General features: G+C 56.3%; 53 protein-coding genes and 1 tRNA gene (2 of these 54 only partly in view). 21 read left to right on the plus strand and 33 right to left on the minus strand.

Annotated elements, in window-relative coordinates; all coding sequences use genetic code 11:
• Positions 1-63, plus strand: partial view of a c-type cytochrome gene (locus NY406_RS09365; RefSeq protein ID WP_260533916.1) — the 3' portion only. The gene continues 372 nt to the left of window position 1, outside the view; 63 of the gene's 435 nt are visible here — the last part of the coding sequence; its start codon lies off the left edge, out of view; its stop codon occupies positions 61-63.
• A gap of 94 nt (positions 64-157) precedes the next feature.
• On the opposite strand, the gene NY406_RS09370 is transcribed toward NY406_RS09365, so the two are convergent.
• The 6 genes from NY406_RS09370 to atpA form a co-directional block, all read right to left on the minus strand.
• Positions 158-230, minus strand: a tRNA-Arg gene (locus NY406_RS09370).
• Between the two features lie 126 nt (positions 231-356).
• Positions 357-2,231: a DNA mismatch repair endonuclease MutL gene (gene mutL, locus NY406_RS09375; RefSeq protein WP_260533917.1), complete on the minus strand. Its 1,875-nt coding sequence runs from the start codon at positions 2,229-2,231 to the stop codon at positions 357-359.
• 116 nt (positions 2,232-2,347) lie between these two features.
• Entirely contained in the window at positions 2,348-3,619 is a 1,272-nt protein-coding gene (locus NY406_RS09380; protein ID WP_260533918.1) for a competence/damage-inducible protein A, read from the minus strand.
• Between the two features lie 9 nt (positions 3,620-3,628).
• Entirely contained in the window at positions 3,629-6,085 is a 2,457-nt protein-coding gene (gene thrA, locus NY406_RS09385; protein WP_260533919.1) for a bifunctional aspartate kinase/homoserine dehydrogenase I, read from the minus strand.
• A gap of 292 nt (positions 6,086-6,377) precedes the next feature.
• Positions 6,378-7,256: a F0F1 ATP synthase subunit gamma gene (locus tag NY406_RS09390; RefSeq protein WP_260533920.1), complete on the minus strand. Its 879-nt coding sequence runs from the start codon at positions 7,254-7,256 to the stop codon at positions 6,378-6,380.
• Between the two features lie 87 nt (positions 7,257-7,343).
• Positions 7,344-8,924, minus strand: a complete 1,581-nt coding sequence (gene atpA, locus NY406_RS09395; protein WP_260533921.1) for a F0F1 ATP synthase subunit alpha — start codon at positions 8,922-8,924, stop codon at positions 7,344-7,346.
• Positions 8,925-9,134: 210 nt separating this feature from the next.
• Here atpA and NY406_RS09400 point away from each other — a divergent pair, with 210 nt between their 5' ends.
• From NY406_RS09400 to NY406_RS09410, 3 genes are read left to right on the plus strand one after another with little or no spacing between them, the layout of a single operon-like run.
• Positions 9,135-10,109 carry a homoserine kinase gene (locus NY406_RS09400; RefSeq protein WP_260533922.1) on the plus strand — a complete coding sequence of 325 codons (975 nt, stop codon included), beginning with the start codon at positions 9,135-9,137 and terminating at the stop codon, positions 10,107-10,109.
• Positions 10,110-10,122: 13 nt separating this feature from the next.
• Entirely contained in the window at positions 10,123-11,439 is a 1,317-nt protein-coding gene (gene thrC, locus NY406_RS09405; RefSeq protein WP_260533923.1) for a threonine synthase, read from the plus strand.
• Between the two features lie 20 nt (positions 11,440-11,459).
• On the plus strand, positions 11,460-12,158 hold the full coding sequence (locus NY406_RS09410) for a lysophospholipid acyltransferase family protein (RefSeq protein ID WP_260533924.1): 699 nt from the start codon (positions 11,460-11,462) through the stop codon (positions 12,156-12,158).
• Between the two features lie 164 nt (positions 12,159-12,322).
• On the opposite strand, the gene ribE is transcribed toward NY406_RS09410, so the two are convergent.
• From ribE to NY406_RS09480, 14 genes are all read right to left on the minus strand, one after another.
• A complete protein-coding gene (gene ribE / locus NY406_RS09415) occupies positions 12,323-12,790 on the minus strand; it encodes a 6,7-dimethyl-8-ribityllumazine synthase (RefSeq protein ID WP_260533925.1) in 468 nt (155 codons plus the stop codon).
• A gap of 96 nt (positions 12,791-12,886) precedes the next feature.
• A complete protein-coding gene (locus NY406_RS09420; RefSeq protein WP_260533926.1) occupies positions 12,887-13,516 on the minus strand; it encodes an SIS domain-containing protein in 630 nt (209 codons plus the stop codon).
• A gap of 144 nt (positions 13,517-13,660) precedes the next feature.
• On the minus strand, positions 13,661-14,716 hold the full coding sequence (gene hemE / locus NY406_RS09425) for a uroporphyrinogen decarboxylase (protein WP_260533927.1): 1,056 nt from the start codon (positions 14,714-14,716) through the stop codon (positions 13,661-13,663).
• Positions 14,717-14,880: 164 nt separating this feature from the next.
• Complete coding sequence (locus tag NY406_RS09430; RefSeq protein WP_260533928.1) at positions 14,881-15,732, minus strand: CoB--CoM heterodisulfide reductase iron-sulfur subunit B family protein; 852 nt, start codon at positions 15,730-15,732, stop codon at positions 14,881-14,883.
• Positions 15,695-16,774: a succinate dehydrogenase/fumarate reductase iron-sulfur subunit gene (locus tag NY406_RS09435; protein WP_260533929.1), complete on the minus strand. Its 1,080-nt coding sequence runs from the start codon at positions 16,772-16,774 to the stop codon at positions 15,695-15,697. Before NY406_RS09435 ends, NY406_RS09430 begins: the two co-directional genes overlap by 38 nt.
• A gap of 15 nt (positions 16,775-16,789) precedes the next feature.
• Positions 16,790-18,493: an FAD-dependent oxidoreductase gene (locus NY406_RS09440; RefSeq protein WP_260533930.1), complete on the minus strand. Its 1,704-nt coding sequence runs from the start codon at positions 18,491-18,493 to the stop codon at positions 16,790-16,792.
• A 138-nt stretch (positions 18,494-18,631) separates the two neighbouring features.
• A complete protein-coding gene (locus tag NY406_RS09445; RefSeq protein ID WP_260533931.1) occupies positions 18,632-19,078 on the minus strand; it encodes a CBS domain-containing protein in 447 nt (148 codons plus the stop codon).
• A 185-nt stretch (positions 19,079-19,263) separates the two neighbouring features.
• Positions 19,264-19,911 carry a hydroxyacylglutathione hydrolase family protein gene (locus tag NY406_RS09450; RefSeq protein WP_260533932.1) on the minus strand — a complete coding sequence of 216 codons (648 nt, stop codon included), beginning with the start codon at positions 19,909-19,911 and terminating at the stop codon, positions 19,264-19,266.
• Between the two features lie 11 nt (positions 19,912-19,922).
• Positions 19,923-20,231 carry a hypothetical protein gene (locus NY406_RS09455; protein WP_260533933.1) on the minus strand — a complete coding sequence of 103 codons (309 nt, stop codon included), beginning with the start codon at positions 20,229-20,231 and terminating at the stop codon, positions 19,923-19,925.
• A gap of 19 nt (positions 20,232-20,250) precedes the next feature.
• The gene (locus tag NY406_RS09460; protein ID WP_260533934.1) at positions 20,251-23,484 is read right to left on the minus strand and encodes an efflux RND transporter permease subunit; all 3,234 of its coding nucleotides are present in this window, start codon (positions 23,482-23,484) and stop codon (positions 20,251-20,253) included.
• Complete coding sequence (locus NY406_RS09465; protein ID WP_260533935.1) at positions 23,481-23,906, minus strand: hypothetical protein; 426 nt, start codon at positions 23,904-23,906, stop codon at positions 23,481-23,483. Before NY406_RS09465 ends, NY406_RS09460 begins: the two co-directional genes overlap by 4 nt.
• A 43-nt stretch (positions 23,907-23,949) precedes the next feature.
• The gene (locus NY406_RS09470; RefSeq protein WP_260533936.1) at positions 23,950-25,302 is read right to left on the minus strand and encodes a TolC family protein; all 1,353 of its coding nucleotides are present in this window, start codon (positions 25,300-25,302) and stop codon (positions 23,950-23,952) included.
• Complete coding sequence (locus NY406_RS09475) at positions 25,303-25,551, minus strand: metal-sensitive transcriptional regulator (protein ID WP_260533937.1); 249 nt, start codon at positions 25,549-25,551, stop codon at positions 25,303-25,305. It abuts the gene before it with no gap.
• A 145-nt stretch (positions 25,552-25,696) separates the two neighbouring features.
• Positions 25,697-26,320 carry a DUF1997 domain-containing protein gene (locus NY406_RS09480; RefSeq protein ID WP_260533938.1) on the minus strand — a complete coding sequence of 208 codons (624 nt, stop codon included), beginning with the start codon at positions 26,318-26,320 and terminating at the stop codon, positions 25,697-25,699.
• 725 nt (positions 26,321-27,045) lie between these two features.
• On the opposite strand from NY406_RS09480, the gene NY406_RS09485 reads away from it, so the two are divergent.
• The 10 genes from NY406_RS09485 to NY406_RS09530 all read left to right on the plus strand — a co-directional run bounded on the left by NY406_RS09485 (position 27,046) and on the right by NY406_RS09530 (position 35,860).
• Entirely contained in the window at positions 27,046-27,273 is a 228-nt protein-coding gene (locus NY406_RS09485) for a chlorosome envelope protein B (RefSeq protein ID WP_260533939.1), read from the plus strand.
• Between the two features lie 82 nt (positions 27,274-27,355).
• Complete coding sequence (locus NY406_RS09490) at positions 27,356-28,372, plus strand: aminoglycoside phosphotransferase family protein (protein WP_260533940.1); 1,017 nt, start codon at positions 27,356-27,358, stop codon at positions 28,370-28,372.
• The gene (locus NY406_RS09495; protein WP_260533941.1) at positions 28,369-29,298 is read left to right on the plus strand and encodes an NDP-sugar synthase; all 930 of its coding nucleotides are present in this window, start codon (positions 28,369-28,371) and stop codon (positions 29,296-29,298) included. The genes NY406_RS09490 and NY406_RS09495 overlap by 4 nt, the downstream gene beginning before the upstream one ends.
• Positions 29,299-29,325: 27 nt before the next feature.
• Positions 29,326-30,492, plus strand: coding sequence for a DUF1343 domain-containing protein (locus tag NY406_RS09500; RefSeq protein WP_260533942.1), 1,167 nt, complete (start codon positions 29,326-29,328; stop codon positions 30,490-30,492).
• A 57-nt stretch (positions 30,493-30,549) separates the two neighbouring features.
• Complete coding sequence (locus tag NY406_RS09505) at positions 30,550-31,959, plus strand: sodium:solute symporter (RefSeq protein ID WP_260533943.1); 1,410 nt, start codon at positions 30,550-30,552, stop codon at positions 31,957-31,959.
• A 124-nt stretch (positions 31,960-32,083) separates the two neighbouring features.
• Positions 32,084-32,461: a response regulator gene (locus tag NY406_RS09510; protein ID WP_260533944.1), complete on the plus strand. Its 378-nt coding sequence runs from the start codon at positions 32,084-32,086 to the stop codon at positions 32,459-32,461.
• Positions 32,462-32,534: 73 nt separating this feature from the next.
• Positions 32,535-34,607: a PAS domain-containing protein gene (locus tag NY406_RS09515; RefSeq protein WP_260533945.1), complete on the plus strand. Its 2,073-nt coding sequence runs from the start codon at positions 32,535-32,537 to the stop codon at positions 34,605-34,607.
• Positions 34,604-34,966: a response regulator gene (locus NY406_RS09520; RefSeq protein ID WP_260533946.1), complete on the plus strand. Its 363-nt coding sequence runs from the start codon at positions 34,604-34,606 to the stop codon at positions 34,964-34,966. Before NY406_RS09515 ends, NY406_RS09520 begins: the two co-directional genes overlap by 4 nt.
• Before the next feature lie 93 nt (positions 34,967-35,059).
• Positions 35,060-35,308, plus strand: a complete 249-nt coding sequence (locus NY406_RS09525; protein WP_260533947.1) for a bacteriochlorophyll c-binding family protein — start codon at positions 35,060-35,062, stop codon at positions 35,306-35,308.
• A 210-nt stretch (positions 35,309-35,518) separates the two neighbouring features.
• Positions 35,519-35,860 carry a hypothetical protein gene (locus tag NY406_RS09530; RefSeq protein ID WP_260533948.1) on the plus strand — a complete coding sequence of 114 codons (342 nt, stop codon included), beginning with the start codon at positions 35,519-35,521 and terminating at the stop codon, positions 35,858-35,860.
• A gap of 85 nt (positions 35,861-35,945) precedes the next feature.
• Here the strand turns inward: NY406_RS09530 and NY406_RS09535 are convergent, their stop codons facing one another.
• Positions 35,946-36,647 carry an SDR family oxidoreductase gene (locus NY406_RS09535; protein ID WP_260533949.1) on the minus strand — a complete coding sequence of 234 codons (702 nt, stop codon included), beginning with the start codon at positions 36,645-36,647 and terminating at the stop codon, positions 35,946-35,948.
• 234 nt (positions 36,648-36,881) lie between these two features.
• On the opposite strand from NY406_RS09535, the gene NY406_RS09540 reads away from it, so the two are divergent.
• Together NY406_RS09540 and NY406_RS09545 are read left to right on the plus strand one after the other, a co-directional pair.
• Entirely contained in the window at positions 36,882-38,201 is a 1,320-nt protein-coding gene (locus NY406_RS09540) for a pentapeptide repeat-containing protein (protein ID WP_260533950.1), read from the plus strand.
• A gap of 38 nt (positions 38,202-38,239) precedes the next feature.
• A complete protein-coding gene (locus tag NY406_RS09545) occupies positions 38,240-38,473 on the plus strand; it encodes a hypothetical protein (protein ID WP_260533951.1) in 234 nt (77 codons plus the stop codon).
• Between the two features lie 46 nt (positions 38,474-38,519).
• Here the strand turns inward: NY406_RS09545 and NY406_RS09550 are convergent, their stop codons facing one another.
• The 6 genes from NY406_RS09550 to NY406_RS09575 all read right to left on the minus strand — a co-directional run bounded on the left by NY406_RS09550 (position 38,520) and on the right by NY406_RS09575 (position 45,053).
• Positions 38,520-38,798, minus strand: a complete 279-nt coding sequence (locus NY406_RS09550) for a hypothetical protein (protein ID WP_260633788.1) — start codon at positions 38,796-38,798, stop codon at positions 38,520-38,522.
• 156 nt (positions 38,799-38,954) lie between these two features.
• Positions 38,955-40,139 carry a TRC40/GET3/ArsA family transport-energizing ATPase gene (locus NY406_RS09555; RefSeq protein ID WP_260533952.1) on the minus strand — a complete coding sequence of 395 codons (1,185 nt, stop codon included), beginning with the start codon at positions 40,137-40,139 and terminating at the stop codon, positions 38,955-38,957.
• 199 nt (positions 40,140-40,338) lie between these two features.
• On the minus strand, positions 40,339-40,848 hold the full coding sequence (locus NY406_RS09560; protein WP_260533953.1) for a PAS domain-containing protein: 510 nt from the start codon (positions 40,846-40,848) through the stop codon (positions 40,339-40,341).
• Positions 40,849-41,109: 261 nt separating this feature from the next.
• The gene (locus NY406_RS09565; protein ID WP_260533954.1) at positions 41,110-41,907 is read right to left on the minus strand and encodes a DUF475 domain-containing protein; all 798 of its coding nucleotides are present in this window, start codon (positions 41,905-41,907) and stop codon (positions 41,110-41,112) included.
• 62 nt (positions 41,908-41,969) lie between these two features.
• Positions 41,970-43,883 (minus strand): potassium transporter Kup, encoded by a 1,914-nt coding sequence (locus NY406_RS09570; protein WP_260533955.1) that lies wholly within the window; start codon positions 43,881-43,883, stop codon positions 41,970-41,972.
• Positions 43,884-44,081: 198 nt separating this feature from the next.
• Positions 44,082-45,053 (minus strand): tetratricopeptide repeat protein, encoded by a 972-nt coding sequence (locus NY406_RS09575; protein ID WP_260533956.1) that lies wholly within the window; start codon positions 45,051-45,053, stop codon positions 44,082-44,084.
• 462 nt (positions 45,054-45,515) lie between these two features.
• Between NY406_RS09575 and NY406_RS09580 the strand changes: the two genes are divergently transcribed.
• The 4 genes from NY406_RS09580 to NY406_RS09595 all read left to right on the plus strand — a co-directional run bounded on the left by NY406_RS09580 (position 45,516) and on the right by NY406_RS09595 (position 49,351).
• Complete coding sequence (locus tag NY406_RS09580) at positions 45,516-45,998, plus strand: septal ring lytic transglycosylase RlpA family protein (protein WP_260533957.1); 483 nt, start codon at positions 45,516-45,518, stop codon at positions 45,996-45,998.
• Positions 45,999-46,653: 655 nt separating this feature from the next.
• A complete protein-coding gene (locus NY406_RS09585; protein WP_411267107.1) occupies positions 46,654-47,001 on the plus strand; it encodes a c-type cytochrome in 348 nt (115 codons plus the stop codon).
• A gap of 16 nt (positions 47,002-47,017) precedes the next feature.
• Positions 47,018-48,313 (plus strand): NAD(P)/FAD-dependent oxidoreductase, encoded by a 1,296-nt coding sequence (locus NY406_RS09590; RefSeq protein WP_260533958.1) that lies wholly within the window; start codon positions 47,018-47,020, stop codon positions 48,311-48,313.
• Between the two features lie 345 nt (positions 48,314-48,658).
• Positions 48,659-49,351, plus strand: a complete 693-nt coding sequence (locus tag NY406_RS09595; protein WP_260533959.1) for a class I SAM-dependent methyltransferase — start codon at positions 48,659-48,661, stop codon at positions 49,349-49,351.
• A gap of 31 nt (positions 49,352-49,382) precedes the next feature.
• Here NY406_RS09595 and NY406_RS09600 read toward each other — a convergent pair whose 3' ends face one another.
• The 3 genes from NY406_RS09600 to NY406_RS09610 form a co-directional block, all read right to left on the minus strand.
• A complete protein-coding gene (locus NY406_RS09600) occupies positions 49,383-49,829 on the minus strand; it encodes a CIA30 family protein (RefSeq protein ID WP_317618649.1) in 447 nt (148 codons plus the stop codon).
• A gap of 71 nt (positions 49,830-49,900) precedes the next feature.
• Complete coding sequence (gene mnmE, locus NY406_RS09605; RefSeq protein WP_260533960.1) at positions 49,901-51,322, minus strand: tRNA uridine-5-carboxymethylaminomethyl(34) synthesis GTPase MnmE; 1,422 nt, start codon at positions 51,320-51,322, stop codon at positions 49,901-49,903.
• Positions 51,323-51,343: 21 nt separating this feature from the next.
• Entirely contained in the window at positions 51,344-52,015 is a 672-nt protein-coding gene (locus NY406_RS09610; RefSeq protein WP_260533961.1) for an SDR family oxidoreductase, read from the minus strand.
• A 94-nt stretch (positions 52,016-52,109) separates the two neighbouring features.
• On the opposite strand from NY406_RS09610, the gene mazG reads away from it, so the two are divergent.
• Positions 52,110-52,928, plus strand: a complete 819-nt coding sequence (mazG, locus tag NY406_RS09615; protein ID WP_260533962.1) for a nucleoside triphosphate pyrophosphohydrolase — start codon at positions 52,110-52,112, stop codon at positions 52,926-52,928.
• Positions 52,929-53,002: 74 nt separating this feature from the next.
• Here mazG and NY406_RS09620 read toward each other — a convergent pair whose 3' ends face one another.
• The 3 genes from NY406_RS09620 to NY406_RS09630 all read right to left on the minus strand — a co-directional run.
• Entirely contained in the window at positions 53,003-53,644 is a 642-nt protein-coding gene (locus NY406_RS09620; RefSeq protein ID WP_260533963.1) for an alpha/beta hydrolase, read from the minus strand.
• Between the two features lie 69 nt (positions 53,645-53,713).
• Entirely contained in the window at positions 53,714-57,040 is a 3,327-nt protein-coding gene (treS, locus tag NY406_RS09625; RefSeq protein WP_260533964.1) for a maltose alpha-D-glucosyltransferase, read from the minus strand.
• Positions 57,041-57,065: 25 nt separating this feature from the next.
• On the minus strand, positions 57,066-57,671 hold the 3' end of the coding sequence (locus NY406_RS09630; protein ID WP_260533965.1) for an alpha-1,4-glucan--maltose-1-phosphate maltosyltransferase. Its footprint extends 1,407 nt past the window's final position; only the last 606 of its 2,013 coding nucleotides appear in the window; its start codon lies beyond the right edge, outside the window; the stop codon is at positions 57,066-57,068.

Here is a 57,671-nt window from a genome sequence, read left to right on the forward strand (position 1 = left end):
AACTCCGGCGGCAACTGGAGACCAGGCCGTGGCGCAGGACAAGGGAACTGTTACCAGCGCTGAGCAATTGCCGTCAAAACCGGTCATAAAAAAAGCAGCAGATGCGACCCTGCTGCTTTTTTCCCGTCTGAACGACCTCATTATGAGTGGTGAGGAGTACCCTTGGGCAGACTCGAACTGCCGACCAACAGTTTAGGAAACTGCTGCTCTATCCACTGAGCTACAAGGGTATCATTACTCTGGGCGGAAATGTACGAACTTATTTTTCAGGAAACAAACCTCTGAAAAGAGGCCTTCGGCTTTTTGCATTTCCTTTTTTGATCCACGATGTCCGCGACATTCGCAGCTGACCGCTCCTATGTTCTTCCGAACATACGGTCAAGTTCGCCAAGTGAAAGCCTGATGATCACTGGCCTGCCATGCGGACAGACGTAGGGCATCCGGGTGGCGAAGAGGCGGTCGATGAGCATCCGCATCTCCTCGACGCCGAGTTTCTGGCCGGTCATGATAGCGTTGCGGCAGGAGTACGATTTGGCGAGGTTGTCGCGCTTTTCGAGCTTCAGCTTCGCGGCATTCTCCTGATACTCGGCAATCATGTCCTGCAAGATCGTTGCCTCCGCACCATCGCGCACATCAGGCGGCACCCCCTCGATCATGACGCTCATTCCGCCAAAAGGCCGGATGTTAAAGCCAAGCCTGTACAACTCGTCACTGATCTCCTCGAAAACCTCGTACTGCCACGGTTTAAGGTCGATCTTCTGCGGAAACAGCAACTGCTGAGAGTTCGGCGCCGCCTCGTTCATCACGTCGATGGCGCGCTCGTAAAGCACACGCTCGTGCGCCACGTGCTGATCGATAATCATCAGCCCGGTCTTGATCTGGCAGATAATGTACTTGTTGTGCAGCTGCCAGATTTTCGGCTCTTTCTCCGGTGCGACCGGGTTCTGCTCGTCGGCGATGGCCGGCTCATCCGCCGACGGGGTCAGCAGCGACTCCTGTACCATCAGAGCCGGGCCTGTTCCGGCAAACGGCGATGTTTCCGGTGAACAGTCGAAAAGCGGCGGCGGAACGGCAACGGGAGCACTGAACGCCCCCTCCCGGTAATTCCGGTACAGATCACCCGTCGTCGAGGTTTTTCCAGAAAACGAGGAGTACGAGAGCTTCCGCGACGGAGCTTCCGGCAATCCCGGTTCGCCCTGACCGGCAGACGCGTATGGCATCGAAAGCGACGCCTCGGGTGAAAAATCAGCCGTTCGGATGGCGCGCTTGACCACCGGATAGACCATGCTCCGAATGCTTTTTTCATCCTCGAAGCGCACTTCGAGTTTTGCCGGATGGACGTTCACATCCACCAGCGCCGGGTCGAGACCAAGAAAGAGCAGCGCAAAAGGAGACTGCCGCTCTTCGAGCAACTCGCCGTAAGCCTGCTGCACCGCCTGCACGAGCATCCTGTTCTGGATCAGGCGGCGGTTGATGAAAAAGTACTGGTCATATTTCTGGCGCACCATCATTCCCGGCTTGCCGAGATAGCCGCTGATGGTCATGTAGTCGTTCTCCTCGGTCACCTCGATGAGGCTCTCGCCGAATCCCTCGCCGTAAAAGTGACTCAGCCGCTCCCGCACGTCGGGCGTGCGGAGGTGGAACAGCTCCTCGTCGTCGTTGATCATGCGCCACTCGATCTCGGGATAGGAGAGCACGAACGCCTTGACCGTCTCATGGATGTGTTTGAACTCGGTGGCGTTGGATTTGAGGAACTTGCGGCGGGCGGGCACGTTGAAAAAGAGGTTCCGGACAGCAATGGAGGTGCCGGGTTCACACTGCGCGGGCTGGGGAGTTTCGATAACTCCGCCGTCGCTTTTGAGCAACGTGCCAAGCGGATTGCCCGCCTTGCGGGTCTTCAGCTCGAAGTGCGAGACCGAGGAGATGCTCGCCAGCGCCTCGCCGCGAAAACCGAGCGTGCGGAGCGCATCGAGGTCGTCAACCTCAGAAATCTTGCTGGTGGCGAAGCGCTCCACGCTGAGCAGCACGTCGTCGCTCTCCATGCCGCAGCCATTGTCGATGATCTGCACGAGCTGCCGACCGGCATCTTTTATAATGACGGTGATGCGGCTCGCGCCGGAGTCGATGGAGTTCTCGATCAGCTCCTTGACCGCCGAGGCCGGGCGCTGCACCACCTCGCCAGCGGAGATTTTATTAGCGACAATATCGGGAAGTCTTGCAATGGAAGCCATACAATGAACACACGGTTTTCAATGAATCCAGTCTCGTCCGGGGCACTCCCGGGTCATCAGTATCATTCGACAAAGTGGCATATTCCGGGAGCTTTTGAAAGCGTCGCTGAAAAATATCAGAACTCCATCTCTTTCAGACGAACCAACAATCCTCGAAGCGCGGCTTCGCTGAAGCGGAGTTTGTTCTGGCGGCGGTCGCCGTACATGATGAGGCGGGTGGCCTCGACCTGCACCGAGCCATCGGGCGACTTCGAGGCGACGCCGACGCAAACCGTGCCGACGGGCTTCTCCGGCGTGCTGCCGCCCGGCCCCGCGATGCCGGTGGTGGCGACGGCGATATCCGCACCGCTCCGTTCGAGGCAGCCGCGCGCCATCTCCGAGGCGACTGGCTCGCTCACCGCGCCGTGCTCTTCGATGGTGGCGGGATCGACGCCGAGCAGCCGCACCTTCGCCTGGTTGCTGTAGGTGACCAAGCCTTCGAGAAAGCAGCCCGACGAGCCGGGCACGTCGGTCAACCGGCTCCCCACCAGCCCGCCGGTGCACGACTCGGCCACGGCGACGGTCAACCCCTTTTCCAGCAATGTTTTGACGACCACCTCTTCGAGCGTCACCTCCGAGGTCGCATAGACGAAGTGGCCCGCTTTCGCTGCAATGGCCTCAACCACACGGCGGTTCTCCTCCTCCACCGACTCTTTGTCTGTACCCGAAGTGCTGACCATGAGACTGACTCCAACGGCGTGCGGCAGATAGGCGAGGGTCGTGCCGGATGGCAGCGAATCTTCGACCTCCGCGATCATGCTCGCCAGAAGCGATTCGCCGATGCCCGTCGTCATGACGGGGGTGTGGCGGATAAAGGCTCCGGAGAGCGGCGCGAAGAACGGGATGACCGTCAGGCGCATCATCTCCTCCATCTCGGTCGGCACACCAGGCATGAGGACAAGGTGACGGCCTGCAAAGCGCGGAGCGCAGTCGATGATCATGCCGGGAGCGGTGCCTTTCGTATTCGGGATCGCGACCGATCCCTCGATCACCATCGCCTGATCTTTCATGATGTCGCTGACGGGACGATTGCGGCGGCGGAAGTATTCGGCGATGCGCTCGAATGACGGCTCGTCGAGCACCAGCCCGCGCCCCAGCAGCTCCCGAACCGCGTCGCGCGTCCGGTCGTCGTTGGTCGGCCCAAGACCGCCGGTCATCAGCACGAGGTCGGCATCCGCGAGCGACGAGACGATGGAGTCGCGGATCGCCTGCGGATCGTCAGAGCAGGCGACGATGCGCGTGACCGGAATGCCAATGTCGCTTAGTTCGCGAGCGATGAACGGCGCGTTGGTGTTGACCCGGTGCCCCTTGAGCAGCTCGTCGCCGACGGAGATGATGATCGCCTTCATATCAGTGCCTCAAACCAGATAGCTCGCGATGCGGAGAATGTCGGCAAAGACGCCGCCCGCTGTCACCTCGCCGCCAGCGCCTGGGCCCTTGACCACCAATGGCGTCCTGAGGTAGCGCTCGGTCGTAAAAACCACGAGGTTCTCCGTGCCGTTCAACCCGGCTACGGGGCTTTCGAGCGGCACGCGCTTCAAGCCGACCTTCGCCTTGCCATCACGAAGCTCGCCGGTGTAGGCGATGGTCATCCCCTCGCTCGCGGCGCTCGCCATCTCCTCGACGTACCAGTCATCGATGGAGGAGAGCTGGTCGAGGAACTCGGCAGGCGACATTTCGCCGCGCAGCGCCTCGGGCACGAGGCTCTGGCACTCGACATCGGCGTACTCGAGCTGGTAGCCAAGCTCCCTGCCGAGAATGAGCAGCTTGCGGGCGAAATCGGCCCCGGAGAGGTCGTCGCGCGGATCGGGTTCGGTGTAACCGGCCTCCTTGGCCTTGCGGACGATTTCGCTGAAACGTCCGCCCTTGCGCAATTCGTTGAAGATGAAGCTTAACGTGCCGGACAAAACTCCCTCGATGCAGACGATCTTGTCGCCGCTGTTTTTCAGGTCGTTGAGGGTGTTGATGATCGGCAAACCCGCCCCAACATTGGTTTCGTAGAGGAACTTCGCGTTGCTGGAGCGCAACGCATCCATAATCTTGCGATACAGAACCCACGGCCCCGCCATGCCGAGCTTGTTGGCCGTGGCAACGGAGATGTTCGCCCGGAGCAGCGCGGGGTAGCACTCGGCCACCTGCCTGCTCGCCGTGCAGTCCACAACGATGGTGTTGTGCAGGTTCCGCTCCTGAATCAGGCGGATGTAGTGGCCGATCCCTTCGTGCGACTCGCGCGGCTTCAGCGAATCGTGCCAGTGTTCGAGGTCAATGCCTGCGGGATCGATGCACATCGAGCGGGTGTTGGCCAGCCCGGCGACAACGACGTCGAGAGCCATCTCCTTCTGCAAAGTGGCGCGATGCTGGTGGATCTGGCTGATGAGGCTCTTGGCGATGGTACCGGTACCCGCGATGAAAACATGCACCTTGCGCATCGAGAGAAAGAAGGACTCGTGGATGCAATTGAGCGCCTTGTCTTCGTCCGCGCTGTCGATGACCAGCGAAATGTTCATCTCGTTGGCCCCTTGCGCCACGGCGATCACGTTGACGCCGTTCTTGCCGAGCGTCTCGAAGAGCTGCGCCGACACGCCGGGGTGGCCCGACATCTTGTTGCCCACCACGGCCACCATCGCCAGATTGCGGCGGACGCTGACCGGATCGATCCGGCGCTCCTCGATTTCGCGGGCAAACTCCTCTTCAAGCACCTTCTTTGCCACTGAAGCCTGTCCGGGCGCGATGGCCAGGCTGATCGACTGCTCCGACGAAGCCTGCGAAATAAAGATGATGTTGATGGCGTGGCGCGCCAGGCAGGTGAACAGGCGCGACGCCGTGCCCGGTACGCCCGCCATGCCGCTGCCGGAGAGACTGAGCAGCACCACATGGTTAATCGAAGTCAGACCGGTGACCGTGCCCTGAAGCCCCTCGGCGCTCGCCGCCTCGTGGCCGATTCGCGTGCCGGGAGCGCCGGGGTTGAAAGAGTTCTTGATGCGCAACGCAATGCCCGCCTTCATGACCGGCTGCACGGCGAGAGGATGCAGCACCTTCGCGCCAGCGTGAGAGAGTTCCATCGCCTCGGCATAACTGATCTCCGGGATAACCCATGCGTCGGGTACGCGCTTGGGATCGGCGCTGTAGAAGCCATCGACATCAGTCCATATCCACACCTCTTCGGCATGGAGCGCCGCGCCGAGGATGGCCGCCGTGAAGTCGGAACCGCCGCGCCCGAGGTTGGTCACGCTGCCATCCGGCGCGGAGGCGATGAATCCGGTAACCACCGGCAGAACATCGAAACTCCGGAATCGTTCGTGAATCAGCTTCCCTGTCGCCAGACGATCCACCTTGGCAAAGCAATGGTTGTCGTCGGTCACGATCAGTTGGCGGGCATCGACGCATTCAGCAGGCGTACCCGAAACGTGCAGGTAGCGACTCACAATGCGACACGACAGCCGTTCGCCGTAACTCAGCACAAGGGCGAGACTCTTGTCTGAAAGCTCCCTGAGCAGAAAAACGCCGTGCAGCACATCGGTCAGTTCGGCCATCATCTCACCCAACCAGGTCTGTTCTGCTGACGCCTCCGTACCGAACAGTTCGCGGATGATCCCGCCATGCAGCGAGGCGATTCCTTCGAGTTTATCGCGGTATGCCGCCTCGCCTTTTCCAGCCAGCGCCGCAGTCTCGGCAAGCATGTCGGTCACCTTGCCAATCGCTGACACCACGACCATAAGCGGAGTGCTGCTCAACTCGCGCCTGATAATGCCAGCCACGTTGCTGATCTTTGCCGCCGAAGCGATCGACGAACCTCCGAACTTGAATACCCTCATCTTCAACCTTGCTGCGTTACACGATTAAATTTGTCTTTGTAATTTCTTACGAGCAGGGCAATAAAACAAACCGGGAAATGCTCTTTTTCCGGAAGTTTTGGTTATGCCGGGAATTCAGCAACCCCAACGAGAAGCTGCAGAATTGGCCTTTTACGGTCTCCGGGACGAGCGGGACTTTTTTCACCACAAGTCCTGCTCGTCCCAGCAGCGCTATTCTCCTTTCTGCCCCAAAAAAAAGAAAGCGCCCGATACCGAGGCGCTTTCTGTAAAATAGCTGCTGTTGCTTGCGCAATCACTGCTTCAGAGCATCGGCGCCGGCGACGATTTCGCTCAACTCCTTGGTGATCGCGGCCTGACGTGCGCGGTTGTAGCTGATGTTCAGCACGCGGATCAGCTCCTTGGCGTTCTCCGTGGCCGAATCCATTGCAGCCATTCGTGCAGCCTGCTCGGCGGCGTTGGACTCCAGCATCACACGCCACATCTGGGTGTGCAGATGCTTGGGCACAAGCTCGTCGATGATAGCGGCTGGCGAAGGTTCGTAAAGGTACTCGCTGCTCGATCCCTTCTCCGCGCCCTGCTCGGGAGCGATCGGCAAAAGCTGCTCGGTCCTGAGGTTGGGCGCAAGCACTGACTTGAACTCGTTATAGACCAGCACGACACGATCGACCTCTCCACTGAGGTACATCTTCGAGGCCGTATCGGCAATCTCCCTGGCCGAGTCGAAGCTGAGATTCTGAAACACGCCGGGATAACCGGCCGCCAGTTTGTATCCCCGCTTGCGGAAAAACTCGGTGCCTTTGGTGCCAGCGCAGATCATGGTGACGCCACCCTTGGCGTGCAGCGCCGCGTAATCCTCGTGGATGACCCGCTGGGCCATCTTGATGATATTGGCATTGAAGCCACCGCACAGACCTCTGTCTGAAGTGACCAGAATGACCAGCACGTTATTGACCTCTTCGCGGGGCGAGAGCAGGGGATTGAGCGAGGTATCGACCTTGGCCGAAAGCGATGCGAGCATCTCTTTCAGCTTCCCGGCATACGGACGGGCCTGGATCGCCCGATCCTGCGCTCTTCTGAGCTTGGCGGCGGCAACCATCTTCATGGCCTTGGTCACCTGCTGCGTGGATTTGATACCCTTGAGGCGTATGCGTATGTCCTTTAAAGTAGGCATGTATTCCGAAACATTGTTGGTATTGCCAATAACCTTGCTAACGTCCCTGATCTTACAGGGGCGTTCAGCTCACTCTTGCGTCTGCCTTCAGGCTTTGTTCTTTTCTTTGAAAGAGGTGACATATTTTTCAGCCACATCTTTCAGCTTCGAAGCGATGTCAGACTCAAGTGTCCCCTTCTCCGCGATAGAAGAGAGAATTTCGGGATGCTTCTGTTCGAGCATGGCGAGAAACTCCTCTTCAAAACGGCGAACCTGCTTGAGGTCAACCGAATCGAGCAGCCCCTGAGTGCCGACAAAAATGATCGCGACCTGCTTCTCGACCGGCATGGGGATATACTGGCCCTGCTTGAGGATTTCAACCAGACGGCCGCCGCGATCGAGCTGTGCCTTGGTGCTCTTGTCGAGATCGGAACCGAATTTTGAGAAGGCCTCAAGTTCGCGGAACTGTGCCAGATCGAGCCTGAGCGTACCGGCAACCTTTTTCATCGCCTTGATCTGCGCGGCACCGCCAACGCGGGAGACCGAGATACCGACGTTGATAGCCGGACGCTGACCGGCGTTGAACAGGTTCGACTCAAGGAAGATCTGACCGTCGGTGATCGAGATCACGTTGGTCGGAATGTAAGCGGAAACGTCACCAGCCTGGGTTTCGATGACCGGAAGCGCCGTGAGGCTGCCGCCACCCTTGACAAGAGGCTTCAGCGGTTCTGGCAGGTCGTTCATTTTCTTGGCCACCTCGATGTCGTCGGTGATCTTTGCAGCACGCTCGAGAAGACGGGAGTGCAGATAGAACACATCACCGGGGTACGCTTCGCGTCCCGGCGGACGGCGGAGGAGCAGGGAGAGCTGGCGGTAAGCCACGGCCTGCTTGGAAAGATCATCGTAAACAACCAGCGCGTGACGGCCGGTGTCGCGGAAGAACTCGCCGATGGTAGCGCCAGCAAACGGAGCGATGAACTGGAGCGGAGCCGGGTCGGAGGCGGTAGCCGATACAACCGTGGTGTACTCCATCGCGCCATACTTTTCGAGGGTGTTGACCACCTGGGCGACGGTCGAGCCTTTCAGGCCGACAGCCACATAGATGCAGTAAACGCCTTTGCCTTTCTGGTTGATAATGGTGTCGAGAGCGACAGCGGTTTTACCCGTCTGGCGGTCACCGATGATCAGCTCACGCTGGCCGCGGCCGATCGGAATCATCGCGTCGATAGCTTTCAGACCGGTCTGAAGCGGCTCGTGCACCGACTTACGGAAAATAACACCGGGAGCGCGACGCTCGAGCGGCAGACGGATATCGGTGTTGATCGGCCCCTTGCCGTCGATCGGCTCGCCGAGCGGGTTGATAACCCTGCCGAGCATCGCCTCGCCGACCGGAATCGAAGCGAGAATCTTGGTTCTCTTGACCGTATCGCCTTCCTTGACCGCGTTGGACTCGCCGAACAACACAGCACCGACGTTGTCTTCTTCGAGGTTCAATGCCATTCCCATCACATTGTGGGGAAATTCGAGGAGCTCGCCTGCGGCCACTTTAGACAAGCCGTAAATACGGGCAATACCGTCACCGACCTGCAGAACGGTTCCTACATCATATACATCCGCTTCCGACTCGAAACCGGCGAGTTGCTTGCGGAGTATGGAAGACACCTCATCGGGTCTGACTGCTGTTGACATATGGAAATCGATAGGTTATTGTTAAGAAAAGAAAAAGATTCTCCGTACCTTCTCATGATTTCGGCTACGGCCTGTAACTCTCCTGAAAATTGATTCAGAATTTAATGAAAAGCATTCAGTTATTCAAATGCCAGAACCAATTTGGATAATCATCGTTTCCGGACTGCTACGCTACCAGACCAAATCAGGAATCTTTCCCCGAATCGCGCCATGAAAACCGTCACTGGATTTGCTTCAGCAACGGCTGGAAACGTTGCCTGCGGTTTTGACGTCCTCGGTTTCGCCATCACCGAACCTGGAGACGAGGTCGTTCTGGCGCTTCACGATGAGCGCAGGAGCGACTGCCCCGTTTCGATCACCTCGATTGTGGGTGACGGCGGAGCCTTGCCGCTCGACCCGAAAAAAAACACCTCGAGCTTCGTTGTCCTCAAGTTCCTTGAATATATCCGCACCACGAAAGGCATCCCGTTTGACGGTCACATCGATCTGGTGCTCAAAAAAAATCTGCCACTCTCCAGCGGTATGGGCAGCAGCGCGGCAAGCGCCGCAGCAGCACTGATTGCCGCCAATGAGCTGTTCGGCTCGCCTTGCACCAAAATGGAGCTGGTGCATTTCGCCATCGAGGGCGAGCGCGTCGCCTGCGGTTCGGCTCATGCTGACAATGCAGCTCCGGCCATGCTCGGCAACTTCATTCTGATCCGCAGCTACAATCCGCTCGACCTGATCACCATAAGGCCACCGGCCAACCTCTTCTGCACACTCGTGCACCCGCACACCGAACTCAAGACCTCGTTCGCCCGCTCCGTGCTGCCGAAATCGATTCCGCTTTCGACCGCCACACAGCAATGGGGCAACGTCGGCGCTCTCATTACGGGCCTGCTGATGGAGGATTACGACCTGATCGGACGGGCGCTGGTGGATGTGGTCGCCGAGCCGAAACGCGCGCCGCTCATTCCGGGATTCATCGAGGTCAAACAGGCCGCGCTCGACGCGGGAGCGCTCGGTTGCAGCATCGCTGGCTCCGGCCCGTCGGTCTTCGCCTTCTCCTCGTCCAGGCAAACCGCAGAATCGGTGGGTGCAGCCATGCAGTCGGCGTTCCTACACTCAAAGGCTGCGCTCGCATCCGACATGTGGATCTCGCCGATTTGCAGCCAGGGCGCGCGCATCATCAGCACAACTTCTTGAAACGCATCCCGATATGATCTTCTACAGCACCACGAAAGCATCCGCTCCCGTCACGATGAAAAAAGCCACTCTCGAAGGGCTCGCACCCGACGGAGGGTTGTATGTTCCATCGACAATGCCGCACTGCTCCGCCAAAGAGATTGCCCTTCTGGAGAGCGGCTCATTCAACAATATTGCTTTTGCTATCGCCAAAAAGTTCGCCGGTGACGAAATCCCGCTCGACCGCCTCTCGGAGCTGATCGACGAGTGTTTTACCTTCGACACGCCGCTGCACGAACTTGACCCGGACACCTTCGTCGAGGAGCTGTTCCATGGTCCGACGCTCGCCTTCAAGGATTACGGCGCTCGATTCCTTGCGCGGATGACCGGCTACTTCGCCGCCGAAGAGAGCCGCCTCATCACGGTACTGGTCGCCACGTCGGGCGACACCGGCAGCGCTGTGGCCTACGGCTTTCACGGCATCCCGAACACCCGCGTGGTACTGCTCTACCCGTCGGGCAAGGTGAGCCGATTGCAGGAGCAACAGCTCACCACGGCAGGTGACAACGTCTTCGCTCTCGAAGTGCAGGGCGATTTCGACGACTGCCAGCGCCTCGTCAAGCAGGCATTCGTCGATAATTCGCTCCGGCAGAAGCTGACCTTGACCTCGGCAAACTCCATCAACATTTCGCGCCTGATTCCGCAATCGTTCTACTACGCCTGGGCGGCCCTCCAGCTCCGCCAGCGCCAGCCCGGCGCGCTGCCGATCTTCTCAGTGCCGAGCGGCAACTACGGCAACCTGACGGCGGGCGTAATGGCAAAGATGATGGGCTTCCCGATTGGCAGATTCATCGCCGCCTCGAACGCTAACGACAGCGTCACGCGCTACCTCGACGAGGGGCGCTACGAGCCGAAGCCGACCGTCCGGACGCTGACCACGGCTATGGATGTCGGCAATCCAAGCAACTTCGCGAGGCTGCGCTACTTCTTCGACGACGATTTCCGGAAGATGGGCCAACAGATCACCGGCATCGCGGTCTCGGATGCGGAGACCGTCGAAACGATCCGCTCGGTCTACGAGAAATACGGTTATGTCATGGATCCACACACCGCCGTCGGATACCATGCGCTTGAGTGTTTCCGCAAGGATCATGCTGGTGAAGGCAAACCGGGCGTGGTGCTTTCAACGGCACATCCTGTCAAGTTCGACGAAGCAATCAAGGTGGCTACCGGCAATGAAGTACCGCTTCCGGAAGCGATGGAAGAGATTATGAACAAGCCGAAAAAAGCCACCATGATAGGCAACCGCTACGAAGAGCTGGCGCGCTTCCTGACTGAACTCGATCGTTAAGCAATCGGACTTGATGGCTTATGAACCTCCAGACACTTCTTTTTTTCCTGGTCATCATCCCGGTCATGTTTTTCGGGATGCTCTACGCGCTTGTGCTGAACCTGTTCGACCCGACCGGTGACAGGTTTCACAAGATGGCCGCATGGTGGGGACGCTTTTCAGCAGCACTGCTCGGCATTGACGTCAAGGTAGAGGGCGAGGAAAACTACAGCTCCGACAGGAATTATCTGGTTGTCAGCAATCATGCCGGCATGGCCGACATCCCGCTGATTCTCGGTACGATAAAGCTTAACCTGAGATTTGTGGCCAAAGAGGAGCTGGGCAAAATACCGGTGTTCGGCCATGCGCTGAAATCGGGAGGGTATGTCTTCATCAAGCGCGGCCAGAACCGCGAGGCGCTGCAAAGCATGCTGAAAGCCGCCGACACCCTCAAGGCCGGGCGTTCGATCCACATCTTTCCTGAAGGCACCCGTTCCAAAACCGGCAATATCCTCCCCTTCAAGCGAGGCGCGTTCATTATTGCGGAGAAAGCCAAAGTACCGGTACTGCCGGTCACCATTGTCGGCAGCAACCTTATCACCCCGAAAAAAAGCCTGAAGATCAACCACGGCACCGTGCGCATGATCATCGGCAAACCCATCGAACCCGCCAAAGCTGAAACGCTAATGAAGGAGAGCTACAGTGTCATCAGCGAAAATCTTGAAAAGAGCGCCGCGTAGAGGTTTTTCTTGGGACGAATGGGGATTGTGAGAATGAAAAGATAGGGATCGTTTTCCCTGCTGTCCTCGCCCCCCTTAATTCCGAAACAGCACCAGAATCAGCAAGGGCGGTTCGCGAACCGCCCCTACAAAATCATTTCAGGCGAGCACAGGCCCCATTCGCCTTACAGCTGCCTGTAGAGATTGGCCATCTCGATGGCGGCCAGCGCTGCGTCGAATCCCTTGTTCCCCGCTTTGGTACCGGCTCTCTCGATGGCCTGCTCCAGATTTTCGGTGGTAAGCACGCCGAATGATACAGGAATAGCGGCCTCCATGCCGACCTGCGCAATGCCCTTGGTGGCCTCGGCGGCAATCACGTCGAAGTGAGGGGTCGAGCCGCGGATGATAACCCCAAGCGTCACAATCGCATCGTATTTGCCTGACAACATCGCCTTTCTCGTAACCGACGGCAGCTCGAAAGCGCCGGGGCAACGAATAACGGTGATCTCGTCAGCCGATCCGCCGTGACGCACAATGCAGTCGATGGCTCCCTCGACCAGCTTCTGGCCGATAAAATCGTTGAAGCGTGAAACCACGAGCCCAAACCTGATGCCCTGGGCATTCAGCGAGCCTTCAATATTTTGTACCTGCATAGTCAGTTGTTGTTTGGTTTGTAATTCCACAATGGGCGGAGTGAACGGTATGGACTTTGTGGAAAGCGCCACGAGCTACTCCGGCATTTTCACTCATCAATCATAGCCCATCATTTTTTCAACGAGTTCCACGATGACGTGACCTACGGCGATGTGACACTCCTGGATTCTGTCGGCGCTGCCGGTATGGGGCACCACCACCGAAAGGTCAGCGTGCGGCTTGATCGCACCGCCATCACCACCAAGCAGGGCGAGTGTTTTCATCCCCCGCTTGCGGGCAAATGCGAGAGCCTTAAGCACACTGGCGCTATTGCCACTGGTTGAAAGGCCGACCAGAATGTCCCCAGGGCGGCCATAAGCTTCGGTGAGCCGAACGAAAACCTCGTCAAAGCCGAGGTCGTTTGCACCCGCCGTCAGGGCCGAGGTATCGGTTGAAAGCGCGATGGCCGGAAGCGCCGGACGATGCACGGAGCTGCGATATCTGATGGTGAACTCTGCGGCCAGATGCTGCGCGTCGGCGGCGCTTCCACCGTTGCCGCACAGAAGCACTTTGCCACCCTCCCTGAAGGTATCGGCGATCATCGACGCCATCGCCACAATAACGTCGCTGTCCCGCCGGGCGACCGTCTCCTTGAGTCGAGCGCTGTAGAGCATTCGCTCGAGCACCAGCTCTTCATAGCGGCCCGAGCCGCCGCACCCCTCGGAACAGTTGCACTGGCTTGTCATTGCATCACTGCTTTGTTGAAAAATTCCTGCAATATAAAAAAGATCAGACCGATCGGTCTGATCTGACTGATCAGACCGATCAAAAAAAAGGCCTGCCCGAAAAATGCCGGACAGGCCTTGAAGCCTTCTGTAGGCTGAAAACGCTTAGTGGTACTTTGCGCTCTCCTCCTTAACGAACTCGACGAGGCACTTCAGGTTGGCCGGATCAACATCAGGCAGGATGCCGTGGCCGAGGTTGAAGACGTGGCCGGAGTGATCGTTGTGCTGGCCGAACTGCTTGAGCACTTTTGCGGCTTCCGACTTGATCTTCTCGGGCGTGCCGTAGAGCACCGTCGGATCCATGTTGCCCTGCAGGCAGACGCGGTCGTTGAGTTCCTTGCGGGCTTTGGCGATGTCGATGTTCCAGCCGAGACCGACAGCGTCAGCGCCGGAGTCGGCGATGTCGGAGAGGATGGTGTTCATGTCCTTCGAGAACACGATTACCGGAATTGCCGGGTGTGCGGCCTTCACGGCGGCGACGTTCTGCTTGATGTACGGCAATGCGAACTCGCGGTAGTCATCCTCGGAAAGGGCACTTGCCCAGGAGTCGAAAATCTGGATGGCGTCCGCGCCAGCTTCGACCTGCTTGACAAGGTAGGCGCTGATGCAGTTACTGATCTTCTGGAGAAGCTGGTGGGCCATCTGCGGCTCGCGGTACATCATCTTCTTCGCCCAGGCGTAGTTCTTCGAACCGCCGCCTTCGACAGCGTAGGTGAAGAGCGTCCATGCAGCGCCGGAGAAACCGATAAGCGGCACGCGGTCATTGAGTTCCCTCTTGGTGAGGCGGATGGCGTCGAGCACGTAGCCGAGCTTCTCATCGATATCGGGATCGATCAGTTTGTCGATGTCTGCCTGAGAGCGGATCGGAGGCGTGAGCCTGATGCCTTTGGTCTCGATAATCTCGACATTCATGCCCATCGCTTCGTTGACGACGAGAATGTCGGAGAAGATGATCGCGGCATCCACACCCATCAGATCGACCGGCTGGATGGTGACTTCACAAGCCAGCTCGGGGGTTTTGCAGAGGGTCAGAAAGTCGGTTTTCTCCCTGACGGCGCGATATTCAGGCAGGTAACGACCGGCCTGACGCATGACCCAGATAGGAGTACGGGGGGTCGCCTGCCTCTTCAACGCCCGGATAAAAAGATCATTTTTGAGCATGGAGTGCGATGATTAGTGATGTTGTGAAAAGAGCTGCCCTTAAGGCCGGGCCGAGACCAGAAACCTTGCAGACATTAAATAAATCAGGTGCAAAGGTACACTTTTTCAGCCGGATTTTAAAACAGTCGGGCACCCTTCTCGTGGCGCCCGTAAAAGCTGTTTGGTCAGGCTGTAACGATATGCCGTTTGATGCCGAGTTGCCGCTCAGAGTAGCCAAGCGCAAGGCCGACAACTTCGGAGAGGTGATAGACCGGAGTCGACCCCTTGAGGCCATTGTGCCTGAGCGCCTTGGCCTGATACCCGTCCAGCACAGTGTGGCAGAGAGGGCAAGGCGTCACGATAAAGTCAGCCTTTTCGTCCATTGCCTCTTTCAACGCCTCGGCAGCCACGTTCAGCGACTCCTCCTCGGCGACCAGCAGCGTGTGGAAGCCACAGCAGCGATTCTTGTGTTCGTAAGGAATCGTCTTTGCGCCCAGAGCATCGAGCAGAAGATCGAGCGAGGTCGGTTCGAGCGGGTCATCCTTGCCAAGCACGGTCGAAGGACGGAGAATATGGCAGCCGTAGAACGGCGCGATGCGGAATTTGGTGAGCGGTGTTTTCACCTTCTTGCGAATGACATCGAGACCAACGTCGTCGATGAGCACCCAGAGCAGGTGGCGCACATCGGAGGTGCCGCGATATTCGAGCCCCTCCTCCTTGAGAATCTCGTTGACTTCAGCTCGCAATGCGGCAGACTCGTCAAGCTTCTTTTTGGCTGTTCTGATGGTCATCAGGCAGGTATTGCAGGAGACGACCAGATCGAGCCCCTGCTTTTCGGCCAGGGCAATATTGCGGGCATTGACCAGCGCGAACTGCTTCGGGCTCACGTAGTCGAGATTGCTGCCACCACAGCAAACGCTTTCATGCAACTTGACCATTTCAATGCCAAGATCATGCTGCCAGAGGTCAAGCGATCGATCGACCTCTTTGGTCATCGCCTCATTGATGCAGCTCTGATAGTAGGCGTAACGCTTCATACTGCTTATTCTCCGGATTTTTTTCGTGATCCTTCGTTACATGGCTGGCCATCTCCTTCATCTCCTTGCGCAGGGACTGAATGCCCTTAGACGCCTTGACCAGTGGCGGCGGCGGCGGGGTGCGACGCTTGATGATCATTTTGACGGCCATCGGCAGAAGGTTTTTGAGCGTCCAGCCGATGCCGTTGGTCCTGATCGGCAGGGTGGCCTCAACCAGCTTGCCCTTTTTCTCGATATCATCCATGAAAGCCTCGGCATGGCGCGCGCCGCTGGTATCCTTGGTGCCCCGGCGTTCGATTGCATCCTCGCGGATGCCGTGAATGGCGTCCATGATCGGGATGTTCTTGACGCAGGTCTCCTGGCAGCGGTAGCAGTGCGTGCAGTCCCACACCCCGTGATCCTGCACGAGATCCGCCAGACGCTGGTCGTGAATGCCATCGCGGCTGTCGGCGTTCATGCGGTACGAGCGGAGCAGCACGACGGGAGAAACATACTCCTTGTGTGCCCGAAGTATAGTGCACTCCGAAACACACGAAGCGCAGAGAATGCAATCGGTCGCCTTGTCGTAGGTCTGGAACTCCTCCTCGGAGATGAGGAACTCCTTCTTGCCCCACTCTTCTTCCGGCATCCGGGAATCCACCCAGTTGGAGTACTTCTTCATCTTGCCGACCACCGGGTCCATCTCGACCACCAGGTCTTTGATGTGCGGAAGATTCCGAAGCGGCTCGATCTTGATGACACCCGGTTCGCGGGCCTTGTCGAGCTCGTCCCAGACCTGGGTGGTGCAGGCAAGCTTCGACATGCTGTTGATCCTCATGGCGCAGGAGCCGCAGATACCGGCCTGGCAGAAAGCCCTGAAGGTCAGCGTCGAATCGACATGCTCCTTGATATAGTTGAGAGCCCTGAGCACGGTGATACCTTTTTCGAGCTTGATCGTGTAGTCATCGAAATAGGGCTTGCTGTCAACCTGGGGATTGAACCGGTGAACCCTGAAGGTTACGTCCCGGCTCTCCTCATGATGCTGTATCGTTGAATCGCTCATTGAAAATCCTTCGGATTAATAGGTTCGTTCCTGAAGCTCGTAGCGTCCCATCGTGACCGGCTTGTAGGCGAGCTTCGGGCGGCCACCGTCGTATGTATAGATGGTATGCTTGTGCCACTTCTCGTCGTCGCGCGTCGGAAAATCGGTCCTGGTGTGCGAGCCGCGGCTCTCCTCCCTGGCAAGCGCCCCCTCGGCCACGGTTTCGGACAGGTCAAGCATATTCTTCAGTTCAAGCACCTGAAGCAGGTTGGTGTTGTAAATGTCGCCCGTATCGAAAACCCTGACGTGCTGGAAGCGATCCTTGAGGCTTTCGATATCCGCTATACCCTGTTTGATCTTCGAGGCTTCACGGAAGATACCGACATTCGCACCGAGAGTATGGCCCAAGTCTTCGCGCAGGGTGCCGTAGCGTTCGTAGTGACCACGCGGCTGCATGAAGCTGCGCAGCTCCTGCTCCTTGTCCGTCACTTCTGAGGACGGAATCGCGGATGGGTTCAATTTGCCGCACTCTTCGGCGGCGGCCCTACCCGCAATACGTCCGAACACGAGAATGTCGAGCAGCGAGTTGCCGCCGAGGCGGTTCGCGCCATGCACCGACACGCATCCGCACTCACCGGCGGCGTAAACCCCCTCCATGACGGTGCGTCCAAAGTTGTCGGTATCGATACCGCCCATCGAGTAGTGGGCCGTCGGCCTGACCGGCACCGGCTCGTCGATCGGATCGACGCCTTCGAAGTACATGCACATTTCGCGAATCTGCGGGAGGCGCGACTTGATGAGGTCAGCACCGAGATGGCGGAGATCGAGATGCAGATATTTTCCCGCCGGGCTGTCGAAGCCGCGACCTTCGAGAATTTCGGTTTCAAGCGAACGGGAGACGAGGTCACGCGGGCCAAGCTCCATCTTTTCGGGAGCGTAGCGCGACATGAAGCGCTCGCCGAGCGCGTTGACCAGATAGCCACCCTCGCCACGCGCACCCTCGGTCACAAGCAGGCCGCTTTTGCGCAAACCGGTGGGATGGAACTGCACGAACTCCATGTCCTTCAGTGGAATGCCCGCGCGGTAGGCAATGGCCTGACCGTCGCCGGTATTGCCCGCCGCGTTGCTGGAACGGTTCCAGTACATCTTGGCGTAACCGCCGGTGGCGAAAATGACCGTTTTGGCCGGGAAAGCCTCAACCTTACCCGTCTTGATGTTCATGGCAATCAAGCCGCGGGAGCGGCTGCCATCCAGAGAAAGATCGAGCGCGAAATATTCGTTGAAGAAGAATACGCCCTTGCGCAGACACTGTTCGTACAGGGTCTGGAGAATGGTGTGGCCTGTCTTGTCTGCGCAATAGCAGCAACGCGGACGCCCTGCGCCGCCAAAGGGACGCTGGGCGATGGTTTTGTCATCCATCCTCGACCAAGGCGTACCCATATTGTCGAGTTCGCGGATGATCTTCGGAGCTTCGGAGCAGAGCACCTCGACGGCATCCTGGTCAGCCAGATAGTCGCTGCCCTTGATGGTATCGAAAATGTGCATCTCGACCGTGTCGTCCTTGGCCTTGTTGGCGAGCGCTGCGTTGGCTCCGCCCTGCGCCGCAGAGGTGTGGGAGCGGTTCGGATAGACCTTTGAAAGCACGGCGATGTTCAGGCCCGGATTGGTTTTCATGGCCTCCATGGCCGCATAAAGTCCGGCACCGCCACCACCGACAATGACGATATCAAATGGTTTCATAAACAATCGGAAATCCTTGCATGACTGCCACTCGACAGACATGCTGGTTGGAAAAAGGGCTATCCGCCTGCTGCGGCGCCCGTGCTTTCATGATGAAAACTGCCCCGGCTGAAATCCGGTCAACAGCGGGCTGTCCGCTTATAAGGCGATATGGTCGTCGTGTGCCGGAAGTTCCTCAACGGCGCGCAGGACGTCGGTCATGTTAAGCACACCGATGACCTTGTTGCCCTCCATGACGGTGAGTCGGCGGACATTGGTACGTTTCATGAGACGAAGCGCGTACTTGATCCTCATGCTCGGATTGATGCTGATGATCGGCTTGCTCATGATCTGGAAAACCGGCGTATTCCAGGGATCACGGTGCAGATCTTCTCCCGGATCGATCACTTTTTCAAGAATGTCCTTTTCGGTCACGATGCCATAGCAGTCATCCTCGTTGCGGGGCTCGACCACAAGACCACTCTCACCGGTCTTTTTCATGAGCTGCAACGCTTCGGCAACAGTCGAACTGCCCTTGATGGTATGATAATCCTTCTGCATAAGGGCAGAAACCGGCAAGGTCCTTAAGGTAATGAGCTGATCCATATCGATGTTCTCTCGTTTAAAAAAGGACAGGCTGTCCCGTTACTATTGCTTGAAAACTAATAGCTTAGAAGCTGTATCAGAATATTTGAACTGTAAGGAAGGCGTGCTACGGGGCAAAAACCCTAAGAAGCATAAACAAATAAGAAAAGCAAAGAAGAAACAAAAATCAAGCGAACGGAAAAAAATCAGCTGATTCCGTGTGCTTTTTTGTAGGCAGGCCAGTTATTTTTCAGGTCAATGAACGATTCCTCATCGGCCTGAAGCAAAAAGGGATTCGTAGTTTTTTCATGACCGATGGTTGAAACTGGCGCCGTGCCATAATCATGACCGGGAAATACATTCGTATCAGGCGGCAGCACCATCATTCGCTCTTGCAGCGAACGGTACTCCAACCGGGCGTCTGCCTCGCTCCAGGTGCCGCCGACCTTGCCCACAAAGAGCGTGTCGCCGGTAAAGAGCGCATTTCCGGCCAGAAGACAGATCGAGTCCGGCGTGTGACCGGGAGTGTGGATAATCAAGATGCTACCCTCGCCAAGCGGAAAACGCGCTCCGTGGGCGACCTCGATGCCGGAACGGGCGTCGCGGTCGCCGAAAAGCAGCACCCGGATACCGGTAAGGTGCTCGAACTCAGCATTGCCGTTGGTGTGGTCGGCGTGTCCGTGGGTGCAGAAGGCACGCACGAGCTGCCACCCCTTTCGGGCGGCGGCATCGACGAGCGATTTCGGCGAGTTCGAGGGATCGACCGCGAAGACCTCGCCCGTCGCCTCGTCCGCGCAGAGATAGCCGAAGTTGCGATCTCCGCCCGTCCTGATCTGCTCTACCTGGACCTTCATGGCCACGCTCCTCAGATCATTTTTTCGACATTCATCATGAACGCCTTTGACGGAAAAGCAGGGTCAGCCGCCAGAGGGGCCTCTTCGAAATCTTTCATGATCTTCTCCGCCTTCTCGTCGTCGAGAATCGCGAAGCAGAGCGATGAATAGACCGTGGGAATATCCTTGCCAGCGGGCCACCAGGCGACCGGTTCTCCGCCCGACTCGCATGAGCACCCCCTGATGGCGATGCTGCTGAAGAGGGTGACCTGGTGCGCCGTGAACATCTTGCGAATCAGCGGGCGGGTCTCTTCGTCCCCTATGATGGCGATCATTTTCATCAGATGTATCTGTTTGAGGTTATGCCGACTTCATGTTTTCGAGCCTCTTTTTCTCGCCCTTCTTTTCGCTCAGGTAGTAGACCAGTGGCACAACCACGAGCGTCAGAATGGTCGAGAGCACGCCGCCCCAGATGAGCGAGATGGCCAAGCCCTGAAAGATAGGATCGAAGAGCATCACAATCGAACCGATCACCACCGCGCCGGAAGTCAGAATGATCGGGCGGGTACGAACGGCCGCCGACTCGATGACCGCCTCTTTCAGAGCGATCCCATCCTCCCTGCGAATCTGGATGAAGTCAATCAGGAGCACGGAGTTCCTGACCATGATGCCGGAAAGAGCGATCATGCCGATCATGCTCGTGGCCGTGAAGAAAGCGTGGTGGATGAAGTGGCCGGGAATGATGCCCACCAGACTCAGCGGAATCGAGATCATCATGATAAGCGGCGTCTTGAACGACTGGAACCAGCCGATAATCAGCATGTAGATGATGACCAGCACCACCGCGAATGCCGTGCCGAGATCGCGGAACACCTCGTAGGTGATCTGCCACTCGCCATCCCACTTCACTGCGAGCTTATCCTCGGTCTTGGGCGGCGCGGTGTAGAGCGGGCTGACCTTGTAGCCACCGGGCACTTTGATTGCCTCGATCTTCTTGTCGAGTTCGAGCATCGCATAGACCGGGCTTTCGGTCACGCCAGCCACGTCGGCAGTCACGTAAACCACATCCTTCAAATCCTTGCGGAAGAGGCTCTTGTCCTGAATTTTCTCCTTGACGGTCACCAGCTCGGAGAGCGGAATCTGCATTCCCGGGCGAAGGCGCGTGGTCAGAGAGTTCATCCCCTGCGACTGCACGAAGATGTTGGACAAATCCTTCAGCGAAGTGCGGTCGGCCTTCGGCAGGCGAAGCTGGATCGTGACCGGTTCGAGTTCATCCGGCAGGTGCACGATGCCCACATCGACGCCGGCCAGCGACATGCGCAGGGTCTGGGCGATCTGCTCGGGAGTCACGCCACGGAAAGCGGCACGCTCCTTGTTGATAACCAGGTCGTAAACCTTCTGGTCGGCCTCGACCATCCAGTCAACGTCAACCACGCCCGGAGTCGAAGCGAACGCCTTCTTGACCTCCTTGGCCAGGGCGATTCGCGAGGCCTGGTCGGGACCGTAAATCTCGGCGACGATAGTCGAAAGCACCGGCGGGCCTGGCGGAATCTCGACGATCTTGGCGTTCGCGCCGTACTTTTCGGCGATCTCCTGCACGCCTGGGCGCACGCGCTTGGCGATGTCGTGGCTCTGCGCGCTGCGCTCGCTCTTGTGCACTAGGTTCACCTGGACGTCGGCCATGTTGTCGCCACGCCTCAGATAGTAGTGGCGCACCAGACCGTTGAAGTTGATCGGCGCGTTGACGCCAACATAGTACTGGCTGCTCTTGACCTCCGGCACGGTTTTCAGGTAACCGGAAATCTCCTTGGCCACCTGCGCGGTTTTTTCGAGCGCCGTGCCTTCGGGCATGTCGATGATGACCTGGAACTCGTTCTTGTTGTCGAACGGCAGCATCTTCATCTCCACCATCTTGAGCGGCACCATGGCGATAGCGCCCACCAGCATCAGACCCACCACGCCAAAAGCGAGCCAGGTCTTGAAAGTGCTGTCGATGAAGGGAGTCAGGATATTGTCGAACAGTTTGTAGTAACCGGTCTTTTTGATGTCGTACTCCTCGTGGTGCCCTTCGTCCGACTTCAGCAGGCGGAACGAGAGCCACGGCGTTGCGATCAGGGCGACCAAGAGCGAGAAGATCATCGCCATCGAAGCGCCGATCGGCATCGGACTCATGTAGGGGCCCATCAGGCCGGAGACGAAGACCATCGGCAGCACCGCCGCGATGACGGTGAAGGTGGCCAGAATGGTCGGGTTGCCGACTTCGCTGATGGCCGTGATCGCCGCCTGGAGGCGCGGCTGGCGCTTCATGGCAAAGTGGCGGTGAATGTTCTCGGCGATGATGATCGAGTCATCGACTACGATGCCGGTCACGAAGATGAGCGCGAAGAGCGTCACCCTGTTGAGCGTGTAGTGCAAGAGGAAGTAAACCAGCAGGGTAAGCGCGAAGGTGATCGGCACCGACATGAAAACCACAAGCGCGCCGCGCCAGCCGAGGAAAAAACCCACGACGACCGTCACGGCGACAACCGCCATGATGAGGTGCTCAAGCAGGGTAAATACCTTTTCGGATGCGGTCTCGCCATAGTTCCTCGTCTCGGTGACGGTTATGTCTGACGGAATGACCGATCCTTCCATGCCCTTGACCTTCTCCATGACCTTGTTAGCCAGCGCTGTCGCGTCGGTGCCCTGCTTCTTGGCGATCGCGAGGGTCACGGCGGGATAGTCTGCCTTGTCTTTTTCGCCGGAGGCTACGCCCCAGCCGAATGCGGTATAGTTGTTCACCTCTTCCGGGCCGTCGGTGATGGTGGCCACATCGTTCAGTGTCACGGGCGAAGCGCCGTAAATGCCAACCACGATGTTGCCCACATCCTCCTTGCTTTGCAGGAATTTGCCCGACTTGACGACGATATTTTCGTTCAGGTCCTTGAAATCACCCGAAGTCATCTGGCTGTTGGTGCTCTGGATCTGGCGGGCGATCTGCAGCGGCGTGATGTTGAAGTGCGCAAGCTTCTGCTTGTCGAGCTGCACCCTGATCTGACGCTTCAGGCCGCCCATGATCTCTATATCGCCGATATTCTCGGTCTGCTTGAGCTGGTCAGCCACGCTGACGGCGGTGCGGCGAAGCTCGTACGGACTCTTGTCCTTGCTCCAGAAGGTGAGGTTAAGCACCGGCACGTCGTCGATGGAGACCTTCTTGATGAGGGGCATCTGCACGCCGGGCGGCATCTTGTCCATGTACTTCATCAGGGTGGCCCAGAGCTTGACCATGCTCTCCTCGGCGCTGTCGCCAACCTTGTAGCGAACAGTGACGAGGGCGAAATCGGGCATCGAGGTCGAATAGACGTAATCGACTCCCTTGATTTCGGTCACGGCGCGCTCGATAGGCTTGGCCACGCGCTCCTGAACCTCGGCAGCGGTCGCGCCGGGATAGGGGATGTAAATATCGACCATCGGCACGACGATCTGCGGCTCCTCTTCGCGCGGAGTCATGAACGTCGCCATGATGCCGACCAGAAGAGAGGCCAGCATGAGTAGCGGCGTTATCTTCGAGTTGATAAACTGCTTTGCAAGCCTGCCGGCTATACCTTCATTCATTGGTGTTGAGCCTCCTTCGCTCTGTCTTGCGTGTGCGTGTCTGTTGTAATCCTTGTGCCCTCTCGCAGCTCTGCCGAGGGTAACTCGACAACGGCCTCGCCCTTTTCGAGGCCGCTGAGCACGATGATGTTTCCGCCCAGGAGATGGCCTGTGCTGATCCACCGCAGCGTAACGATGCTGTCCGGGCCAACAACGAAAACCTGATCGGTACCGGCTTTTTTCAATACCGACGAAGCCGGTATGAGCAGCATCTTCTGGCCGAATCTGTCAGCGGACTCTGTAACGGTCACGATCTTCGCGGCAACGGCAGGCGCTGTCGCGCTGGCGGATGGCGATGCGGACTGCTCTTTTTTATGGCCGCCACATGCGCCGAGCAGCGCAGGCAACATCAGGAAAAGCAGCGCGATGATTCGGGTGTTCATGCCTTTCATGGTTTTCAGTTTTGCTGTCACGACTGAAAAAAATTCAACGGGCGCTGTAATATTCCAGCTCGCTTTTGGCGATGCAGTAATCATACTTCGCCTGGTTGAGGCGCATCTTCGCCCAGGTCCATGCCTGTTCGCGCATCAGGAGCTCGAAGGTCATCGCCATACCGGTTCTGAACTGCTCGCCGATGAAGTCAAAACTGACCTTTGCTGCTTCGAGCGATTTCTGCGTCAAAGCGACACGCTCGCGGGAGGTGACCAGCGCACGGCGGGCCATGTCGATCTCCATCTCGCTCTGCTCCTTGGCCGCCTGGTAGTTGTACTGCGCCTCAAGCGCCTGGGCTTTGGCCTCCTGCACCTTGCCTTTGGTGGCCATGCCGTCGAAGATGTTCCACTGCACATTCAGGCCAACCGTCCAGCTCGACCCCTCGGTACCGAGAAAGCTGTTGTCGTGCCAGTTCTGCTGGGCGAAAGCGTTCACCCTCGGCAGGTACTGTGCACGAGCCATGTCGTGCTGATAACCGGCGACCTCCTGAAAAGCTTCGAGCGCCTTGAGATCGCTGCGCCCGTCGGAATTTGCCTTTGCAACCAAAGCTGGAAGCTTCACGTCGACTTTCAGGTCTCCGACCGGCTGAACGGTGTCGTCCGGGCCAAGAGCCAGCATCGTGCGAAGAGCATCCTGGGCGTTCTTTATGGCGTCCTGAATCTGGAGTTTCTGATCACGCAACTCGGCGAGACGCACCTCGGTGGAGAGCTTGTCGGACTTGGTCACCAGACCGGCGGCGTAACCGCGGGCGGCTTCGCTGCTGTAGCCTTGCATGATGCGGATCGACTGCTCGGTGGCATCGAGGTTCTTCTTGGCGAGAATGAGGCCATAAAAAGCTTTCTTGACATTCAGGTCAATATTCTCCACTGCGCGGTCGGTCATGAAGCCCTGCGCCTTTCTTGCGCTTTTGGCCATCTTGCCGCCTATGATGGCGTCGCGGTTGTAGATCGGCTGCTGCACCTGGAGGCTCGTGTGAAAATCAGTGATGGCCGACGGATGGTTGAGCTTGTCGAGCGCAAAGTCACCAAAATCGGGAGGATTAACATTAAAATTGTAGTAGGCGATCTCCTGCTGGAGCTTGCCCACCAGCACCGCACCGGGATCGTTGGAGTGCATGACTGTTTCGGAGAGCGTCACCTTCGGCAGGTAGGCCTGCTTGCTCTGCACGATGCGTGCATCGGCCTGGTCATTTTTGGCGCGCTGCGCCTTGAGCATGGTGTTCCGCTCGCGAGCCATCTTCAGCGCGTCGTCGAGCGAGAGCCTCATGGTGGCCGCATCGGCCTGCGAACAGGTGGCAAAACCCGCTACGAGCAGGGCGAAAAACGTTCTGGTTGCCTTCTTGGTCATCTATTGTTTCGATATGAGTTTGATAATCTTTTCCACGCTTTCTGAATCTTGCCGGTTCAAGCAGTTCTTCAGGTTCCGGTTCAGCACAAGGGAAAAGGTGTTGTCGAGCGCCGCCTTGGCCGCCTGGAACTGGGTCACCACCTTTTCGCACTCCTCTCCGGTTTCGATCATCCGCATCAATGCCTGCACCTGGCCATTCACCTTCTTGAGCCTGACGATCACATCGTCCATCCGGCACTCTTCGTTCATCGTCTGCCCCCTTCTCTTGCCTGTGCAGGAAAACCGTTTTAGCCTACCAATACCCCGTTAGGGTATTGAAAATAGAAAAAACAATTCCCTGTGCAACTAAAAGCATTCAGCCGTACAGGGAATTAGAGAAAACCGGCAGCAGGAGTCAGACCTTGCCGCCCGAAGCGTCCAGTTCTGCGGTGGTACAGCACAGGTCGGACTGTACCTGGCAGAGCATACTTTCGGTGGCCTGCTGCATGATCTTGGACATGACCGCCTCGGTCATGAATTTGAGTATGCCTTCCGGCATGAGGTTGAGCGGAAAGGAGAGTTCAAAATCGAGCGTGATGTCGGTTTCGAAATGAACCTCGGTACGCCGGTCTTCGAGATGGTAGAGACAAATCCTCGTGTTGGCCTGTCCTACAAAGGTGTTCTTCTCATTCAACGGCACATCGGGGACCTTCGGAGCGTTGACCCACTGGATACACCGACCTGAAACAGCAGAGTCGGGAAAGCGCTCTTCATCCGAAACCGGGCCTGCCGGAACCGTACGCGAGCCGTCGAGATGCTCCTCGTTCTGCGTCACAAAAAAGACCGCCGTTATGGGATTTTCACGCGGGTCATTAACCTGGAAAATCCACTGATAGACTCCGTGCTCTTTCAGGTAGGTGACACCGGTACAATATGGATTACACTTGAGAATCCTGACATGATCGGAGAAATAGACCACCGAATCGTTCAGGTGCGACTCGATGATCGCTTTCGCTCTGCTTCTTCCTACAACCTCCATGACAACAACACCGCTTGATCGTGAAATAAGTTTTGTAATTTTTTCAATGAACACTACCCCAAAACCAAGAGTTCCCCCTCTCTTTTCATGACCCGCATAGCCAGACGGCACTCAACGAGCATACCGTCACGGGCAAATGCCTGTTGGAATGAGGTTTTTTTTGTTTATTTTGAACGCTTGAAAAACGCTTGCCTACTCAGCCAGCCCCTTGCAATGAATAAAGCATCAACCATGACTGATACTTTCAACTATACAACGATTTTCGCTCCACTCGGTTTCTTCATCGGCGGAATTTTCCTCGTGCTTCTTCTCAACAAATTCATCGGCAAATCGCAGAATAAAAAAACAAGCTGAACGTATCCTGTTGCAACACGCCTGCAAATATTATAACAAAGAAACTTTGCGGCCGCAGCAAGGCGTGATTTGATGCAATCATATCAAACCCACCTGCACGACAGACCGTAACCACCGCTCCTGAAATCTGTCAGAAGCGAACGCACCAGTATTTCCGGGTTGCAACCACATCGAACTGGCATTCCCATACGTCCCCCCGACTGTCGGCAGTACCCCTAAAAACAGAAGCGATTATCAACACTTTTTTTTACATCGCCGTCCTTGCGCAACTGCTTAAAATATATTAGCTTTGTTTCATTATCACGAAAGCCTGCCATCGTGCGGAGAATTTCTCTTATGCGCTTTCTAACAACTCAAAACATATACGCATCATGTCAAACGGAACAAACATCGATGTCGCGGGTGCAATCAACACCCTTACCGAAACTTTCGGTAAGCTCTTCCAGATGCAGATTGACGTGGCCAACACCGCGCTGAAGGCATTGGCTGACGTTGCTGAGCCTCTCGGCAAGACCGCTACCGATCTGGTCGGCAGCTTCGCTGGTGCAGCCACCCAGGTTCTCCAGAGCGTTTCTTCTGCTATCGCGCCGAAGAAATAAGGTACACCACCTGACTTCAAGCACCTTATACACTTGTGTAAGGTGCTTTTTTTTTAGGCTTCGCATCCACCCATCACGCCACATGGAACTCCCGGAATCGATCCGCCTTCTCTTTCCGCCCGAAGAACGGGCGCTGCTCGACATCAGCACCATCAAGGGCGACGCCTCGAACCGGCAGTACTTCAGGGTCACCGGTCCAGGCGACACGTCGGTCGTCTGTGCCGATCCGGCATTCCGCGCAATCGCGACTAAAGACTATCCGTTTCTGATTGTCCGCGGCCTGTTCGCCCGGCATGGAGTCCGAGTGCCAAAACTGCTCGGCATGGCACACGAAGCCGGACTGCTGCGCCTCGAAGATTGCGGCGACCTGATGCTGCAAGACGAAGTACCGCTACTCGAACGCGACCGGCTTTCGGAACGTTACCGCCAGATCATCGATTTGCTCGTGCGGATTCAGTCGATCCGACCGGATGAAAAAACGCCGGAATCGGCGATTCCCTTTTCACTGAGTTTCGACCACGAAAAGCTGATGTTCGAGTTCGACTTCTTCATCGAACACGCCCTGAAAGGCTATTTCAGCGGCAAGCTCGATGATCGCGCCATCGCGGAACTGCGCAATGAGTTCGTCGCCATCACCGGGCTGCTGGTGCTGCCGGAGCACTTCGTACTGAACCACCGGGACTTCCACAGCCGCAACATCATGCTCTTCTGCGATGAACCGGTCATCATCGACTTCCAGGACGCCCGGCTCGGCCTGCCGCAATACGACGCCGTGTCGCTCCTGCGCGACTCCTATGTCCGGCTCGATCCGGGCATGGTCAACGAGCTGAAACGCTACCATTTCAACCAGCTCATCCGACTCGGGCTGACATCGATGGACGAAGCGGAGTATCTCCGCCTGTTCGACCTGATGGCTTTCCAGCGCAACGTCAAGGCGGTCGGGACCTTCTGCTACCAGACCACTGTGGTTGGTAACCACGCGTTTGAGCCAAGCATCGCGGCAACTCTCAGCTACCTGAGGGAGTACATCGACGTCCAACCCGAACTCGCCGCCGCCGGGGCACTACTCGGACCGATCATTCCCGGAATTTCGCGATGAACGCCTTCGTCCTTGCCGCAGGTTTTGGCACCCGCCTGCAACCACTGACCGACACGATGCCCAAACCGCTCGTTCCGGTGCTGAACGTGCCAAGCCTCTGCTACTCGCTTTTCCTGCTCAAAGAGGCGGGGATACGGAAGGCAATCATCAACATCCACCACCACCCGGAAAGCCTTCAGCGCTTTTTCGACCGGCATGATTTCGGCAGCCTCGAAATCGTGCTTTCGGAGGAGCGTGAAATTCTCGGCACGGGCGGCGGTCTGAAGAAGTGCGAATCGCTGCTCGACAACGGTGATTTCTTGCTCATCAACAGCGATATCATCAGCGACATTGACCTGTCGGCGCTCATCGAGACGCACAAGCGCTCCGGCTGCGGCGGGACACTCGCCTTGCATGAAACCGCGCTGGCGGCAGAGATCGGCCACGTCGGCGTGCGCGACGGGCGGGTGCTCGACTTCCGCAACCAGCGCGGCACCAGCCTCTCGTCATCGTTTATCTACACCGGAACGGCGGTCTTCAGCCCGAAGATTTTCCGCCACCTGAAAGCGGAGTTTTCCGGCATCGTCGAAACCGGCTTCTACGGGCTGGTGGAGAACGAAGGTCTCGCCTCTTTCGAGCATCACGGATTGTGGCAGGACATCGGCACCCTGCCGAATTTTTACCGCGCAAACCTCGACGATAATTTGCGTATTCTTCAGCTTGCGGAGCGCATGCAGCGGGAGATCGGCTTTTTTCCGCACATGATTTCGGATGATGCGTCGATCAACCCCGATGCCCACGTCGAAAATTCGGTGGCCGGCGCAAACTGCGCGATAGCCGCCGGAGCCGTCGTGGAGCACTCGGTACTCCTGCCCGGCACCATCATCGAACGTGGCGAGACGCTTCGAAACGCAATCGCCGCACCAGGCATCCGCATTCCATTGTAAACTCCCGACAGCGCAAACAGCAACGGCATGGTCATCAACGGTCTCGACATACTGCTCCGGAATCCAGAAGTGCTGAAAAACCGGCGCGTCGGCCTGATCGCCAACCAGACCTCGGTGTCGATGCAGCTCGACTATTCGTGGACGCTGCTTCGCCGCGCGGGTGTAGAGCTGACGAGAATCTTCTCGCCGGAGCACGGCCTGTTCGCCGTCGAGCAGGATCAGGTCGCCGTTGGCCACCAGCCCGATACCGGCTGCCAAATCGTGAGCCTCTATGGCGACAGCGAGCAGTCGCTCGCCCCGGCGCGGGAGCTGCTCGAAGGACTCGACATCGTGCTTTTCGACATTCAGGATGTCGGCTCGCGCTACTACACCTACGTCAACACGCTCGCGCTCTTCATGGAGGCCGCAGAAGGGCTCGACATCGAGATCATGGTGCTCGACCGCCCGAACCCGCTTGGCGGTGCCACGCTCGAGGGGCCGCAGCTCGACCCGGCGTTCCACTCCTTCGTCGGCGTCATGCCGGTTCCGGTGCGCCACGGCCTGACCGCCGGGGAAATCGCCCACTTCTACCGCGATTACAAAAAGCTCGACCTCAATCTGAGCGTCGTCACGATGCAGAACTGGCAACGCGAGATGCTCTTCCCCGAGACCGGCCTGCCGTGGGTGCCGCCCTCGCCCAACATGCCGACATTCCAGGTCGCCGAGGTCTATCCCGGCATGTGCCTCTTCGAGGGGCTGAACGTTTCGGAGGGGCGCGGCACGACAACGCCGTTCCTGCTCTCCGGCGCATCGTTTGTCGATCCGGAAGAGCTTGCTGCGCGGCTTGCTTCGATACCACTGGAGGGCGTCGTGTTCCGTCCAACCTGGTTCCGCCCGACCTTCCACAAATATGGCAACGAAGCGATTGGCGGCATCTACCTGCACGTAACCGACCACGCCCGCTTCCGCCCCTTCGCCACGGCGGTCGCCATGACCTGCGCCTTGCGGGAGCTCTATCCCGACCAGCTCAGGTTCCTCGACGGCGTGTACGAGTTCCGGGACGACATTCCGGCCTTCGACCTGCTTGCCGGAAGCGGCGCGATCCGCTCGATGATCCTCGGTGGCGCTCCGGCGGAAACCGTCATCGCTTCGTGGGAGAAAGACGAGGCGGAGTTCGCGGCGATCAAGCCAAATTTCCATCTGTACGACGTCTGAGCAGGTGACTCTCGCCCGCCGCGCCGTTTCATGACAACAGCAAAAGCACCCGACCCGATGCAACCTCTCGATTACACCATCATCATCCTCTTCCTGGCGGGCAACATGCTGCTCGGACTCTGGCAGGGGCGGAGCAACAAAGAGACCAGCGACTACTTCCTCGGCGGCCACAAGCTGCCATGGTTCATGGTGATGCTTTCCATTGTGGCCACCGAGACCTCGGTGCTGACCTTCGTGAGCGTTCCGGGCCTGGCCTACAGGGGCGACTGGAGCTTCCTCCAGCTCGCGTTCGGCTACATCGTCGGGCGGATTCTGGTCAGCTTCATCCTGCTGCCCGCCTATTTCAAACATGGCGTCACCTCAATCTATGAGGTGATCGGCATGAGGTTCGGCCACGGCATCCAGAAAACCGCCTCGGTGATTTTTCTGATAACGAGGATTCTGGGCGACGGTATCCGCTTCCTGGCGACCGGCGTTGTGGTGCAGGCGGTCACCGGCTGGCCGCTCTCACTCTCGGTGCTGGTCATCGGCATTGTCACCCTCGTTTACACCATTTCGGGCGGGCTGAAAACCGTGGTGTGGCTCGACAGCATCCAGTTCGTGCTCTATCTCGGCGGTGGCGTTATCACCATCGCCTTCATCCTCGCCCGCCTCGACGCGCCGCTGCCCGACCTGCTCTCGCCGCTCCTCGCCGCCGGAAAGCTGAAGATCATCGACACCGACCCGCACATCTTCACCAACCCGCTCTCGTTTGTCAGCGCCTTTTCCGGCGGTATCCTTCTTTCGCTCTGCTCGCACGGCGTCGATTACCTGATGGTGCAGCGCGTGCTCGGCTGCGACGGCCTCGGCTCAGCCCGCAAGGCCATGATCGCCAGCGGCGTGTTCGTACTCTTCCAGTTTGCGCTGTTCCTCTTGGCCGGTTCGCTGATCTATGTATTTTTCAATGGTGCACCGCTCGTCAAAGATCGCGAATTCACCAGTTTCATCGTCAGAACACTGCCCGCCGGTCTCAAGGGGCTGCTGCTAGCTGGAATTCTTTCCGCCGCCATGTCAACTTTGGCCTCATCGATCAATTCACTGGCCGCTTCGACCGTGACCGACCTCATGAAAGGAAAGGCGTCGCTCAGCGCATCACGCCTCATCAGCGTCGCCTGGGCCGCGGTGCTGATCGGCATCGCCCTAGTGTTCAACGAAAACGACAAGGCGATCGTCATGCTTGGCCTCGAGATCGCCTCCTTCACCTACGGCGGACTACTCGGGCTGTTCCTGCTCTCGAAAAGTAACCGCAATTTCCGTTCAACGAGCCTCATCGCCGGACTGCTGGCCAGTATGGCAGTGGTGTTCCTGCTCAAGCTCCTCGGCCTGGCATGGACATGGTATATTGCCGTTTCTGTAACGGTCAACATCCTGACGACAGCCGGAGTCGAAGCATTGCTTCCCGGCAGGGAGTCTTTTGCCCGGAAATAACCATTTTTGCTAACAAACCTTTATCTTGTATAAGGGCAATATGTGAGATAACGGCCTCGTCTACCGCCCATGTCGCGATGTACCAGAGTAGGGTTTCTGAATAGCATCGAAAACACTACGAACTATGAAAACCAATGATCCCATCCTGGTCATCGAGGATGAGGAAGATATCCGGCAGATGATCTGCAACATTCTCGAAGAGGACGGTTATGCTACCGTTCAGGCATCCAATGGTAACGAAGGCTTGCAGCTTCTCCGAAAAACGCCCGAGATCCGCATTGTCATCACCGACCTTCTGATGCCTGAAAAAGAGGGTATCGCCATGATCAGCGAACTCAGGGAAGATTTCCCCTGGATCAAGGTTGTCGCTATCTCCGGTGGCGGAATCCTCATTCCGGAAAACTATCTCAACCGGGCCAAAGCCGTTGGAGCCGACACCACACTATGCAAACCGTTTGAAAGCGGCGAGCTCTTGAGCATCATAGACGAACTGAACCGATAAGCCCGATCGGTGTTTTTTGCCATATCAAAAACCTATCCGCCAGCGAACTGCACCAAGTCACAAACTTTCAGTAATGGACAGTCACAAAACGGATTTGCCGGCAGGCGCTGAAAACAGAATGCACGAGGGAAGCGTCGAGGCGCTTGAGAAAAAAATCGCCATGCTCGAAAGCAGAGCCTCAATTGCCGAACAGAAGGCTGAGGCGCTGAAAACAGCCCTTGAATCAGCCCGGGCAGGATACTGGGAGTGGAATATCGAAAACGGGACGATTCTTATCGACCGGCAATGGGCTGGCATTAGCGGTTACAACTCCGCCGAGTTTGATATGCTGACGATGGAACAGTGGCGTGAGCTGTGCCACCCGGCCGATCTTGACGTGGTCACGAAATCGATCGAGGAGCTTCTGGATGGCAGCATGGAGTACCTTGAACTCGAACTGCGGGTCCGCCATAAGAATGGCGAATGGATCCGGGTGCTCGACTGCGGCAAGATCACCGGGCGCAGCCAGAACGGTAAACCGTCATGCCTGACCGGTTCACGGCAGGCGCTGACGAGCCTGCACGATAAAGCCGAATCACCGATAAAAAATGCGCCGGAGAAACTGCACGCGCTTATCGACAATATCCCTGGAGCGATTTATCACATTGATGTCTCAGGGCAAGCCACCGTTCGTTTCCAGCCACCGGCTTTTCTGAAAACCCTTGTTTCAGAGCATGCCGGAACGGCCCGGCTGAACACCCTTTCGATGATTCACCATGATGACCGGCATATGTTGAGCAACGCCTACAGCAAGCTCAGGGAAACCAAACATTCCCTTACTCTGGTCTACCGTATAGTCGCCCCGGAGGGAAAACTGCACTGGATCGAAGACCATATGAGCTCATCATTCTCGGATGATGGACTTTTTTCAGGAATCGACGGGATCCTGTGCGAAGTCACCGACCGGATCGCCAGACTCGAAAAAATATGCAAGCTCGAATCGCAATTGAGCAAATCGCAGAGACTCGAAACCATCGGGACCCTTGCCGGCGGCATCGCACATGACTTCAACAACATCCTCACGCCGATTCTCGGTTACGCCGAAATGGGGCTTTCCGGTGTCAATGAAGATGACCCGATGCATGAATATTTCGCTGAAATCATGCAGGCTGCAGAACGTGCGCAAAAGCTTGTCTCACAAATTCTGACCTTCAGCAAGGCAGAAGAGGGCAAGGCCGCGCCTGTAAGCATTCAGGAGGTCATTGACGAAGTGATCCGGCTTATGCGGCCATCGCTGCCATCGACCGTTTCCATTGAAGAGGATATTGACAGTTCATGCCACAAGGTTATTGCAGACCCAACCCAGATGCACCAGGTCGTCGTCAATCTCTGCACCAATGCCCTGCATGCGATGGAACAGACCGGCGGAGTCCTGAAGATCGTGCTCAGGGAAGTCAGCACCGGAAACGGGAGGCCGCCGATAGTGCCGGAACTGCCTGATGGCAACTATGCAGAACTGATCATTTCAGATACAGGAACCGGCATGGATGACAGAGCCATAGAACGTATTTTTGAACCATTTTTCACGACAAAATCGGTCGAAAAAGGCTCTGGACTCGGCCTGTCGGTCGTCCACGGCATCGTGACCGGCACCAACGGGCATATCAGCGTCGAAAGCGCGCAAGGCAAGGGCTCGGCGTTCCATGTCTGGCTGCCGGTTATCAAGAGTAACACCCCCGACAGATCGAAACAAAACCCCCTTTTGGCAAAATATGCTGCCAGCGTTCTCTTTATCGACGATGAACCAGCTACGGTTAATCTAGTAACGATCATGATGACCAAGCTCGGCTATAATATCAGGGCTGAAAACTCTCCGGTTGAGGCACTGAAACTCTTCAGAGAACAACCAGACCTGTTTGACCTGGTAATCACTGACCTGACCATGCCTGAAATGACCGGCATACAGCTGACCAGCGAAATCCACAAAATCGTACCCTCGATTCCGGTGATTCTGATGACGGGATACGGGAAAATGATTGACCACGATATGCCGCTGAAACACTACGGCATAAACCGCCTGTTAAAAAAACCGCTCAAGCTCGCTCACTTGGCGCTGGCTGTCAAAGAAGTACTCTCATCAACAACCAATCTCCTTACAGAAATATGAAAATTCTTGTCATCGACGACGATCCTTCCGTCAGAAAATTCATAACCACAACGCTGAAAAAGGAAAACTATGCGGTTACCGAAGCGGAAAACGGCGCCGAAGGATTGATCAAACTTCAGCAGGAGAGAGACATCTCTATTATTATCACCGATCTGATCATGCCTGAAAAAGAGGGCATCGAAACGATCATGGAGGTGCGCAAGATCAATCCCGCCGTGAAAATTCTGGCCATTTCGGGTGGCGGAAAAGCCAGCCCCGAAAATTTCCTGCTGCTTGCCGATGCAGTTGGGGCCAATGCCACGCTCAAAAAGCCGTTTGGCGGCCAGGAACTGCTCATGTGCCTGCGCATGTTGGTCTGACCGGCACAAAGCCTAAGAATCTTTGTTGCTCCGCTCTATTATTTTTTTAACTTGAGTTAAGCTATGACTATTCACTAACAAGAATTTTTCACCATGAACAACCCAAGCGGAGCATTCGTCCAGGGAGCTGAAGCCTATGGCAGGTTTCTCGAGGTATTTATCGATGGCCACTGGTGGGTAGTCGGTGACGCCCTTGAAAATATCGGCAAAACCACCAAGAGACTCGGTGCAAATGCCTACCCTCATCTTTACGGTGGAAGCGCGGGGCTAAAGGGTTCATCTCCGAAATATTCCGGTTATGCCACACCGAGCAAAGAGGTGAAAAGCAGATTTGAGAAGTAAACATCGCTGATGTTGCAGAAAAGGGCTTTAAAGCCCTTTTTTGTTTTCCGATCGTCCTTCGTTTGAAGGGTTATCGGCGAATGAGTACATTTTTACAGAGCAATATCCGTGCTGTTGATTTTTGAGGTATTGACCATTTGCAGACAGCGCGCGGGGACGAAATTCGATCACTCAAAGACTCAATTCAATATCAAAAAAGGAGAAACCATTATGGCAGACGAGGGAAAAATCGACACTATGAAGTCATTCGACTTCGCCGTCAAAAGCATAACTGAGGCCGGAGTCAACCAGCTCAATCTGATTTCAAACACCCTCCAGTCCGCAGTGCCTGCAGTCACCAATGCTGCGCAGAGCCTTACTGACGCTGTTTCGGTATCGGTTAAGACGGTGAGCGAGGCTGCCGGAACCTTGACCGGCGCGCTGGGTGAGCTTGGTGGTGCCGTGGCCAACCTGGCTGGAGCTGTGGCAAATGCAGCCGTTTCGGTCGCCCAGTCGGGAGTGAGCACCGTCACGAACGCTATCGGATCGGTTCTTCCGGCAAAGAAGATCTGAACCGCTCATCAGAGATTGCCAACCACCTGCAGCACTGGAATCCTGGCAAAGTCGGGATTCCGGTATGCAGTCTGTCCCGCTCCTCCTATTCAGCGAGCTTGTCAAAATAGCTGGTAAGCGACTCCTGCGGCTCCGGAGCCTCGATAATCACCTCGAAGGTTTTGTTTGCCGCCTTTTCAACCCACAGTGACAGCACGGCCAGCTCGGCCACATCTGACCGGTTCATCCAGCCATTCCACAAGTGATCGCCCTGCTCGACATGCAGCCGGTGCTGGAGCGGCTCGCCATCCCTGAGACCACCGGGGCGGATAACCGTGTATGAACGCCCTTCAGAACCGAAGATTTTCCGAAGATGCTCCTCGGCAGCAAGCTTCATGCTGAGCACGCCGCCAAACAGGTTGAGCGGATGAAACCATTTGGTCACCGCGATTGAGCTGACCATTGCGAAATGCTTCACGCCAGCTTTGGCCGCCTCGTCGATCAGCCTGATCGCGCCATCGCGGTCAACCTCGGACGGCGAGGCTTCGCCGCTCATCGCCGACGAGCCAAGCGCAGAGATGACCGCGTCACAACCGCTGAGCGCCCGGCGGATTGCCTCGGCATCCTGGATTTTCCCAGTCGCAACCTCGACGCCCTCTCCGAACAGACTTCTCGCTTTCTCCTCAGATCTGACAAAAACCCTGACCGGCACGCCATAATGCAGCAGGCGTTTGACGACCCAACTGCCGGTTTTGCCCGTAGCTCCGGCTACAAGCACTTTTTTTCCGTATTCCGATTTATGAGCCATGATGCATCCTGATTATCGAGTTTCCTTTCAAACTGGTATTCACAAAACAAAACCATTTCTGCAGGCACTCTGTTTCCAGCATTTTTTTATAAAAAAGAGGCCGCCAGTATGGGAAAGAGCCTGATGGACTCTCTCTTTTTCATTAAGTTTCGAAATAAGCTGCTGCTTGCAACGGAAAACGAACAGCACGCCCGTCAAATCAGCATTCTTCCAGACACCATACAACATCGCACCATGAAAACCCACAGCCTGGCCGTTCCGGCAATCATTCTTGTGATCACGCTCTCGACCCCATCAATTGCCCAAGCCTATAACCGCGATCAGCTGAAGTTGCTCCAGAAAAGCGTCGCTGAATGGAATGCCATGCGAAATCAACAGCCGGAGCTTGCTATCGACCTCTCCAAAGCCAATCTCGAGGATGCGAAGCTAAACGGCGCGAATCTGTCAAAGGCAAATCTTTCCAAAGCAGACCTCAGCGGAGCATCGCTCGACCAGGCAAATCTCGAAGGCGCCAACCTCTCGATGACTTATCTGAAAAAAGCCAACATGAAAGCCGTCAATGCCGCCCACGCCTGGCTTGCTGACGCGAACCTGAACGGCGCTTTCATGAAAGATGCATCTCTGAAAGCGGCCAATCTTGCGGGAGCCAACCTGAGATGGGCGAAGATGAGTGGTGCCGATCTGGAACAGGCAAGCCTCAAAGATGCGGTACTGTTCGAAGCGGATATGGAAGGCGCAAACCTCAAGGGCACCCAGTTCACCAAAGCACGATTCCTCGGAAACGCCATACTGAAAGATGCCGTCCTGTCAAACAATAGCGTACTGCCCTCGGGCGAGCCGGTCACTCGCGGCTGGGCGATGACCCGCGATGCCCGTTTCGCCAAAGAGGAACCTGCCGCACCACTGGAGTTCGTGCCACCGGTCGTGGCCGCGCCGGTGATCATTCCGGAGAACATGCCAGCAGGAGGCGTTCAAGCCATTCCGGCACAGCCCGTGCCTGATGTAAGGGATGTCGAGGAGTGGAATACGATGCGGAAGAATAATCCTGAAACGAAAATCGAAATGACCGAGGAAAAACTTGGTCACGCCGAACTCGGTGGCGTCGATCTGAGAAACGCCACTCTTTACAAATCAGATCTCGAACGGGCCAACCTTGACAAGGCCAATCTGGCGGGAGCGAACCTGGCTGGAGTCAACTTCCAGAGAGCTGACATGAAAGAGGCGAACCTGAAAGGTGCGAATCTTGAAGGTGCAAACCTCGACAGGGCGTTCCTGAAGGGTGCTGACCTTTCAGGCGCCAACCTCAAGGGTGCCATACTGTATGGAGCGATGCTTTACGGGGCGAATCTGGATGGAGCAATACTGACCAATGCCTCGTTGTTCGACGCCAATCTGGAAAAAGCTTCCCTGAAAGGGGCTGACCTGACCGGTGCGACCTTGATCGGAGTGAACCTGACCAATGCGCTCATCTCTCCGACCACGACAATGCCTTCAGGCAAAAAGGCGACACGAGGCTGGGCAACGCTCAACAACGCTGTTTTCATCGATAAATAACTGAGGCCGTAACGCTAAACAGGAAAGGCTTCAATTATATGGCTAACATTCTTGTCACAAGCTACTACAGCCGTTGGGATCTGGCTGAGCACAAAGGAAGAATCGCACTGTACGATTCAAGCAACCAGCTCATTGAAAACCACCTGTTCACAAACCCGTCCGAGTTCCAGGTTGTAGCAAGCATGCTCCGGCATGAAAAACCACTCTGGTTCGATACTGAGGCCAAACACCTCCGTACCGGATCAGAGCCGGTTGGCGAATGGGAAAATTAAGTGCAGGCAAAAAGTGTGTCCCTCATGACAAGAAACGCTTTTTTGATCAGTTGGGAAAGCGCTTCCTGTGAAAAAGCTGCTGCAAGGGATGGGCTTTGCTGATATTGGGGTCGTTGACCGGCAGAAGATGCTTTTTACCCGTACGGGTGACCACCTCGATTGTACCGTCGCCGTTAACGGAAGTCACTTTCCAGAACTTGTCAACCACATAATGATAATGCTCACCATGCTCAAGGGCGTAGACCTGCCTAGCTCTCGGCCCTGGCGACACGGAGCTTTTTGGCTTGTGATAAATGATTGAGTCACCGACCCTGAATTGCGACATTCCCCCTCCTTCCCGTTGATTTAACGGCATATAGCCCTGCATATAAAAAGCTTGTTACCGTTGATTGTATAAAAAAAATCAAAAAAACTCTACACTTTTTTTCATCCTTTAGAGTCAGAAGCCTTTTTGCCTATCTGCACCTCTCCGGCAGCCGACTCACGAAAGCTCTTCTGAAAAACCGATAATAAGCCGGTCGTCCTCCCGTCGTGCCCCGGTGGTTCTGAGCGTCGCCAGCGCCTGAGGCAGTACCATGTTCCGCCGGTGATTGCCGATCCTGATATTCAGCTCATCACCGCTTTTGCTCAACTGAACTGATTCATCAGGAAGGCCCGGAAGCAGTAGTTCAAGATCGTATCCGCCTTCCGACTGTTTGATCTGATAGGGATTCCGCCGGAAATAAACCTGTGAAGGGTCCTCGTCTCCGTAGAGCATCTCTTTGAGTTTTTCGAGGGTGGCCATACCGCATATTTCCCTTGAATAGAGAGGCACCTCCCTGACAGGCAGCGGGCTAAAACTGTCGATAATCTCCTGCCTGTAGAGCTTCTGGTTCTCCTTCCAGTACTGGAAATAGGGATCGGTCACCTCATCGGGAATGATCCGGTTGGCAACAACCATGTCGATGGCGATGTTGTAGAGGCTGAGATAGGCCTGCGCCCGCAACGACTCCTTGATGACCATCTTTTCAGGATTGGTAACCAGACGCACTGACGTAACACTGTTGTCGGTCAGAATCCTGCCAAGCGCTTCAATCTGCTCGTAAAACTCGTAGGGCAGATCCATCATCTCTTTGTCGGGCAGCGAAAAACCGGCGAGCGGCTTGAAAATCGGCTCCACCAGCGGTCTCAGGTACACAGCCACCTTTTCGAGCGGCTTGTACAACCGCCGCATATACCAGCCACCCACCTCGGGAATGCTCAGGAGACGCAATGCTGTGCCGGTAGGAGCCGAATCGATGATCAGCACATCGAAATTGCCCTCCTTGTGATGACGAAACACCCTGACCAGCCCGAAAATCTCATCCATGCCGGGCAGGATTGAGAGCTCTTCGGCCTGCACACCGTCCAGGCCACGAGCCTGGAGCACCTCGGTCATGTAGCGCTTGACGCTACCCCAATTCTGTTCGAGCTCTTCGAGCACATCAAGTTCAGCGCCCCAGAGGTTCTCGCAAATCTTGCGAGGCTCATGGCCAAGCGGCACATCGAAACTGTCGGCAAGCGAATGCGCCGGGTCGGTGCTCAGAACCAGGGTTCTGTAACCCAGCTCGGCACAACGCAGACCAGTAGCCGCAGCCGTAGAGGTTTTGCCAACGCCACCTTTACCTGTCATGAGAATCAAACGCATACAAGCTCCTTTTTTTCTTAACCAACCACAGCTGAGAAAAAATAGTTTGCTCTTGCCTGCCATGCCCTCGATTCGGGGGCAGAGAAATACCTCCCCATGAAATAGCATGCAAAAAAAGCCTCTCTGCCATAAGGGCAAAAGAGGCCTGTTGCTTGCTGGCGGCATTCAGCATATGAAACGCCGGCTTTGCCCGACGCTATCAGAAAAGCGGGTTATCCGTTTTGCGCAGAATAATCGTGTATTCGTTCTGATCAGTCATGGGCTTTCTTTTGACCGAAAGGCTCCACTCGACATTCAGCCAGGAACCATCTCCGGTCTTGAATCTCGAGTAGAACATGAGCACCGCCTCATGAGGCTTCTGGCGATCAAGCGCCGTCTTGAAATGCAGGTAGTCGTCCGGATGAAGAATTTCCGAAAGCGCCACACCTGCAAGCGAACCGGGCGCAAAATCCAGGAATTTCTCAATCGAGCTACTCAAGTCGACGATCTTCTCTTCGTCGTCAAGCACGGCATAGGCTTCAATGGCCGGCTTGAGCCGCTCTTCAAAGCGGCCAATGTGCATCCGCACCTGGCGGAGCAGATTATCAATATCCATCCTGTAACGGGAAAGCGCTAATGCGTCGCTGATCGGACTGGTCTGTTCTCCTACAGCATGGCCGGTAAGAATCCAATCGATATCGGCACCATCCTTTTCAAGGCGTTCCAGCATCTTTTTTCCCGGAAGGCACTTGCCTTTGAGATATGGAGTCATCTGCGCTGGATATTTGATACCTACTGCTCGGCAGAAAGCGTTGACTGAACCATGCTTTTTAAGGATATAATTTCTGAGACGATGATTGAATCCACTGTGTGTAGTCGTCATGGCAGTCAATACTGTTGATAATTTGTGTGTACTCAACGAAAAACAGTCACGACGCAGTCCTGGCAACTGCCATCGGAAATTGTTGTTTCGTGCAGCAGAAAAAGCATCTCATTCGGCACCTTCCTTTGCCGGCATATTGAACAGGGTGCTGGTAACCAAAGGCGCCAGAAAAATGGTCACAGTGAAGACCGACATCACAATATCGGCCTGGTGTCCTTCGAGATAACCAAGAATCACCAACCCCGGCCAGAGATGTTCAAAAAAGGAGAAGGTTAGCCTCAAGCCAAGAACAGCAAGAACGATATAGGCACAACTCTCCAGAAATGGGTACTCTTCCATCAATCGTATAAAGCCATACGCAACGAAACGCATGACAAGAATACCGATGAAAACGCCGGTACAAACCAGAATGAGATTGCCCGTGAAGGCTACTGCCGCAAAGACATTGTCGATCGAAAAAGCGATATCCATCATCTCGACAAACACCACTGTAGCCCAGAACGGCCCGATTCGGCCAGCAACGAATCGATAGAGGCGACTGTTGCGCTTTTCGGTATTCATTGCACCTGCATCCTTTGCGCCCCGGCTGTCCCACCAGTTCCAAACAAGATAGAGCAGGTAAAGCCCGCCAAAAGGCTTGAGCCACCAGGCACTGACCAGAAAAGCAGCAAAAACCAAGAAAAGGCCCCGAAACAGATAAGCACCTAAAATGCCATACCTTAAAGCTGCTGGACGCTGTTTCTGGGGTAAATCAAGAACCATGGTCGCAAGTACTGCCGCGTTGTCCACCGACAAGAGACCTTCGATGACGATGAGGTTGAAAATAACAAGCAGTGATGCCGCCGGATGGTCAACAATGTGCTCTGGACAAGTTCTTGCATTGAGATACTGAAAGCGCTTTCCCATTTCTATACGCCAATGTACATAATGCTATATAGAAAACAAATAAAACCGGGAAAAATGCAGTATCAAATTTGCACTTGTACACCTATCTCGATCACCTGTCCCGAAGGAAGATCGTAGTAATCCGTGGCGCTCAGCGCGTTGCGAGCCATGAGCGCGAACAGCTTTTTTCGCCATTTGCTCATTCTCGATTTCATCCCCGTCACGATCTTTTCGCGATTGATGAAGAAGCTGATCGCCTCGGGCCTGAAATGCATCCCCTGCTGGTTTGCAAGAGCGAGCACCTGCCTGATGTTGGGATACTCCATGAAGCCATACCGGGCGATAATCTTGTACATGCCGTAGCTGAGCTGGACAACCTCCACTTTTTTGCTGTTCGGCACGCGAGGCACGCGCTCGGTGGAGAAATGCAACAGGCCTACCTCTGAATGCAGAATCTTGTTGTGGCGCATGTTGTGTAACAGGGCCATCGGCACCACGTCAGGGTTGGCTGTCAGATAGATTGCCTGCCCCTTGACCCTCTGCGGCTGCTGAATGGCAAGGCTTTCAACGAACTCGCCAATGGTGAGCGTTCGATTTGCGATCTGCGTTTGCAGCAGCTTGCGCCCGTTCTTCCAGGTCAGCATGAGGGTGAACAGCGCAAACCCGATAACCAGCGGGAACCAGGCACCGTGGAACAGTTTACTCATACTCGCCCCAAAAAACGACAGATCGATCAGCATGAACATGCCCATCAACAGATTGAGGCCAAGGCGGTTCCAGTTCCAGAGATCACGAGCGACATAGTAAAATAGCACGGCAGAAATCAGCATGGTCGCCGTCACGGCCACACCGTAAGCCGAGGCAAGTTTGCTCGAGGAGCCGAACCCGGCGACAAGGGCGATCGTCGAGAACATCAGCGCCCAGTTGGCCGCCGGAACGTAAATCTGGCCGATGTGGCTGGCCGATGTGTGCCGCACAGTGAGCCGCGGAATGTAACCGAGCTGGATGCCCTGCTGGGTCAGGGAAAAAACTCCGGTGATGAGCGCCTGAGAAGCAATGATGGTCGCAAGCGTCGCAAGGATAACCATGGGAATTACTCCCCATGACGGAACCAAGGCATAAAAAGGATTGTAAGACATGGAGGGCTGGGAAAGCAGCACCGCGCCTTGGCCGAAATAGTTCAACAACAAAGCTGGCAGCACCAGCAGGCTCCAGGTCAGCCGGATCGGCCGCCTTCCGAAATGGCCCATATCGGCATACAGCGCCTCGGCGCCAGTGACGGCAAGGAACACCGCGCCAAGCACCAGAAAGCCCTTGGCATGGTTATTTACGAGAAACTCGATGCCATACCAAGGCAAGACCGCTTTGAGAATGGCCGGATATTTGACGATCTCAACAAGACCGCACAGCCCTATAGAGGTGAACCAGAGAAGAATGACCGGACCGAAAAAGGCTCCCACTTTGGCAGTGCCGTTATGTTGAAAGAGAAACAGCCCGGCAAGAATGACGATGGTCACGGGAATCACCAGCGGGCTGAAGCTGGGCGCGATGATCTGAATGCCCTCGACGGCACTGAGCACCGAAATCGACGGAGTAATCATACCGTCCCCATAGAGCAGCGCCGCGCCAAACAGGCCGAGACTGACCAGCACCCACCGCTCGCTCTTGCTCTTCTTGCTTTGGGAAATAATCAGGGAGGTCAGCGCGAGAATGCCGCCCTCGCCTTCGTTATCCGCCTTCATAATGAAGGTCAGGTACTTCAGGGTAACAATCAGGAGCAGCGCCCAGATCAGCAGAGAAAGTACTCCGAGCACATTGGGAGTGGTCACAGGAATGCTGAATTCGCCATGAAAACACTCGCGGACAGCATAGAGAGGACTGGTGCCGATGTCGCCGAACACCACGCCAAGCGCCGCAAGCGACAACGTGGCAAGACGCTTGAAATCAAAATTATCGGAGGAGGAAGATAAATGGGATTCGTCTGAAGTCGTTGACATAGGGCAGGAAAAGTCTTGTTACCACAAAGGGTTCACACCGGAAAACCGGTTACGGCGAGATAAGCCCTTCGCAGATGGATCGTCGTTTCTGGCTGACAGTTTTAGGTGGTAACGAACGACCTCATAAGCTTCTGATAATGCGAACCAAGGAATATACACATTCGCCTTCAATTGCAAACAAGCGCCACCCGGCACGGTTCAGGGCGGCGTGCCATCCGGGTTCATTATCTCCCTGAGCGCCTCGGCAGCCAAAGAATCGCCAAGCGCCGCAGCCCGCCGGAGGTCTTCAATCGCGCCCTGCCGGTCACCAGCGAGCTTCCGGACGACACCCCGATTGTACCAGCCCGCAGCATCTTGCGGAGACTTCGATATGACGAGGTTCAAGTCCTCCAGAGCCCCTTTATAGTCTCTCAGTGAAAGCCGAGCGAAAGCCCGGTTATTCCGCGCGACAAGCATGTCCGGATTGAGCACAAGAACCTTCGAGTAATCCTCGACGGCCTCTTTTGCATCTCCGAGGGAGACATGTGCATTGCCCAGGTTGTACCAGGCGACCTTGTAACGAGGATCGATCCGAACCGCCTCGCGGTAATCAGCGACCGCGCCTTGAAGCTCGCCAGAGAGATTTCTGGCGAGCCCGCGATTGTTGTACGCACCGGCAAGCAACGGATCAAGCGCTATGGCTCTGGTGAAATCGGCGATCGCAGGCGCATACGCCTTTATGGACATCCTGATCGTGCCTCGATTGTTATACAATTGAGCCATGTCCGGCCGGAGAGCTATCGCTCGTGACATGTCCGCGAGGGCTTCCGCATGTCTGCCAAGAGCCGCCAGGGCAAATCCGCGGTTATTGTATGCTCCGGATGAACGGGGATCGAGGCTTATGCTCCTGGTATAATCGGCAATCGCGCCTGTCAGGTCGCCAATTGAACCACGGGCAAGACCCCGGTTGTAAAAAGCATCTGCATTGCGGGGAGCCAGACGTATCGCGCGGCCGAAATGATCGATCGCCTCCTGATAATTCCCTTCAAGTCCCTTCCGGATGCCCTGATCGATTAATTCTTCAGCAGGTCCGGCGGCGGAAACAAACGGCATGGCCAACAGCAGATGCACCGCCATCAGAATAGCGCCGGTCACCCGTGTGACGGCAAGCCAAGTTCGTTTTTGTCCCACGTGCTGACTCTGCTGGATATGTTTGATCTGAACGCTCCCGATATCCTGACTCAACCGCAATAGAGGCTAAAAAGCTTCCCGCACCCGGCGACACACCCCGGATTGCGCAGGTCAGCAAGGTGAAAATGGACACATCATCGAAGCAGATACAACGCACAACCAGCACATTTCTCGCAGTTCTTTTACTCAAAACAGCGTTCGTTTCAAAACAGGAAATCAAACAGGGTAGCCATTTAAATGGCTTTATTATAAATATTTAAGAAAATATCAAAAACGATTATCTCGAGCTATCGGCATTCAGATCGACAGGATTTCGCACTTTAAAAACATTTTTATTATATTTTAAGTCAAGCATAAGTACTACGAAACAAAACAGCGCTCTACCAGAGACACTCAACATGACAAAACCAAAACCATACACAGCACCAGATCGAGTAGACGCGCTTTAAACATTATGCGATTATGAAAACACTTTTCACTCTGTACAGTCGCCTTGTATTGGCATTATCACTCTTCATATCAGCTTCTCCGTTCAACGCTTTTGCCAGCCAAAACGGAGCGATAACTCAATCCTCCTCGCAGAAAAACAGCTCATTCCGAAAAGCAGCAATAGAACTCACCGCCGCGAAGCCTCAGGACAACGGCAACAGGTTTATGGTCGCCGTTGGAAAAGCCTCCTATTACGCCAACAGATTCCACGGCCAGACAACGGCAAACGGCGAGACGTTTGACATGAAAGAATTCACTGCCGCACACCGCTCTCTTCCGTTTGGAACTATCGTCAGGGTAACTAACCTCAACAACGGAAAAATGGTCTTCGTAAAGATCAACGATCGGGGGCCCTATATCAAAAACAGAATCATCGACCTCTCGAAAGCTGCAGCAAAACAGCTCGATCTCGTGGACAGTGGCGTCGGCAGAGTCAAAATAGAAGCGTACAACTGACCTGCACGGTTGAAAACCACTCAGCCCCCTGTTCATTTCGGAACAAGGGGGCTTGAGAAAACATCCGCAGTATTCATGGCCCAGCCACAACACCTCCATTCCAAGCAGACAGCATCAGCCAGAAAATCACGATATCGAACCACAAAGCCTCTTTGCAGAGAAGCAAAGTTCATGACCTCCAAACCCATGGCCTAAAAGCCATTATGGCACCGATAGTACCTGTTGCTAAACACAATTGCTGCGTTGGGTGGTGCTCGAAATCCTCATGACCCCTGTATTCACTTTGGGCTCTGCGCCCCCTGCGCCTTGCATTCGGGCCGCTCATGACACTTTTCAGAAGTGCCCTCGCCTAACACAAAGAGATGTAACTATATGAATGAATAGTCATTTCGCTTGCATCATAATGCCCCCACCTTATATTAACAATTGTTTTTGAGACCAACTGAGTCAGCGTCTTTTTATTGCCGGCCTCTGCCAGTTATCAAGAGATCCCCTTTGTCTGCCAAGGCTTTCAGCACATTTTCAGATAGTTGCCACCCATCTTTATTCGCCAGTTTTACCCTATTTCAATCCAGTTCATGCAATGTAAATAAGGAGAACCCGTTATGCCTCCAAAAAAGAACGTAATGCTGGGCCTGGTGTTCGCCGTAATGCCATTGTTTCATGCCAGCAGTACGGTGATGGCGGCCGATGCGCCAGCGTCGGCTACGGTTGCCGCCCGGCCCCGACTCAAGCTCCAGCTATGGATCCCGCCAAGATGCGTGAACGCGGCCGGATACTGGCACTTTCTTGCTCCGGATGTCATGGCACCGATGGTAAAAGCTCAAGTATCATGCCTTCGATTTACGGCAAGACCACAGGTTATATCGAATCTGCTTTGCTTGATTTCAAGTCCGGTGCCCGAGTGTCTACCGTAATGGGCAGGCATGCCAAAGGGTACACGCCAGAAGAGATTCACCTGATTGCCGAGTATTTCGGAAATCTGTCGAAAAAGAAAAATTAACCGGAGGAAAAGGGTCATGAGTATTTCAAGGCGTGATTTCAACAAACTGCTTGTATCAGGCGTCGCCGGTTCGGCATTCGGACTTTTCGGTATGAGCGGTAATGCTTTTGCGGCTGGAGGATCGAAAAAACATGTGGTCGTCGTCGGCGGCGGATTTGGCGGCGCAGCTACGGCCAAATATCTCAGAAAGCTCGATCCGTCAATTTCCGTGACGCTGATCGAGCAGAAGCTTTCCTACGTTACCTGCCCGTTCAGCAACTGGGTGCTTGGTGGGTTGAAAACCATGAAGGATATCACTCACACCTACACGGCTCTCCGTACCAAACATGGCGTAAATGTCATTGCCGACAGGGTCGTTTCTGTCGATGCTGCAAAAGGCACAGTCAAGCTTGCGGGCGGCCGGGTTATCGGATATGATCGTCTCGTCGTCTCTCCCGGTATCGATTTCAAGTATGACGCCATTCCGGGATACAGCCAGAAAATCGCCGAATCGAAAATGCCTCATGCCTGGCAGGCTGGCCCACAGACGATTCTCCTGCATCGCCAGCTTCAGACGATGAAAAATGGTGGCACCGTCGTCATCTGCCCGCCGGACAATCCGTTCCGCTGCCCTCCCGGCCCATACGAGCGCGCCAGCCTCGTCGCTCACTACCTGAAGAAGCACAAGCCAAAATCGAAGGTCATCATTCTCGACGCCAAGGAGAAGTTCTCCAAGCAGGGACTGTTCAACAAAGGATGGGATCGGCTCTATCCGGGCATGATCGAATGGCGAAGCTCGACGGGCGGCGGCAAGGTTCTTGGAATCGATGCCAAAACCATGACGATTGAAACTGATCTCGGCGCGGTAAAGGGTGACGTCATCAACGTCATCCCGGCGCAGAAAGCAGGCAAAATCGCTTTCGAGGCAGGGCTTACCAATGAAAAAGGGTGGTGCCCGGTCAAGCCCTCATCCTTCGAATCGACGATTCACCAGGGAATTCACGTCATCGGCGACGCCTGTATCGCCGGCGCCATGCCGAAATCCGGCTTCGCGGCCAGCAGCCAGGGCAAGGTTGCTGCGGCGGCAATCGTCAATATGTTTCGCGGCAAGGAACCGGCTCCGCCGTCTCTGGTCAACACCTGCTACAGTCTGATCGGGCCGGAATACGGCATTTCCGTGGCAGGCGTCTACGAGTTCGCCGCGACTGGCATTATCGAAATTCCGGGATCGGGAGGACTGACGCCAGCCGATGCAAGCGACGACCAGTTGGCGCAGGAGGCGATGTTCGCCGAGGGCTGGTACACCAATATCAGCAAGGATATCTGGGGATAAACCATTGGACAGCCGCGGAGTAACGGCTGTCAACCATCAAGTGCGATACCCTCAAGCACAAGACAACTCCTGATTGCCGTAAGCGCTAATAGATACACCCGTTGGCGCTACGGCAATCAGCGTGTGTTTTTTGATGAAAACCCGCAAAAATGATTCTGACCGCGCCAAACTTGATCCCCTTCATACACATCAAGAAACGCTGCTGAAAATGTGTTCCGTCCTGTCTTGATCTTTCAAGAAGCTCTTTGGACAGTCTAATGAAGCTATCTGAGTGTTCAATACGCTACATTTTTGTACATTGCATCTCAAGTCGCAATACTCGCCGATTTTCCCTATGAAGTATTCATGAGTGCAGACCCGATCACGATCTTCCGCAAAACCTGGGGCGCCTACCAGAAAGTCATCAGCCATAACCTCATGTTTCACCGGGAAATCGCGACGGCGGTGGCAACACTTTTCGAGAGCCGCCCCGGCCCGCTGCACCTCATCGACCTCGGCTGTGGTGACGCCTCGCACATCGTGAAGCTCTTCAAACCCGGTCAGCTCGAAGAATACTGCGGATGCGACCTCTCGCAATTTGCCCTCGACAAAGCCCGCAAAAACCTCGAACCGTTCGGCGCCGCCGTCAACCTGTGCTCCAAGGACATGCTCTCCGCATTGCGCGAAGCGCCCGAAAGCCATTACGACATCGTCTATTCGAGCTACGCTCTGCACCACCCGCCCGCTGAAAGCAAGCAGGCTGTCTTCAGCGAATGCCGCCACGTTCTTCGAGACAACGGCTGCATAATTCTTGTTGATGTGATGCGCGACGAAGGGCAGGCGCGGCAGGAGTACCTCTACAGCTACAACAAAACCGTGCGGACGCAGTGGGAGGCGCTCACACCCGACGAACGCAACCAGGTACAGGAACACATCCGGAGCTGCGATTTCCCCGAAACGGCCTCAACGCTCGAACAGCTTGCCCGAAACGCAGGATTTTCAAAATGCCAAAGGCTGGAAAAACAGACCTGGCACGAAGCGTGGTGCTACGAGGTGTGAGATAAAACGAGAAGCATCACAAATCATCAACTCAATACGCCTCGACCCAGTCGACCTCCAGCCGGAATGCCCCCTCCTGCCTGGCGGAAATGAGCAAACCGATCTGGACAATGTGGGCGCTATCGAGCGGCGGAACATCAGCAAGCGTTCTGCCCCGAAATGACGGAATGAAGCCTGCAAAAGGAAGGTCGATCTCCATCCACTTGTCCGGCACGGTCTCGAAATCGTATTTATAAACTATGCCGTCGAACCGGTCATCGTTCCTCGCCCTGAAGCTGTAGCGCTTGCCATCTCCTTTCACCCTGATCCGAAACCCGTCGAAATCTGCATAATTCCGCTGCGCAAGCACTGTCCGCACCGAAGCAAAGCCACCGGAGTTTTCGAGCGACAGATTCCCGGCGAACACAGCGATTCCGTCCGGAGTCAACTGCATCGCGCTGTCCGATACTCCGCCCATGACGACATCATCGACATTCATCCAGTGCAGGCACGTGGTTTTGAAATCACAAACAAGCATAATCATTACAATAAGTTGGAATCGTTCTCTTTCTATTTCCCGATACAAAACTTGTCGAAGATCGTATTCAGCACCTCTTCGTTCACCACCTTTCCGGTGATTTCACCGACGTAATCGAGGGCGGCCCGAAGTTCGAAGGCGATGAGCTCGGTTTCGGACTCGTGGGCGATCAGTTCGAGGGCGTTTTGCAGGGCTTCGGAGGCGTTGCGCAGGGCTTCGTAGTGGCGGAGGCTGGTGACGAGTACGCTCGCTTCGTGCAGTTTATCGAGGTTTTTGACGAGATCGCCCATGTGCTGCTTGAGCGTGTCGATGCCCTCGCTCTTGAGCGCGGAGATACCGATCACTTCCGTGCCGGTGCCCGCCGCGATGGTCTGGATGCGGGCGTCGGCGTTTTCGGCCCGGTCGAGCTTGTTGGCGACAGTGAGGAACTTCGCTTCGGGATGTGCGGCCTTCAGCTCACAGATTTCGGCAAGCTCCTCGTCGAGCCGCTCTGTGCCGAGGTCAAGCAGGTAGAGAATCAGGTCGGCTTCGGCCATCTTCATGCGGCTGCGACGGATGCCTTCGTGCTCGACCTCTTCGCCCGCTTCGCGCAGTCCGGCGGTGTCGGTGAGGCGGAACATCGTCTTGTCGTGGATGAAACACTCCTCGATGTAGTCGCGCGTCGTGCCGGGCATGTGGCTGACGATGGCGCGTTCCTGGCCGAGTAACGTGTTAAGCAGCGTGGACTTACCGGCATTCGGTCTGCCCGCGATGACCGTCGAGACCCCTTCGCTGACGAGCCGTCCGTGCTGGTAAGAGCCGATGAGCCGGTTCACTTCGCCACGGAGCGTTTCGATCTGCGCGGTCAGTTCAGCGCGACTCTGGAACTCGACATCCTCTTCGCTGAAATCCAGTTCGAGTTCGATGAGCGCGCATGACCGGATGAGGTGCTCGCGCAGTTCGCCAAGCTTCTTCGAGAGGTCGCCCTTCATCTGGCTGACCGCCGTGCGGTAGGCCGATTCGGTGCGGGCGTGAATCATTTCGCCGATCGCTTCGGCCTGCAACAGGTCGATGCGTCCGTTGAGGAAGGCGCGGCGTGTGAACTCGCCCGGCTCGGCGAGACGGCAACCGTTGTCGAGCATCAGCCGCAGCACACGCCCCACCACCACCGGGCCGCCGTGGCAGGTGAACTCCACCATCTCCTCGGCGGTGAAGGAGCGCGGCGCGCGGAAAACCAGCGCGATCACCTCGTCCACCATCTCCTCGCCGTCGTAGAGCCGCCCGAAGTGCGCAGTGAATCCGGCGGCATCGGCAAGCTTTTCGCTTCCGTGCGCCTTGCGGAACACACGGTCGGCGATGGCGAGCACCCCCGCGCCGCTGATGCGCACGATAGCGAGCGCTCCGACGCCGACCGGCGTAGCAATGGCGGCGATGGGGTGGCCTGGAACGGGAATGCGAAGATCGGAAGATGACATAAGTCGATATGAAATTATGATTTACAATGGCCGAACGGTCATTTCGTCGGGAAGCATACCGTCGGGCAACTGGACGAGCGAGACAATGAGGTGGGCGATTTCATCCGGCTGCAGATGCTTTTTCGGTTCGATACCGGCGTGGTCGAAAAACTCCGTCATGATCGAGACGGGGTTGAGGCACGCCACGCGGATGCCGAAGCCTCGCAGCTCCTCCATGAGCGATTCGGAGAAGCCGTTGACCGCGAATTTGGAGGCGCAGTAGGCCGTGCCGCCCTTGATGCCGCGCTTGCCCGCCACCGAGCCGATGTTGACGATCATGCCGCGCCCAGCGGCTTTCATCGAGGGCACCACCTTGCGGGTGCAGAGAAACATGGCTGTGAGGTTGGTGTCAATCAGCTTTCGCCACTCCGCCGTGTCAATGGATTCGATGTCGCGGAAAAAGCCGAATCCGGCGTTGTTGACCAGCAGATCGACGCACCCACGCTCGGTGAAAATCGCCTCGAACGCACGATCGATCTCCGACTCGATGGTCACGTCGGTCGGCAACCAGCGGAATCGTTCGTGATCGAGCGTCGTTTCGCGTCGGCTGAGGCCGAAAACCGAAGCCCCGGCGTCGAGCAGGGCGCGACAGGTGGCAAGCCCGATTCCCGAACTCGATCCGGTCACGACAGCGATTGTTCCTGCAAGTTCCATCTGATGGTGATTTTACTGGTTCATCTCTCTCAATAGTACGGATTCTGCACGCGAAATAGTAACTTTGGGCACATTGCAACAAGTCCCCGATATCATGACGCACAAAGAACAGCAATCCATCGAAGCCCTCAAGAAGTCTATTCTCAACCTTAAAGCCGTCACGCCTGCCGAACATTTCGAGCGGGTGGTGAACCTTGTGCAGGTGCTTCGCACGGAGTGTCCGTGGGACCGCAAGCAGACGCCAGAGTCGCTCGCCCATCTGTTGCTCGAAGAGAGCTACGAGCTGGTGCACGCTATCGACACCGGCGACGATCCTGAGCTGAAAAAGGAGCTGGGCGACCTGTTCCTGCACGTCTGCTTTCAGGTATTGCTGGCCGATGAGGCAGGCAAGTTCTCATTCGTCGATGTCTTCGAGGCGCTCTGCCACAAGCTCATCAGCCGCCATCCGCATGTGTTTGGCGACGTGAAAGCCGAGACCGAGCAGGATGTACTCGGCAACTGGGAAAACCTCAAGATGAAGGAGGGGCGCAAGAGCCTGCTCGACGGCGTGCCGAAGGCGATGTCGGAATTGCTCCGAGCCTACCGGGTGCAGAAAAAAGTGGCGGGCGTCGGTTTCGACTGGCCAAGCGACGAAGGAGTGCTCGACAAGCTCACGGAGGAGATCGGCGAGTTGCGCAAAGCAACGGACAAACAGGAACGCGAGGAGGAGTTTGGCGATCTGCTCTTCACCATCGTCAACTACAGCCGCTTCATCGACACGAACCCCGAAGACTCCCTGCGCAAGGCGACCAACAAGTTCATGGATCGGTTCCGCAAGGTCGAGGAGGCGGTGCAGGCGTCAGGAAAAAGCTGGCAGGAGTTCTCGGCTGAAGAGCTGGACGCGCTCTGGAACGAAGCGAAAAAACAGAGTTGATCGATCACCATTTATATCCTTGCACATCTGGAACCTCACTCCCTGATTTGTAAGGATAACCATCTTTCCTGCGCTCACCCGACCCCAGCCAGAAACCGCCCCGCTGCATCGAAATACTCAGCCGTCGGCCCGTGCCCTCCCCGAAATTGGCTCACCATCGGCTCAATCCCCGCCCCTCGCAACCGGATAACATCTGAGTCGAAATGTTTCTGCGTGTAGATTTGGTCACGCTCACCCCGACTGAGATACACGGTGCGCATTCGCCCGAGACCGTCGAGTTCCGGCGGGATGTCGCCGCCGAGGAGCATCACACCTGCGACCGTATGGCGCCCAAGCACGGCGGCACGGCAGGCCATGCCTGCGCCTTGCGAAAAGCCGTGCAGCACCAGACGGCCATCGTGCGGCAACTTCTCCATGACCTTGCGGATAACTGCATCAACGTAACGCTCGTTTTCGGCGATGCGCAACTCCCTGTTGCGGCGAGTCATCCAGCTCGAACCGGGCTGGCCTTTCGAGTTGATGAACGGATGCAGCGCCTCTATCGACAAGCGGATCCATCTGTCCGAACCGGGAATATTCCGAAGCAACTCAAGCTCGTCTTCGGTGGTCTGGCCGTAGCCGTGAAATCCGGCGAGCAGCGGAAACGGGCCGCTGCCATCCGGCGATTCAACCAGATAGCGACCGCTGACCCTGGTTTTGAGATGGTGTTCATTCATGGAATCGCATGGCAAAAAAACCTGTCTCGCGTTTGCAAGCGCGAGACAGGCTTGAAGAGTGCGGATGGGTCAGTTACGGATGAGGCGGAGGATGCCGTTCATCGGAATCGGCAGCCACTCGGGGCGATTGTTCAGTTCGTAATTTAACTCGTAGATCGCCTTGTTCATCAGGTAGCTACGCAAAAGCAGGTCACGCTGGCGCGGCTCTTTGGGAATCAGACCCGAACCTTCGGTTTGCTGTGTATAGACATCGATGAAGTGCTGACCGACATAGTAGCTCCAAAGCTCGGCCCACGGTTCGAGCGCCTTGCGATCTTCAGGCCGGATAGCCTGGTTCTGCATCAGCACATTGAAGGCCGCGTAGTCGAACGAGCGCAGCATACCAGCGAGGTCTCGATAGACCGAGCGCTTGATCTTGCGCTCCGAGAGCGAGCGGGCCGGTTCGCCCTCGAAGTCGAGAATCACGAAGTCGTTGCCGGTGTAGAGCACCTGGCCGAGGTGGTAGTCACCGTGAATCCTGATTTTAACCGTGTCGATCTTCTCCTGGCGGATGGGTTCGAACTGTTCGAGAATCTTCTTTTCTCTGGCGAGCAGCTCGTTGGCAAGCGGGCGAGCCTCCTTCGGCACGGACTTCATCGATTCGCGCAGGAAAATCGTACCACGCTTGACCTGGTCGGTCATCGCCTGGTAGATCGAGCGCTGGTAGAGCGTCGTGAAGGGTTCGGGCGCGAAGGCCGAATCGGTGGCGATCGAGCCAAGCGCGATGTGCATCTCCGCCGTGCGTTCGGCGAGCTTGCCAGCCATGTGAAGGTAGAACTCACCGATCAGCTCGCGCATAAGCGCCGGGAGTTCGTGAGTCGCCGACGAGAGCGAAGGCATCACGGGCGGCTGAAGCCCCTGCGCGCGGTGCGAGAGCACGTTTTCGAAATAGCGCTGCACATGGTCGAGGCTCAATCGCCAGCCGTCGGACTCGTTCGGAACGAAATTCTGGAGAATGCCAAGCGAGCAGCGCTCCCGATGGCTCTTGCCGTAATCGAACGAGCCGAGATAGACCGGAATGTTGCGGTAAGCGGTGTGATCGGTCAGCACGCGGGAGATTTCGATCTCGGGCGCCGTGCCGTTGTCGATCTTGCGATAGAGCTTCAGGCAGAGTTGCTCGCCGTAGCGGATCGAGGTGTTGCTCTGCTCCAGCCCCATCAGGTGCGAGGCAGGCAGCGCCTCTCCGGCCTTCGCCGCAAAGCAGGTTTCGAGCATCTTGCCAGCATCCGCGGTGATCTTGCCAGCAGCGCCGGACCAGGTCTCTTTGTGCAGGATAAGGTCGAGCAGCCTTGAACGAAAGGTCTCGTCGGCTGAAGCGTCGATGAGGAACCCTTCAAGACCATCAAGCTCAACCCTTGCTATGGCATGACGGTAAAACGACTCATCCGCAAGGTTACCGCGCTCCAGCGGCACGAAGGTCAGCGGAAGCTGGTAGCGCTCGTTCTCGCCGCTCGGGTAGTGCACCTCGGTGATGGCAAAGGCGGTGTTGCTCATCTCGGCGACCGGCACGGTGTCGTTCACCCGGATGCGGATGATGTTCCGCGCCTTGCCGCCGAACCAGCGGGCGCTCTTGTAGTAGGGCGGCAGGAGCGCCGTTTCGAGCTTGTCGAGGTTGCGTCCGACGAAAAGCTCCGGCCAGCTCGCAGCGCGAAGAGCGGCCTTTTCGAGCAGGGCGCACCGGTCGGCAGGCGCCTCCTCGCGAATCAGGCGCAGCCAGAAATAGCCATATGGGCCAAGCGCAACCATGTATGGCTCCTTGCGCACTCTCGGGAAGCGGTTCATACTGAAGATCTCCTCCGGCACGCACCCTTCGTAAGCGGCAAGATCGACGTTGACCGCTTGTGCGTTGCGGGACAGGTTGATCACGGTGAGGATGGTTTCATCTTCGTACGACCGGATGAACATCAGCACCTTGGGGTTGCTGGCGTTGAGGAACTCGATGGTACCGCGGCTGAACGCCTGGAAGCGGCGGGCCGTGGCGATGGTGTGGCGCATCCACCAGAGCAGCGAGTTGGGATTCGACTCCTGCACCTCGACGTTGACCGCCTCGTAGTGGTACTCGGGATCGATGATCACCGGCAAGAGCAGCTTCTGCGGATTGGCGCGCGAGAAGCCTGCGTTGCGGTCGGCGTTCCACTGCATCGGCGTGCGCACGCCGTCGCGGTCGCCGAGGTAGTAGTTGTCTCCCATGCCGATTTCGTCGCCGTAGTAGAGCACCGGCGTACCGGGCAGGGAGAGCAGCATGATGTTCATCAGCTCGATGCGGCGGCGGTCGTTGGACATCAGCGGCGCGAGGCGGCGGCGAATGCCGAGGTTGATGCGCGCCCGCTGGTCGTGGGCGTAGATGCGGCGCATGTAGTCGCGCTCCTCGTCAGTCACCATTTCAAGCGTCAACTCGTCGTGGTTGCGCAGGAACGACGCCCACTGGCAGCTCTCCGGAATCTCCGGCGTCTGGGCGAGAATGTCGATGATCGGAAAGCGATCCTCGGTGGCCAGCGCCATATACATGCGTGGCATGAGCGGGAAATGGAAGTTCATGTGGCACATGTCCCCCTTGCCGAGATAGGCGGCGGAGTCCTCCGGCCACTGGTTCGCCTCGGCGAGCAGCATCCGGTTGGGATAATGCTCGTCCACATAAGAGCGCAGCTTGCGCAGGAACTCAAAAGTGTGCGGCAGGTTCTCGCAATTGGTGCCTTCAGCCTCGTAGAGGTAGGGCACGGCATCGAGACGAAGACCGTCCACGCCCATGCCGAGCCAGAAGTCGAGCACGTCGAAGAGCGCCTGGTGCACGGCGGGATTTTCGAAGTTCAGATCGGGCTGGTGATGGAAAAAGCGGTGCCAGTAGTACTGCCCGGCCACCGGATCCCAGGTCCAGTTCGAAGCCTCGTAATCCTGGAAGATGATGCGCGTCTCGCCGTATTTCGTCGGGTCATCGCTCCAGACGTAGAAGTCGCGCTCCGGTGAGCCTTTCGGCGCCTTGCGGGCCTTCTTGAACCACTCGTGCTGGTCGGAGGTGTGGTTCACCACCAGTTCGGTGATCACCTTGATGCCGCGCCGGTGCGCCTCTTCGAGGAACTCGCAGAAATCGTCAATGGTGCCGTAATCGGGGTTAACCGAGGTGTAATCGGCTATATCGTAACCGTCGTCACGCAACGGCGAGGGGTAGAAGGGCAGAATCCAGATGGCTGTCACCCCGAGGCTTTCGAGATAACCGAGGCGGCTCGTCAGGCCGCGGAAATCACCGATGCCGTCGTTGTTGCTGTCACAGAAGGTTTTGACGTGCAGTTCGTAAATGATGGCGTCCTTGTACCAGAGATGCTCTGGCTGATAGCTTTTTACAGCTTTACGTGTTGGCATTGGTGGTTGCGAATAGTGCGTTTGGTTATAAAGGCAAATTGACCCTGAAAATATGTGCTGGCATGATGTGCGGATTCAGTTCGACGTAGTTCCACTCGCCGTTCCACTCGTAGGTGCGGCCAGAAATCAGGTCTTCGACTGTGAATCGCTCGGTGTGCGGGCGTCCGAACTTTTCGAGCGGGAAGCGCAGCCAGCCGCCGCGCGTGTTGTGGTCGTCAAGCGTGACCACCGTGAGAATGATGTTCGCACCATCGGACGAGCACTTCACGTAGCCCATGAGCTGATCGTGTTCCTGACCTTGCGACACATCGATCTTCACGAAGGTGATGTCGTTGGTCTGCTGAAGCGCCGGATTGTTGTGGCGAATGCGGTTGACCATCGCGATTTCGGAACGGATGTTGCCGGGCCGGTCGAGATCCCACTGCTTGATTTCGTACTTCTCCGAATCGATGTACTCCTCCTTGCCGGGATAGGGTACGTTCTCGCACAGCTCGTAGGCCGGACCGTACATACCGTAGTTCGACGAAAGCGTCGCGGCGAGGATGAAGCGGATGATGAACTTCGCCCGGCTGCCACCCTGCAACTCCTCGTGCAGGATGTCGGGCGTGTTGGGCCAGAAGTTCGGGCGCAT

This window comes from Chlorobaculum sp. MV4-Y (assembly GCF_025244685.1).
Classification (GTDB): Bacteria; Bacteroidota; Chlorobiia; order Chlorobiales; family Chlorobiaceae; genus Chlorobaculum.

What these genes read in the sequence shown, in the direction of transcription:
- NY406_RS09565 (WP_260533954.1), bottom strand. Translation starts at nt 41,907, where the DNA reads ATGGGAAAGCGCTTTCAGTATCTCAATGCAAGAACTTGTCCAGAGCAC.
- NY406_RS09595 (WP_260533959.1), top strand. Translation starts at nt 48,659, where the DNA reads ATGAGTGCAGACCCGATCACGATCTTCCGCAAAACCTGGGGCGCCTAC.
- NY406_RS09540 (WP_260533950.1), top strand. Translation starts at nt 36,882, where the DNA reads ATGAAAACCCACAGCCTGGCCGTTCCGGCAATCATTCTTGTGATCACG.
- NY406_RS09475 (WP_260533937.1), bottom strand. Translation starts at nt 25,551, where the DNA reads ATGAACGAAGAGTGCCGGATGGACGATGTGATCGTCAGGCTCAAGAAG.
- NY406_RS09410 (WP_260533924.1), top strand. Translation starts at nt 11,460, where the DNA reads ATGAACCTCCAGACACTTCTTTTTTTCCTGGTCATCATCCCGGTCATG.
- NY406_RS09420 (WP_260533926.1), bottom strand. Translation starts at nt 13,516, where the DNA reads ATGACAAGCCAGTGCAACTGTTCCGAGGGGTGCGGCGGCTCGGGCCGC.
- NY406_RS09390 (WP_260533920.1), bottom strand. Translation starts at nt 7,256, where the DNA reads ATGCCTACTTTAAAGGACATACGCATACGCCTCAAGGGTATCAAATCC.
- NY406_RS09445 (WP_260533931.1), bottom strand. Translation starts at nt 19,078, where the DNA reads ATGGATCAGCTCATTACCTTAAGGACCTTGCCGGTTTCTGCCCTTATG.
- thrC (WP_260533923.1), top strand. Translation starts at nt 10,123, where the DNA reads ATGATCTTCTACAGCACCACGAAAGCATCCGCTCCCGTCACGATGAAA.
- treS (WP_260533964.1), bottom strand. Translation starts at nt 57,040, where the DNA reads ATGCCAACACGTAAAGCTGTAAAAAGCTATCAGCCAGAGCATCTCTGG.
- NY406_RS09550 (WP_260633788.1), bottom strand. Translation starts at nt 38,798, where the DNA reads ATGTCGCAATTCAGGGTCGGTGACTCAATCATTTATCACAAGCCAAAA.
- NY406_RS09510 (WP_260533944.1), top strand. Translation starts at nt 32,084, where the DNA reads ATGAAAACCAATGATCCCATCCTGGTCATCGAGGATGAGGAAGATATC.
- NY406_RS09380 (WP_260533918.1), bottom strand. Translation starts at nt 3,619, where the DNA reads ATGAAGGCGATCATCATCTCCGTCGGCGACGAGCTGCTCAAGGGGCAC.
- NY406_RS09465 (WP_260533935.1), bottom strand. Translation starts at nt 23,906, where the DNA reads ATGAACACCCGAATCATCGCGCTGCTTTTCCTGATGTTGCCTGCGCTG.
- mutL (WP_260533917.1), bottom strand. Translation starts at nt 2,231, where the DNA reads ATGGCTTCCATTGCAAGACTTCCCGATATTGTCGCTAATAAAATCTCC.
- NY406_RS09535 (WP_260533949.1), bottom strand. Translation starts at nt 36,647, where the DNA reads ATGGCTCATAAATCGGAATACGGAAAAAAAGTGCTTGTAGCCGGAGCT.
- NY406_RS09505 (WP_260533943.1), top strand. Translation starts at nt 30,550, where the DNA reads ATGCAACCTCTCGATTACACCATCATCATCCTCTTCCTGGCGGGCAAC.
- NY406_RS09470 (WP_260533936.1), bottom strand. Translation starts at nt 25,302, where the DNA reads ATGACCAAGAAGGCAACCAGAACGTTTTTCGCCCTGCTCGTAGCGGGT.
- NY406_RS09560 (WP_260533953.1), bottom strand. Translation starts at nt 40,848, where the DNA reads ATGCTGGAACGCCTTGAAAAGGATGGTGCCGATATCGATTGGATTCTT.
- NY406_RS09435 (WP_260533929.1), bottom strand. Translation starts at nt 16,774, where the DNA reads ATGAGCGATTCAACGATACAGCATCATGAGGAGAGCCGGGACGTAACC.
- NY406_RS09480 (WP_260533938.1), bottom strand. Translation starts at nt 26,320, where the DNA reads ATGGAGGTTGTAGGAAGAAGCAGAGCGAAAGCGATCATCGAGTCGCAC.
- mazG (WP_260533962.1), top strand. Translation starts at nt 52,110, where the DNA reads ATGACGCACAAAGAACAGCAATCCATCGAAGCCCTCAAGAAGTCTATT.
- NY406_RS09600 (WP_317618649.1), bottom strand. Translation starts at nt 49,829, where the DNA reads ATGAATGTCGATGATGTCGTCATGGGCGGAGTATCGGACAGCGCGATG.
- NY406_RS09450 (WP_260533932.1), bottom strand. Translation starts at nt 19,911, where the DNA reads ATGAAGGTCCAGGTAGAGCAGATCAGGACGGGCGGAGATCGCAACTTC.
- NY406_RS09620 (WP_260533963.1), bottom strand. Translation starts at nt 53,644, where the DNA reads ATGAATGAACACCATCTCAAAACCAGGGTCAGCGGTCGCTATCTGGTT.
- NY406_RS09485 (WP_260533939.1), top strand. Translation starts at nt 27,046, where the DNA reads ATGTCAAACGGAACAAACATCGATGTCGCGGGTGCAATCAACACCCTT.
- NY406_RS09545 (WP_260533951.1), top strand. Translation starts at nt 38,240, where the DNA reads ATGGCTAACATTCTTGTCACAAGCTACTACAGCCGTTGGGATCTGGCT.
- NY406_RS09440 (WP_260533930.1), bottom strand. Translation starts at nt 18,493, where the DNA reads ATGAAACCATTTGATATCGTCATTGTCGGTGGTGGCGGTGCCGGACTT.
- NY406_RS09460 (WP_260533934.1), bottom strand. Translation starts at nt 23,484, where the DNA reads ATGAATGAAGGTATAGCCGGCAGGCTTGCAAAGCAGTTTATCAACTCG.
- NY406_RS09500 (WP_260533942.1), top strand. Translation starts at nt 29,326, where the DNA reads ATGGTCATCAACGGTCTCGACATACTGCTCCGGAATCCAGAAGTGCTG.
- NY406_RS09455 (WP_260533933.1), bottom strand. Translation starts at nt 20,231, where the DNA reads ATGAAAATGATCGCCATCATAGGGGACGAAGAGACCCGCCCGCTGATT.
- NY406_RS09570 (WP_260533955.1), bottom strand. Translation starts at nt 43,883, where the DNA reads ATGTCAACGACTTCAGACGAATCCCATTTATCTTCCTCCTCCGATAAT.
- NY406_RS09520 (WP_260533946.1), top strand. Translation starts at nt 34,604, where the DNA reads ATGAAAATTCTTGTCATCGACGACGATCCTTCCGTCAGAAAATTCATA.
- NY406_RS09610 (WP_260533961.1), bottom strand. Translation starts at nt 52,015, where the DNA reads ATGGAACTTGCAGGAACAATCGCTGTCGTGACCGGATCGAGTTCGGGA.
- NY406_RS09580 (WP_260533957.1), top strand. Translation starts at nt 45,516, where the DNA reads ATGAAAACACTTTTCACTCTGTACAGTCGCCTTGTATTGGCATTATCA.
- NY406_RS09555 (WP_260533952.1), bottom strand. Translation starts at nt 40,139, where the DNA reads ATGCGTTTGATTCTCATGACAGGTAAAGGTGGCGTTGGCAAAACCTCT.
- mnmE (WP_260533960.1), bottom strand. Translation starts at nt 51,322, where the DNA reads ATGTCATCTTCCGATCTTCGCATTCCCGTTCCAGGCCACCCCATCGCC.
- atpA (WP_260533921.1), bottom strand. Translation starts at nt 8,924, where the DNA reads ATGTCAACAGCAGTCAGACCCGATGAGGTGTCTTCCATACTCCGCAAG.
- NY406_RS09590 (WP_260533958.1), top strand. Translation starts at nt 47,018, where the DNA reads ATGAGTATTTCAAGGCGTGATTTCAACAAACTGCTTGTATCAGGCGTC.
- thrA (WP_260533919.1), bottom strand. Translation starts at nt 6,085, where the DNA reads ATGAGGGTATTCAAGTTCGGAGGTTCGTCGATCGCTTCGGCGGCAAAG.
- NY406_RS09530 (WP_260533948.1), top strand. Translation starts at nt 35,519, where the DNA reads ATGGCAGACGAGGGAAAAATCGACACTATGAAGTCATTCGACTTCGCC.
- hemE (WP_260533927.1), bottom strand. Translation starts at nt 14,716, where the DNA reads ATGCTCAAAAATGATCTTTTTATCCGGGCGTTGAAGAGGCAGGCGACC.
- ribE (WP_260533925.1), bottom strand. Translation starts at nt 12,790, where the DNA reads ATGCAGGTACAAAATATTGAAGGCTCGCTGAATGCCCAGGGCATCAGG.
- NY406_RS09490 (WP_260533940.1), top strand. Translation starts at nt 27,356, where the DNA reads ATGGAACTCCCGGAATCGATCCGCCTTCTCTTTCCGCCCGAAGAACGG.
- NY406_RS09430 (WP_260533928.1), bottom strand. Translation starts at nt 15,732, where the DNA reads ATGAAGCGTTACGCCTACTATCAGAGCTGCATCAATGAGGCGATGACC.
- NY406_RS09525 (WP_260533947.1), top strand. Translation starts at nt 35,060, where the DNA reads ATGAACAACCCAAGCGGAGCATTCGTCCAGGGAGCTGAAGCCTATGGC.
- NY406_RS09515 (WP_260533945.1), top strand. Translation starts at nt 32,535, where the DNA reads ATGGACAGTCACAAAACGGATTTGCCGGCAGGCGCTGAAAACAGAATG.
- NY406_RS09400 (WP_260533922.1), top strand. Translation starts at nt 9,135, where the DNA reads ATGAAAACCGTCACTGGATTTGCTTCAGCAACGGCTGGAAACGTTGCC.
- NY406_RS09495 (WP_260533941.1), top strand. Translation starts at nt 28,369, where the DNA reads ATGAACGCCTTCGTCCTTGCCGCAGGTTTTGGCACCCGCCTGCAACCA.